The organism is Janthinobacterium goodfellowi, assembly GCF_051380695.1.
Lineage (GTDB): Bacteria > Pseudomonadota > Gammaproteobacteria > Burkholderiales > Burkholderiaceae_D > Janthinobacterium.
The window spans coordinates 170,545-228,215 of record NZ_JBNYXN010000001.1 but is presented as its reverse complement, the minus strand read 5'-3'; the positions used below and the strand labels follow the sequence as shown (position 1 = coordinate 228,215).

Here is a 57,671-nt window from a genome sequence, read left to right as displayed (position 1 = left end):
CATCATGGTGGGCGATGAATTCCAGCTGCTGCTCGGCGCGCCGGCGGGCCGACACGTCGTGCAGCAGCAGCACCGCGCCGCCCTGCGCCAGCGGCGCGCAGCTGTACTGCACGTCGATGCGCTTGCCGTCGAGATGGCGCAGCAGCACGGCGCCGCGCGCCACCTCCAGCACTTCCTGGCGCGCCACGCAGTCGCGCACCTGGCGCGCCGCGTCGATGGGCGTGCCGTCATGGAACAGCGGCAGCAGCTCGGTCACGGGCTGGCCCAGGCCATCGTCGCCCAGCAAGCCCCCCATGGCGCTGGCACGGGGATTCAGGTACTGCACCACGCCGTCGTGGTCGGTGCCGACGATGGCCGCCGGCAATGCATGCAGCAGCGCCAGCGCATCCGCCATGCGCTGCGCCTGCGCCGCCTGCAGCACCGCGCCGGTCGCATGGCGCATGCGCCACATGCGCGCCGCCTGCCACTGGCTGGCCAGCAGCACGCTCAGCGTCACGGCCAGGCACAGGCACAGCGCCAGCAGCAGCGCCGTCATGCGTCACCCGGCAGGCGGAAAGGTCGGGACATGGTTTTCCTTTGCAACACGCGCCATGCGGCCGGGCGCAGATACATGCTGAAAGGAAATAGTATAAGAATTTCGGCGCGATATTTGCCTGATCAAGCGCCGCTTGACTGGCATCAAGCGGCGCAGGGCATGCCTGTTTCAGGCCAGCGACAGCGTGCGGGCCAGGGCGGCGCCGGCAGGTAGCGCCACACCGGGCGTCCCGTGCAGCTTGAAGATGCTGACGGCGTCGGCCAGGCTGGCCGCCTGCTGCTGCAGCGCGTCCGCGGCGGCGGCGGCCTGCTCCACCAGGGCCGCATTCTGCTGCGTCACGCCATCCATCTGGCTGATGGCGATGCTGATCTGCTCGATGCCGTCGCGCTGCTCCACGCTGGCCACGGCGATCTCGCCGATGATGGCGTTCACGCGCTGCACGCTGCTCACCACCTCATCCATCGTGCGCCCCGCCTGGCCGGCCAGCACGCTGCCCTCTTCCACCGTGCGCACGGATTCGCCGATCAGCTGCTTGATTTCCATGGCCGCCGCGGCCGAGCGGTGCGCCAGGCTGCGCACTTCGCTGGCCACGACGGCGAAGCCGCGTCCCTGCTCGCCCGCGCGCGCCGCTTCCACGGCCGCATTCAGGGCCAGGATATTCGTCTGGAAAGCGATGCCGTCGATGACGGCGATGATGTCGACGATGCGCTTCGAGGAGGCATTGATATGGTTCATGGTCTGCACCACCTGCGCCACGGCCGCGCCGCCGCGCTGCGCCACGTCGGACGCGCCGCCGGCCAGCTGGCGCGCCTGGTCGGCATTGTCGTTATTCTGCCGCACGGTGGTGGTCAGCTCGATCATCGAGGCGGCCGTCTCTTCCAGCGAACTGGCCTGTTCCTCCGTGCGCGACGACAGGTCCATATTGCCGCTGGCGATTTCACCGGACGCCGTGGCGATGGCGTCCGTGCCGGCGCGCACCCTGCCGACGATGGCGGCCAGGTTGCCGCTCATCGCTTTCAGGGCCCGCAGCAGGTCGCCGATTTCATCGCGGCTGCCATCGGCCACCACGTCGCGCAGGTCGCCGGCCGCCACTTGCTGGGCGATGCCGACGGCCGCACCCAGCGGCACGGTGATGCTGCGGATCAGCCACCACACGGTGACGCTGCCGACCACCAGGGTCACCAGCACGGTGGCCAGCATGACGATGCTGGCGCTGCGGTGCGCGGCGTCATCCTGCTCCTTCATCTGCGCCATCAGGCTGTGCGACTGCTTGCCGATGGCCGCGACGATGGCGTCGATCTGGCGCGTCGGTTCGCGGTCCATGCCCTTGACCAGCGCATCGACCGTCTGGGCGCTGTCGGCGCGCGCGCCATCATACTTTTGCAGCGCCGCCAGGTAGCTCACGCCGAGCGCGTCGTGCGCCTGCAGCGCATGCTCCACGGGCGCCGTATCGAGTTTCAACGCCTCCATCATGGCCTGCAGGCCTTTCAATTCCTTGCGCGTCTGCGCGCCGCTGGCGACGAACGCTTCGCGGTAGCGCTGGAAGGCGGCCGCATCGCCGCCGCGCAGCAGGATGTTTTTCCATTCCTGCACCTGGATCTTGAATTCCACCTGCGCGCTGCGCGCCGCGTCGACGGCTTCCGTCAGGGCCACGGAGCGCTGCATGGCTTCGTTGCCGCGCGCGCTGGCCGCGTCGAGCGCGCTCCAGCCGCGCGCGCCGACGAACACCAGCGCAAGAAAGAAGAAGGCGCCCAACAGACCCAGGCGGACGGAGATTTTCAGATTCGCGAGTTGCATGTGTTTCTCCCGGCGGCAAGAACAGGATGGCAACAAAGACGCCGCCAAATCTATCCAATTCTCACCGAATACGGAAATCATGCGGCGTGCCCCGTGAAAAACCAAGCGGCGCTTTCGCTAGAGAAACACTTTCAACATAGAAACAACAAATTACACGGGAAGATTGACTGTCTGGCCATATTCCCGCGCCCACAGCATAGTCCGGCAGGCAATCTTGCCGGCTCCGTCAGCGCGCCGCCGCGCCCGCGAACTCCTCGCGCAGCAGCGGATATAAACGCCGGTAGCGTGCCAGGCGCTCATCGAGCACGCCGCACGCCTGCGGCGCCACCGTTTCCTGCACGGCCGGGCGCGTGCACACCTGCGCGGGCGGCAAGCCCGTCGCCGCCATCTGCGCCAGGCGCGCCGCGCCCAGAGTGCCGCCGGCCACGCCATGGTCGTGGCGCAGCACCCGCAAGCCCGAGGCATTTGCGCACAGCTGGGCCCAGAAGCGGCTGCGCGAGCCGCCGCCCACGAACGACGCCTCTTCCAGATGCGTGCCGGCGCTGCGCAGGGCCGCATTGCCGTCGGCCATGGCAAAGGCCACGCCTTCCATCACGCTGTAGGCCAGTTCCGCGCGCCCGTGCTCCGTCGACAAACCGAAAAACACGCCGCGCGCCGTGGCGTCGTTGTGCGGCGTGCGCTCGCCGCTCAGGTAAGGCAGGAAGACGGGGGCCGTGCGCGCCTCGACGTTTTCCGCCAGCGTCACCAATTCGCCGATGTCGTTCGACTGCGTCAGCCGCGCCACCCAGCTGAGGCTGGACGCGGCGCTGAGGATCACGCTCATCTGGTGCCAGCGCTCGGGCAGGCAATGGCAGAACGCGTGCACTCCCTGGCCCGGATTGGGCGCGAAGCCGTCGCTGCCGGCGAACAGCACGCCCGAAGTCCCCAGCGACAGCAGGCCGGCGCCCGGCTCCACCACGCCCAGGCCGACAGCCGCCGCGGCGTTATCGCCCGCGCCGCCGGCCAGCACGACCGCATGCGCGATGCCCCATTCCTGGCACAGCGAGGGCCGCACCTGCGCGGCGGCATGGCTGCCTTCCACCAGGCGCGGCATGTGCTCGCGCGAGAGGCCCGTGGCCGCCAGCATGCGCTCGGACCAGTCGCGTTTGGCCACGTCCAGCCACAGGGTGCCGGAAGCGTCGGACATGTCGGACACATACTCGCCCGTCAGGCGCAGGGCCACGTAATCCTTGGGCAGCAGGACCTTGGCCGTGGCGCGGAACAGCGATGGCTCGTACTTTTGCAGCCACAGCAGCTTGGGCGCCGTGAAACCGGGCATGGCCTGGTTGCCCGTGATGGCGCGCGACTCGGGCACGAGCGCCTCGAGTTCCACGCATTCGGCAAAGGCGCGCGTGTCGTTCCACAGGATGGCCGCGCGCAGCACGTGCTGCTGCTTGTCGAGCAGGGTGGCGCCATGCATCTGGCCCGACAGGGCGATGCCGCGCAAGCCCGAAAACGCCACCGGCTGCGCGGCGCGGATGGCGGCGATCACGTCCAGGGTGGCGTGCCACCAGTCTTCGGGATTCTGTTCCGACCAGCCGGGATGGGGGCTGGAGACGCGCAGGACCACACCAGCGCTGGCAAGGATGGTCTGCGCGTCATCGGTGAGGATGGCCTTGACTTCGGAAGTGCCGATATCGATACCGAGATAAGTCATTTGATTCCAAAAGAGAGTTAAGGATGGCCGTCGCCGGACGGCTCGGGCATGTTCATCAGCAGGCAGGAGCGGAACTTCGACGGCGACATCTGCTTGTGCGCCAAAAACTGGCGGTTGAAATTGGAAAGGTTGTTGAATCCCGTGCGGTAGCAGATATCGGTGACCTTCATGTCCGTGTTCATCAGCAGCTCGCAGGCCAGCGCGATGCGCTCCTGGTTCACGTATTGAATGAAGGACGTGCCCGTATGCTTGCGGAAAAAACGCGTGAATTTCAAGGTGTTCATCTCCGCCACGTCGGCCACGTCCTGCTCGCAAAAATCGAGCGTGATGTTCTGCTTGATGTAGGCCAGCACCAGGTTGATGGTCGACGACATGTAGCGGCCCGCCTGCGCCAGGTAGCTGACGCTGGCCAGGGGCCGCCGCTCGCGGCAGTCGCACAGTTCGCCGAACAGGCGCGTAAACAGTTCGACGCGGCGCAAGCCCTGCGCCGTCGTCAATTCCTTCATCAGCGGCACCAGGCGCAGGCCCAGCGCATCGGGAAACTGCAAGCCCCTGGCGGCCTCGCCCAGCAGGGATTTCAGGGGCGCCATTTCCGGGAACAGCAGCGCGCAACGTTCGATGAAATCGCTGGAAAACTGCAGCACCAGGTCGCGCTCGGGCAGCACTACGCCTTCCGGCAGTTCGCTGACCCAGTTATGCGGCAGGTTCGGCCCCGTCAAGATCAGATTGCCCGCCCCGTAACTGCCGATATGGTCGCCGATAAAAAATTTGCCATTCGATGTGATGATGAAGTGCAGTTCGTACTCGGGATGAAAATGCCATTTCGCCACGGTGTGCGGAAAGCCGTGCGCCCACGCGCGAAACGATTCGTGGATCGGTTTGTGGATCAGTTCCAGGTCAGGCGTCACGGCAGTTCCCTTGCGCGGTCTCGTTGCCAGCTATTCTAACCACTTAGTGAGCACCGACCGCCACGGCTAGCCCGCTGTCGGCGTCGAACAGGTGCATGTGCTCTTCATCGAAGGCCAGCGCCAGGGTCTGGCCCACCTGCGCCGCGCTGTTGGCCGCATTCGCCGGCAGCAGGGCAGACAGGCTCAAGGCGCCGCACTGGAAGCTGATCAGCGCTTCGGCTCCCAGCAGCTCGACGAGGTCGATCACGCACGCCAGGCCATGCGTGCCTGACGGCTGCTGCGTTTGTGCCGGCACTTGCGCCGCCCGCAAATGATTCGGGCGCAGGCCGAAGACCACGCGCGCCCCCGCCTGCAGCGCCGCGAAGCGGGGCGACATCAATGGCCAGCGGTAGCCGGCGCACACGAGCAGCGTTTGCCCGCCGTCTTTTTCGACGACGCCATCGATGAAGTTCATGGCCGGGGTGCCGATGAACCCTGCCGCGAACAGGGTGCGCGGATGGTTGTACAGTTCCGCCGGCGTGCCGATCTGCTCGATATGTCCGCCCTTCATCAGCACCACGCGGTCGGCCAGGGTCATGGCTTCCAACTGGTCGTGCGTGACGTACAGGGTGGTGGTGCGCAGGCGCCGGTGCAATCGCTTGATGTCGGCGCGCAGCTGCGCGCGCAGCTTGGCATCGAGGTTCGACAGCGGTTCGTCGAACAGGAACACCTGCGGCGTCTTGATCATGGCGCGCGCGATGGCCGTGCGCTGCTGCTGGCCGCCCGACATGGCGCGCGGCTTGCGTTCCAGCAGGCTGTCCAGGCTGAGGATGGCCGCCACCTCGCGCACGCGGCGCTCGATCTCGTCGTTCGGCACCTTCAGGCGGCGCAAGCCGAAGGCGATATTGTCGTACACCGTCATGTGCGGATACAGCGCGTAGTTCTGGAACACCATCGCCACGTTGCGCGCGCGGGGCGGCAAATCGTTGACGATGGCACCGCCGATGTGCAGCTCGCCGCCACTGATGTCTTCCAGGCCCGCGATCATGCGCAGCAGGGTCGACTTGCCGCAGCCCGAAGGCCCCAGCAGGACGATGAACTCGCCGTCGGCGATTTCCAGGTCGAACGGCTGCAGCACGGCCGTCTTCTGGTCATAGGTCTTGTGCAGCTGCCTGCAGGCGATGTTTGCCATGATCAGTCTCCTGCCAGTTCGATTTGTATCTTGACGTCGCGCGGGTGGCCCTGGGCCGCTTCCTCGAACGCCCGCACGCCGTCGGCAAAGCCGAAGGTGCGCGAAATGAAGGGCTTCACGTCGATCTTGCCCGAGGCCAGCAAGGCGATGGCGCGCGGGAAGATGTTCGCGTAGCGGAAGACGGATTCGATGCGCACTTCCTTGGCCTGGATAGCGACGATATCGAAAGGCACCTTATCCGGCGGCATGCCGACCAGCACCAGGCAGCCGTTCGGGCACAGCAGGTCGACGATGTGGTCATAGGCGCGCATGCTGCCGCTGGCCTCGAAGACGATGTCGGCGCCCCAGCCATCGGTGGCCTCGCGCACCGTGTCGGCCAGGCTGGCCTGGCGCACGTCGACCGTGCTCACGGCGGCGTTATCGACGAACAGGGCCAGCTTTTCCGGCACCAGGTCGGCCAGGATCACGCGCGAGCAGCCGCCCGCCAGCGCGGCCAGCGCAGTCATGGCGCCGATGGTGCCGGCGCCGATGACCACCGCCACGTCGCCCGGCTTGATGGCCGCCTTCTTCGCCGCCTGCAGTCCGATGGCCAGCGGCTCGACGATGGCGCCTTCGCCGAAGCTGACGTTGTCGGGCAGCTTGAAGGTGAACGTGGCCGGATGCACGACGTACGGCGTGAGGCAGCCGTGGATGGGCGGCGTTGCCCAGAAACGCACGGCCGGATCGAGGTTGTACAGGCCGCGCATGGTGGCGGGCGAATCGAACTGCGGCACGCCCGGCTCCATGCAGACGCGGTCGCCCACTTTCAAATGCGTCACATCTTCTCCCACTTCCGCCACCACGCCGGACGCTTCGTGGCCGAGCACCATCGGCGCTTCGACGGCGAAGGGACCGATCTTGCCGTGCTTGAAGTAATGCACGTCGCTGCCGCAGATGCCGACAGTATGAATCTTGATCTTCACGTCGCGCGGGCCGACGGCGAGCGGCATGTCGATGTCGCGCAAGGTGATTTTTTCCGCCTGTTCCAAAACGAGTGCTTGCATGATGAATTCCTTATTTATGTTTGAGCATGGAGTTGAGCAGCCGTCCCAGGATGCCGACGAACAGCAGCGGCGGCAGCGCCAGCAGCACGGTGGAAGCGTTCACCACGCCCCACGGCACTTCCTGGCCCATCGAGGTAAACGCCGACGCCACCACGGGCAGGGTCATGCTTTTCGACGAGGTGAGCGCCAGCGCGATCATCAGTTCATTCCAGACCAGCACGAAACTGAAGACGATGCCGCCCATCAGGGTCTTCGACGCTACCGGCAGGGCCACGTGCCAGAACACCTGGTAGGGGCCATAGCCGTCCAGCGCGGCCGCTTCCTCGATCTCCTTCGGGATGCGGGCAAAGGCGGGAATCGACAGCCAGATGATGGTCGACAGGGTCACCAGCAGATACGTCACCACCATCGACAGGCGCGAGTCGTACAGGCCCAGATCGATCCAGATCGAGATCAGCGGAATGGCCACGGCCACCGGCGGCAAAAAGCGCAGGGACAGCAGGAAGAACTGGATATCCTTCTTCGCAGGAATCGGATAGCGGGCGATCGCATACGCGGCCGGCACGCCCAGCACGGCGCCCAGCAACACGGCCACGCCGACGATCGCCACGCTGTTGCCCAGCCCCGTCAGCACTTCCGGGCTGGCCAGCACCTGCTGGTAATTGGCCAGGGTCGGGCTGAAGAAAAAGCGCGGCACGGGCGTGACGATGTCCATCAGCTCCTTGAAGGAATTGAGCACGGCCCACAGGATGGGAAACAGCGCCACCAGGATAATCACGGTGGTGATGGCGGTGGTGGTGACGGCGCCAACGCCGCGCCGAATAGTCAGTTTTCCCATTTGGCGACCCGCTTCCAGAGTAGAGTGAAGATGACAGTCGTGGCCAGCATCATCAGCACGGCCATGCTCGATGCGTACGACACCTTGCCCATCAGGCCGATGCCTTGCGCATACGCGTACATGTCCAGCGTTTCGGTGGAGATGCCGGGGCCGCCCTTGGTCATCACGTAGATCAGGTCGAACGAGCGCAGCGACTCGACCATCTTGATGAACACGAGGCTCATGATCGGTACCTTGAGCATCGGCAGCGCGATGTAGGCATACACCTGGAGCGTGCTGGCGTAATCGAGGCGCGCCGCTTCCAGCGGTTCGGCGGGCAGGGTTTCCAGCAGCTTCAGGATGACGGCGCCGAAGAACAGCCCCCACTGCCAGATATCGACCAGCGCCACCGCGTACAGGGCCGTGGCGGGGTCGGACAGCAAGGCCGTGCCGCCCAGGCCCACGCATTCGAGCAGCCAGTTGAGGATGCCCATCAGCGGCGAGTACATGAACTTCCAGATGAAGGCGGCCGACACGCGCGGCAGCAGCACGGGCACGATCAAGAGCAGCGCGATGACGTCACGCGTGCGTCCCTTGACTTTCTCGAACAGGAACACGGCCAGCAGCACGCCGACGAGCAGCGAGCCGGCCACGGTGACCACTTCCCAGATGGCCGACACCTGCACGGCATTGAGGAAGCGGCGGTCGCCGAACAGGCGGAGAAAATTGGCAAAGCCGACGTAGTCGCTGTCGCTGTAGCGCAGCACGCGGTTTTGCAGGGCCAGGTTGATGGCGGCGATGCTGGGCACCAGGCCCAGGATCAGCAGGACCAGCAGCGGCAGCGTCAGAAAGACGGCCGGCAGCCAGGTGTGGCGTTTCTTGCGGATGGTATGCGGCATAGGAGAGACTCTCGCAACGGACTGTCAGGCACAGGGAAGCTGGCCGCCGTCTTGAAGAACGGCGGCCAAACGGCATGCGGTTTACTTTCTCTTCTGCGCCCGCTGCATTACCTCCGTCGCGTACTCGTTGGCTTCATCGAGCGCGCTTTGCACGTCGCCGCGCGTGCCCGTAAACACTTCTTCCAGCACGACGCCCAGGTTGTCGCCGATGTCCGGCCACTCGGGGCTGGGCCAGATGGTGACGCGCGAGACGGGCGTGGTGTCCGTCAGGCCCGCCTGGATCTGCGGCTTGACGTGCTTGCGGAAGTACTCGCTGGCGATGGTGCTGCTGCGGTTGTAGTCGCTGAAAACGTTGTCCTTCAGGCGCGCCTGTTCCTGCTCCTTGCCCGTGGCCCATGCGATGAACTTGCCGGCCGCCTGGCGCGTGCATTCATCCCTGGCGCCTGTGGCGGAGATAGCCAGGCCGTGGCCATACGCGGCCGATGGCAGCGGCGATGGCGGGCGCACATAGCCCACCTTGTCGACCACCGAGGATTTTTTCGGGTCTTCCATCCAGTCGGCGAACGGCGTCGATTCGATCATGAAGGCCACCTTGCCCGACCTGAATGCTTCGAGCGCATTGCTCCAGTCGTAGGTGGCGCCGCCCGGCGGCGAATACTTGAACAGCTCGCGGTACAGGGTGGTGGCTTTCACGGCCTGCGGCGAATTGAAGGCCGGCACGCCATTGTTTTCCCACTTGCCGCCGGCGGCCAGCATGAACGGCGCCCAGCGCCACACATTCATGCCCGAGCCGCGCTGGCCCCGCGCCGCCCAGCCATACACGTTCGGCGGGTTGTTGAGTTTTTTCACGGCGGCGACCAGTTCGTCGAGCGTCTTCGGCACGGCGATGCCGGCCTTTTCCAGCAGGTCGCGGCGGTAGAACAGGAAGTCGCTGCCGCCGATCAGGGGCGCGAAATACGCCACGCCCTTGTAAGAGGCGACGGCGCGGCGGCCCGGCAGGAAGTCGTCGTAATCGGCATCCTTGGGCAGGTATTTGAGCAGGGGGACGACCCAGCCGGCCGTGGCAAATTCAGCCACGTTGGCTTCGTCGATGTAATAGATCTGGTAGGAGCCGGCCTTGGTGGAGGCATCGAGCCTGGCCTTGGAGCGGCGGTCGTTTTCGCCGAAATAGCTGATCTGCACCTTGGTGCCGTTTTTCTTTTCATACTCGGCCAGGGTCTTTTCCATCACGGTCAGGCCCAGGCTTTTTTGCGCCAGCACCTTGAGGACGGGCACCGAGCAGCTTTGCGCCAATGCCGCCGGCATCGACGCGCAGGCGGCGGACATGATGCCGCCCCATGCAATAGCAGTAACGATTTTCATCACGAGTCTCCAGTTTTTATAGTCCGGCGGTCTTCCACCGGTATGCCAACTATAAAAACAAAGACTGCGCGCCACCACTACAAAAGCGGCCAGATTTTAAATACTATTTTTCAGCCTGACGATACGCCTTGTCCATTCAATCCAGACGAAAATCGCGGCGGTAGACATTCGTATCCTTGCCATCCGGCTGGCGGCGCGTAAAGCGCTCGAAGCGCAGCCCCAGCTTGTTGAGCAGATTGATCGACGCCTGGTTCTGCAGCGAGGTGATGCCGTACAGGGTGGGCAGGCGCAGCACATGCTGTGCATGCCGCACGATGGCGGCCGCCGCCTCCCAGGCATAGCCCTGGCCCCAGTAGGCGGGGCGCACGGCATAGCCGATATCGGGACCGGGCAGGCTGTCGCGGCGCACCAGGCCGGCCATGCCCACGGGCGCGCCATCGCTGCGGCGTTCGACGATGTACAGCGAATAACCGTGTTCGCGGAACTGCGCCATCGGTCCCGACTCCAGCGCGGCGCGGGCCGCTTCCAGCGTGTGGATGTTGCGCTGGCCGATGTTGGCGATCCACGACGGGTCGTTGACCAGCTCCATGTAGAAGGCAGCATCGTCCAGGGCGGCCGTGCGCAGGCGCAGACGGGGCGTCTCGATGACGGTGACCGGCGCTGTCATGGCGCCGCTCATGCCGGCCACTGCATCGGGTCGGTCAGCAGCTGGTACATCACGTAGGCGTCGACATAGCCCAGCTGCGCGTGGCGGTAGGCCAGCGGCAGGGTGGCGACCACCGTGAAGCCCAGTTTTTTCCACAGGGTGACGGCGGCCAGGTTGGTGCTGACGACGAAGTTGAACTGCATCGCCAGGTAGCCCGCGCGGCGCGCCTCTTCCATGCAGTGCACGCCCATCAGGCGGCCCACGCCCACGCCTTGCGCGGCGGGATCGACCATGAACGAGGCATTGGCCACGTGCGATCCATGACCCGGCTGGTTCGCCACCAGCTTGTACATGCCCAACAGGCGCTCGCTGCCCATCACGGCGACGAAGCTTTGCACGCCGGGACCGAACCAGTAGGCGTGGCACTCTTCGCGCGAGGTATCGGCGGGGAAGGTATAGGTGTCGCCAGCGGCCACCAGGACCTGGAAGATGGCCCACATGGCGTCGAAATCGGCTTCATTGGCCGGGCGGATATCAATTTCTTTCAAGGCGGTGCTCCCAATGACAAGTGATGGCCGATTGTATCAGCGCCCCAGGCGGAAGTTCACACTGTCGGGCCGCCCCGGCAGGTGCAGGCGCGATTGCGCGCGCGGCGCCTCGCTGACGACTTTCCCCCGGCGCAGCACCAGGCGCCGCGCCGCGCGCAGGCGCAGCGCTTCCACCGTGGAGCCGCAGTCGAGGATCAGCAAGTCCGCGTGGCAGCCGGGCGCGATGCCGTAGCCGTCCAGGCCCAGGATGGCGGCCGGCGTCTCGGTGACGGCCAGGAAGCACTCGTGCATCGCCTGCTGGCCCGTCATCTGCGCCACGTGCAAACCCATGTGCGCCACTTCCAGCATGTCGCCGGAACCGAGGCTGTACCACGGGTCCATCACGCAGTCGTGGCCGAAGGCGACGGGAATGCCGGCGGCCAGCATCTCGGGCACGCGCGTCATGCCGCGCCGCTTCGGATACGTATCGTGGCGCGCCTGCAGGGTGATGTTGATGAGGGGGTTGGCGATGGCCGCCACGCCCGCCTCGCGGATCAGGGGCAGCAGTTTGCTCACATAATAATTGTCCATCGAGTGCATGGAGGTCAGGTGCGAGCCCGTCACCCTGCCCTGCATGCCGAGGCGCTGGGCGTGGAAGGCCAGGGTTTCGATGTGGCGCGACAGCGGGTCGTCCGATTCGTCGCAATGCATGTCGACCATCAGGCCACGCTCACAGGCAAATTCGCACAGCAGGCGCACGGATTCCGCGCCGTCGGCCATGGTGCGCTCGAAATGCGGGATGCCGCCCACCACGTCGACGCCCATGGCGATCGCGCGCTTTAAATTATCGAAGGCGCCGGGACTGCGCAGGATGCCGTCCTGCGGAAAGGCCACCAGTTGCAAGTCCAGGTAAGGCGCGACCTGCCGCTTGACGTCGAGCAGCGCTTCGACGGCCAGCAGGCGCGGGTCGCAGATATCCACGTGCGAGCGGATCGCCAGCAAGCCACGCGCCACGGCCCAGTCGCAATACTGCAGGGCGCGTTCGACCAGCGCGTCCTGCGTCAGCTGCGGTTTCAGCTCGCCCCACAGGGCGATGCCTTCGAGCAGGGTGCCGGAGGCATTCACGCGCGGCAGGCCGTAGCTGAGCGTGGCGTCCATGTGGAAGTGGGCGTCGACGAAGGGCGGCGTGACGAGGTCGCCGGCGGCGTCGATCTCGCGCGCGCCCGTCAAGGGCAAGGCGGGGCCGACGGCGGCGATGCGGCCGCCCTCGATGGCGATATCGATGGCGCGGCGCCCGTCGGGCAGGCTGGCATTGCGGATGACTAGGTCCATGCGGACACTCCTTCGGTTGACGACTATGTCTGGTGCTTCCAGCTAATTGCCATTTTATATACTTCCCACGGATGCTGCAGTGCAAGAGACCAGCCACTGGCAAGAGCGTAGCCATAGATTCTCTGGCAACACCTTGCGCGCGCGCAAACTTCCCGCAAATGCCACCAGGCGCATGAATAGGGCAAGCACACGGCGCACGCCCTTGAGAAAATAACTTTCAACTAACTCGAATCACCGCTAGAATATTCATATTGCGTTGCATCATAAAAAGTCTATGATCAGCTATTCAGCACGCTACCCACTTTACAAAACGCGGCCAACTCTGGTTTTCGGGATTTTGCAGAGCGTTTTGCCAGCATTTTAATCCGTATAAAGGAGTAAATATGTTTCCGCTTCCTGAACACATTTCCAGCGCCGCCAAGTCGCAACTGGAAAACCAGCTGCAAATCTTCAGCCTCCTGACCAGTAAAGTCTTTGAAAGCGCCGAAAAAATCATCGCCCTGAACCTGAACGCCGGCAAGGCCGCCATCTCGCACACGGCGGAAACGGCGCAGCAGCTGCTGGTCACGCAGGACCCGCGCGACTTCTTCAGCTACAGCACCAGCCAGGCGCAGCCGAATATCGAAAGCGTGCTGGCCTACAGCCGCCAGCTGTTCGGCATCGCCTCGAGCACCCAGGCGGAATTGCTGGCCTCGGCCAAGGCCCGCCTCGATGCGGCCGCCCCTGCCGCCGCAACCGCTCCTGCTCCTGCCGCAGCCAAGCCCGCGCTGGCCGTCGTCGCACCTGCACCTGTGCCAGCACCTGCGCCGGCAGCGGCGCCCGCCCCAGTTGCCGCCAAGCCGGCCGAAGTGGCCAAACCTGCCGAAGTAGCCAAGGCCGCGCCAGCGCCAGCCGCTGTTGCCGCCCCGGCAGCCAAGCCGGCGGCAGCACCTGCCAAGGTTGCCGACAAGCCCGCCGTGAAAGCCGTCGAAGCGAAACCGGCAGCCAAGCCTGAAGCGGCCAAGCACGCACCTGCCCCCGCCGCGGCACCAGCGAAAGCCGCCGCGCCAGCACCGGCCAAGCCAGCCGCGAAACCATTTCCTTCGAGTAAACCGGCCGCCAAGCCAGCCAGCACCGCCGGCAAGACCGTGGCCAAGGCCGCCGTGAAGCACGCCGCTGCGCCGGCAGCCAAGGCTGCGCCCAAGGGCACGCCATCGAAACAGCTCGACATGCTGGGCGGCGGCAAAGGCAGCGGCCGCAAGTAAGCCGCGCGCGCGGCACTGACGCAGCAAAACAACGGGCTACGGCCCGTTTTTTGCGTGCTCGTCCACAGCGCGCTTTTCTACCTTGTTGTATCCTACGCGTACTTTCCGTCCGCGTGCCCGCCCTTCCGCCCCGCGACACCCCATTACTCAAAACAAAAGGTAACCATGAGTTTATCGAGGCTCATCGCCGGCTTCGTGCGTCAGCATTGGCCGGCGTATGCCGCCGCCGCCGTCATGCTGACAGGCGTGGCAACACTGACCGTCTGGATTCCGCGCCGCGTGGGCGCCATCATCGACGCGCTGGCCGCGCACCGCATGACGGCCGCCGAACTGTGGCTTGAGCTGCTGACCCTGCTCGCCGTCGGCGTCGTCATCTATTTCCTGCGCGTGGGCTGGCGCATCACCCTGTTCAAGGCCGCCTACCAGCTGGGCGTGATGCTGCGCACGCGCTTCTACACGCGCATGTCGCAGCAAGGCGCGTCGTTCTACCAGAACCAGCGCACGGGCGACCTGATGGCGCTGGCGACGAACGACATCGACGCCATCGAAATGGCCGCCGGCGAAGCCATGCTGGCCGGTTTCGACGGCACCCTGACCCTGCTGATGGTGCTCGGCATCATGCTGCTGGGCGTGGACTGGCGCCTGGCCTGCATCGCCCTCTTGCCCTTCCCCCTGATGGGACTGGCCTTCTGGCGCATTTCCAGCCATATCCATACGGCGTCCACGGATTCGCTGAAACGCTTTTCCGCGCTGAACGACCACGTGCAGGAATCGCTGTCGGGCGTGCGCACCCTGCGCGCGCTGGGCCTGGAAGAGCGCAGCAGCCAGCAGTTTTCCACCCTGGCCGGCCACGCGGCCAACGCCAGCCTGACGGCGCAGCGCTGGGAAGCGGCGTATGAACCGGCCGTCGGCCTGACCCTGACGGCGGCCACGGCGCTGACCCTGGGCCTGGGCGGCTACCTCGTGTGGCAAAACCAGCTGACCATCGGCGCGCTGACGAGCTTTTCCATGTACCTGGGCCAGCTGATCTGGCCCATGTTCGCCGCCGGCTGGGTGCTGTCATTGATCGAACGGGGCCGCGCCGCCTGGCAGCGCCTGCAGCCGATGCTCGACGCGCCGCTGGCCATCGACGACCATGGCAGCATCGCCACGCTGACGCCCGGCCCCCTGCAATTGCAGGACATCGGCTTTGCCTATGCGGGCCAGACGGCACCGGCCCTGTCCGGCATTTCGCTGCTGTTGCAGCCGGGCCAGACCCTGGGCCTGGTCGGTCCCACGGGCAGCGGCAAATCGACCCTGCTGCGCGTGCTGCTGCGCCAGGTCACGCCGCAATCGGGCACGGCCACGTGGAGCGGCCAGCCGCTGGCCGCCTATACCCTGCATGCGCTGCGCGCAGCCATCAGCTGGGTGCCGCAGGAGTCCTTTTTATTCTCCGCCACCATCGCCGACAATATCGCCCTGGCCCGCCCCGGCGCCACGCGCGAGGAAGTGGAACGGGCGGCGCAGCTGGCCGACATCCACGCCGACATCTTGCAGTTCCCGGACGGATATCAAACGCATGTGGGCGAAAAGGGCATCACCCTGTCCGGCGGCCAGCGCCAGCGCGTGGCGATTGCCCGCGCCCTCCTGGCCGACAACGGCTTGCTGCTGCTCGATGATGCGCTGTCCGCCGTCGACACGGGCACGGAAACGCGCATCCTGCAGCATCTGGAGGAATTGCGCCGCAAGCGCCCCGAGCGCAGCGCCATCATCGCCAGCCACCGCCTGAGCGCCGTCGTCAACGCGGACCTGATCCTGGTGCTGCGCGATGGCCACGTCACGGAAACGGGCAACCACGACGCGCTGATGCAGCGCGACGGCTGGTACGCCAGCCAGTGGCGCTATCAACAACTGGAGGCCAGCCTCGATGCCATCTAAGAACGACCAAGCCACCACCGCCACGCAATCCGTGCGCCGCCAGGCCGTGCAGGCGATCGGCCTGCTGCGCCGCGCCGCCGCACCGGACCTGCGCCATTTATACTGGGCCACGTTCTGGCTGATTATCGCCGCCGCCCTCGAAGTGACGGGACCGATCCTGGGCAAGGCCCTGATCGACCAGCACCTGCTGCCGCGCCACCTGGACTGGACGCGCATGTCGCTGCTGCTGGGCGGCTGCCTGCTGACGGGCTGGGTCGCTTCCGGCCTGCGCTATCTGCAGCTGGTGCGCCTGTCCGGCCTGGCCATGCGTTCGGTGCAGCGCCTGCGCGAAACCGTCTACCAGCACGTGCTGCGCCTGCCCATGGCCTTCTTCGACCGCGCCATCACGGGCCAGCTGGTCAGCCGCGTCACCAACGACACGGAAGCGGTGAAATCGCTGTACGTGCAGGTGCTGTTCGTCATCCTCGACAGCTCCATCGTCCTGATCGGCACCATGGCCGCCATGGCCTTCCTCGATTGGCGATTGATGCTGATCGTGCTGGCCCTGCTGCCGGCCGTGCTGCTCATCGTCTTCCTGTACCAGCGCTGGAGCGCGCCGGCCGTCACGCGCGCGCGCGCCCTGCGCAGCGAGATCAATGGCCAGATCGCCGAATCGATCGGCGGCATGAGCGTGCTGCAGGCGAATAACGCGGAAAAGCGCTTCGGCGCGCGCTTCACGGGCATCAACCAGGACCACTACACGGCGCGCATGCAGGAATTGCGCGCCAACGCCTGGCTGCTGCGCCCCGCGCTCGACATGCTCAACATCGTGCTGCTGGCCGTCGTCATCTTCAGCTTCGGCCGGCGCGAGATGGGCGCCGTGGAAGTGGGCGTGCTGTATGCGTTCATCAGCTACATCGCGCGCGTGATCGAACCGCTGATCCAGATCACGATGCAATTTAGCCAGCTGCAGCAGTCGGTGGTGGCCACGGCGCGCGTCTCGGCCCTGCTGGACGAAGCGCAGGCGCTGGAACACGCGCCGGGCAAAACCGCTCCGGCCGCGCGCCATGCCGTCAACGATGGCAACACGCCCGCCGTCGACATCGCCCGCCTGACCTTCGCCTATGTGGAAAACCAGCCCGTGCTGCACGACCTGTCGCTGACCATCCCGCAGGGCGCCTTCTTCGGCATCGTCGGCCACACGGGCAGCGGCAAGTCGACCCTGCTCTCCTTGCTGCTGCGCTTCTACCCCGTCACGCAGGGCAGCATCGCCATCAACGGCGTCGCCCTCGACAGCATCGACAACGAGCAGTTCCGCGCCGACGTGGGCCTGGTGCCGCAAGACCCCTTCCTGCTGGCCGCCTCGGCGCGCGAAAACATCGACATGGGCCGCGGTTACACGCAGCAGCAGATCGAGACGGCCGCGCGCGCCGCGCATGCGCACGACTTCATCGCGGCGCTGGAACACGGCTACGACACGCCGCTGGGCGAAGGCGGCTCGCGCCTGTCGTCGGGGCAGAAGCAGCTGATCGCGATTGCCCGCGCGCTGGCCGGCCAGCCGCGCATCTTGCTGCTCGACGAAGCGACGTCGCGCATCGATAGCCAGACGGAGCAGATCGTGCAGCTGGCCCTCAATGAATTGCGCGGCAAGGTCACCATCATCGCCATCGCCCACCGCCTGTCGACAATCCGCGAGGCCGACCGTATCATCGTGCTCAATCACGGCCGCATCACGGAAGCGGGGCCGCACGACGCCTTGATGCAGATCGAGGGCGGCTTGTACCAGCGCCTGTACCTGCTGCAACAGCTGGCGCAGTAATAATGTTTTGTCAATGCCTGCCGTGTGCACTTTCACAAATTTCCGCGCACCGTATGATATTTCTTGATTGCAACAGAATATAATCTGCTCCAGACAGGTGGTCATTGCGGGAGCGGGACGTTGGCAGGCAGACAGAGACGGGCATCATGGCGAAAGGCGCATTGGCTGCTGGTATTGGCCTGCCTGCTGCCGCCTGCCGTCCAGGCCGAGGTCGGCAACCTCGAGCAGTATCTTGCCGCCGTGCGCGACGATGGCCGCTTCGTGCCCGCGCGCGCCCTGGAACGCCTGCAAGAGGTGGAAACGCAGGCGCGCAGCGCCCCCTTGCCCTTGCGCGCGGAATTCCTTACCCAATTGAGCAACGCCCGCATGCGCCTGGGCCAGAACGACGTCGCCATGCAGCTGGCCGAGGAGCTGATCGCCTACGCCCGCATGAACAAGAGCGACGTGGCGCTGGCGAAGGGCATGCTCAACAAGGCCTACATCACGTTTGCCCGGAACGAGCGCCGCGCCTCGCACCTGCTGGCCTTTGACGCGGAGCGCATCGCCAACCGCACGGACGACTTGCCCGTGCGCGTGCAGGCGACCATCAGCGCGGGCCAGTCGTGGGCCGAGGAAGGCAATTTCCCGTTTGCGCTGGCCAAGCTGCAGGCGGCCGTCGACCTGGCGCGCCAGAGCAAATCCTCCTCCAGCCTGGCCGCCGCCCTGAATGCCCTCACCCTGCTGTACACGCAGATGCGCGAATACGACAAGGGCTTCGAGGTGCTCGACGAATTGCTGGCAGTCTCCGCGACACTGGCATCGCCGGGCCGCATGGCGCAGGCGAAGAACACGGAATACGGGCTGGCGCTCGACGCGCAGCAGCCGCAGCGGGGCCAGCGCGCCCTGCTGGCGGCCCTGGCGCTGGAACGCCAACTGGGCGCGCGCGGCATGGTCGCCGTGACCCTCGTCAATCTGTCGGACAGCTATCTGAAGGAAGGCGACTACGCGCGCGCCCTGCGCTACGCGAATGAAGCCATCACGGCGGCGCGCCTGCTCAACGATGAACAGGTGGAGGCGACGGCGCGGCTCAATATCGGCCAGGCGCTGATCGGCCAGGGACGGCTGCAGGAAGGCAAGCAAAGCGTGGCCACGGGCCTGGCCTACTACGAACGCACGGCCAACCAGCCGGACATGCAAGCCGTGCTGCTGGAATACGGCATGGCGCTGGAAAAGGCGGGCGATTTGCGCGGCGCCGTCACCGCGTATCACCGCGAGCGGGGCATTTCCAACCAGCTGTTCGAAAAGCAGCGGCAGAAAGCCGTGTATGAGCTGCAAGAAAAGTATGAGGCGGAAAAGAAACAGCGCCAGATCGAGCTGCTGAGCCGCGAAAATCAGCTCAAGAGCACGGAAATCGACAACCGCCGCCTGCAGCAGCGCGTGTGGTGGCTACTGGCGCTGGTGCTGGCCATGGCGTCCGCCATCGTTGGCTTGCTGTACCGCAAAGTGCGCCACGCGAACGTGCAGCTGAAGGTGAAAAACCAGGAACTCAAGCGCCAGAGCTCGCGCGACCCGCTGACGGCCCTGTACAACCGCCGCCACTTCCAGGAATTCATGCGCAGCCATGCGGGCAAGCCGCAGCAGTCCTACGGCGGCGCCGATGTCGTGGGCGCGCTATTCCTGCTCGACGTCGACCATTTCAAGCACATCAACGACCGTTACGGCCATGCGGCGGGCGACCTGGTGCTGACGACGATCGCCGAAACCTTGCATGACGTGTTGCGCGAAACGGACATGATCGTGCGCTGGGGCGGCGAGGAATTCCTCGCCTTCCTGCCTGCCGTCGCGCGCGACGGGCTCGACGATATCGCGCGGCGCATCCTCAACGGCATGGCCGCGCAAAGCATCGACTACCAGGGGCAGACCATCGAGGTGCACGTGTCCGTGGGCTTTGCGCCCTATCCGCTGGCGCCGCTGGGACGACCGCTCACGTGGGAACGCAGCGTCAACCTGATCGACATGGCGCTGTACCTGGCCAAGGCGCACGGGCGCAACCGGGCGTATGGCTTGCGCGGTTTTCACCATGTGGAAAGAACAACGCTGGAAGCGGTGGAGCAAGACCTGGAACGCGCATGGCGCGACGGCTTTGTCGATTTGAGCGTGGTGCTGGGGGGAACGGACGGGATCGATGCTGCAAGTACAGCGACGACGGCGCATGGCAGGCCGGCCGGCGATGGGGTCGCCGCAACCGCCATCACCTGACGGCAGTCGCGGGGACCGGACCGGCAGCGGCCGGCCCTGGCGCGGGTATTACTTGTGCGCGGCGTCCTGCATCTTTTCGCCGGCTTTTTCCACTTTCTTGCCGACGGCATCGGCCGCTTCGCTCATTTTCTTGTCGGCGTCAGCGGCGACCTGGTCCATCTTGGCGCTCGTATCGGAGGCAGCCTGGCTCACGGCAGCGTCGGCTTTGTTGGCAGCGGCCTTGATGTCGGCTTCAGCCTTGGCAGCAGCCGCATCGATCTTCTGGCCCGCTTGTTCAGCAGGACCGGCGGCGACATCGCTCTTCTTCTGGCAGGCAGCCAGTGCCACAACCATCATGCCAGCGGCGCACACGGTCATCCAATTTTTGCTTACTTTCATGATATTCCCTTTCATTGTTATCAAAAGACACAGATCAGTTCGCAATATACACCTGCCTAAAATTTTCTAGCGTGCGCTAACGCACATAAAAACACGCTTAAGCGGCGTATTTGTAAGCAATGGTATCTTGATATCTTTTCATTGTCTTGCTCAATGTGCGGCGGGGGCGGGCCGATAGCCGTCCGTCAAGGTGTGCAGGAAAACGATCACGTCGGCGATCTCCGCTTCGTTCAGGGCCGGCGCCTGGCCCGGCTGGCGGTCGAACGGTGCTTCCACGTTGACGTTCGCCTCCAGGCCCGGCGGCAAATCGTTGTATTTGCGCACCTTGCCGTTTTGATCTGCCGGATACCATTTTTGCGGCGCCGTATCGCGCTGCACGTAAAAACGCAGCACCTGCTCCAGGCTGGTAAAGCTGCCGTTGTGGAAGAACACCTTGCGCAGGGCCACGTTGCGCAGGGACGGCGTCTTGAAGCTGCCGCAATACTCCTTGTGCTCCATCAAGTCGGTGCGGTCCGGGCCGCACAATCCCATGTCGAAAAAGGCCGGGTCCGCGTTGGCCGGCAGCTTGCCATTGCGCGGCACGCCGATATTGATCAAGCCGTAATCGGTAAATTGGGGAAAGGCGCCGCCGGCGCTCACCTGGCTGATGTGGCAGGAGGCGCAATTGCCCTTGCGCTCATCGTTGAACAGGGCCAGGCCGCGCGCTTCCTGCGGACTCAAAACGGCCTGCTTGCGCAAGACGGCGTCGTATTTGCTCGTGTACGGATAGAAATCCAACGGGCTTTCCTGAAACACTTCCAGCGACATCAGCGCCCAGCGCAGCGCCTGGCCCGGCTGCTCGAAGATATCGGCGCCATACGTCTGACGGAACTGCGCCGCCAGGGGGCCGGCCCGCAATTTGGCGACGACGGCCGCCGCGTCGCGGTTGCCCATCTCGCGTTTGGAGAGCAACGGCGCCAGCGCCTGCTCATGGCCGGACTGGGCACGGCCATCCCAGTTGCGCCCGCCCGTGGGGCCCGCATCGACGCTGTCGTCGCCATCGTCGTCGTGATAGTGCTCGGTAAAGGCCGGTGCGGTCTGCAGGTAGCGCAGCGAGGGCGCCGCGCGCGTGCCCGCATCCTTCAGCTCCGGGCCGCCCAGCTGCACCGCCAGCGCGTTCGGCGGACCGTACGCGTGTTCGGGACTGTGGCAGCTGGCGCACGACATCTTCCCCGACACGGACAGGCTGGGCTCGAAAAACATGGCGCGGCCCATGGCCGTCATCTGGGCCACGGAAGGCTGGCGCGGCAGGGTGGGCGCGTAGGCGCCCGCCAGATAGGCGGGCTTGGCTGCGGCTTCTTTTTGCGCTGCCGGATGGCAGGCGGCCAGCAGGCCGGCGGCTACACAGGCAAGCAGCAGGGAGGGCATCGGTTTCATCATGGGCTGGCAGCGTAGCAACGGCATGTGACCGCTGCGTGACAAGACCCTGCGAAACGTAATGTATCAAGTCCGTACATTACGTCATGTAACAGGCGCTGACATGTCACGCAGCTGACATATTGCCTGCCTAGCATGCGACGTTTTCCACCCAGAAGGCATGAACAATGAAACCGCACGCTCGCCCTGTCTTACGTCCCCTACCAATCTTGCTGTCGCTGGGCCTGGCCGCCTGCGGCAGCAATTATGCGATCACGCCCAGCACCACGGGCCAGGTGATCGGCAGCTACTATGAAAACGCCCAGGTGTGCCTGGAAAGCGCCAAGGCCAAGCTGACCTGCGACAGCGCTTCGACTCCCGTGCGCACGGCCGCCGACGGCAGCTACACGCTCGACGGCCAGGGCGCCGTGCTGGTGACCGTCGGCACGGACGCCATCCGCCATGAAGCCATCGGCGACGCGGGCAGCAAGGTGACGCAAAAACTGCTGCTGCGCGCGCCCGCCGGGCACGGCGCCTTCGTCAGCGCCCTGTCGACGGAACTGGCGCAAGTCATGGACGGCAATGGCGGCGACTTTGCGGCCGCCAGCAGCAAGCTGGCCGCGCGCCTGGGCGTGTCCGAAGCGGGCCTGGCGTCCGACTTCAACAAGGCCAGCGGCGACGAGCTGGCGAAACTGAAGGCGGAAAACGCCAGCGTGACGGCCCTGATCGCCAGCGCCAGCGCGCAGGCGGCACCGGCCGACGCGCTGGCCGCCCTGAACGGCGCGCTGGCGCTGAACAATATCCAGACCATCGTCGTCATCTACGCGGAAAACCGCGGCTTCGACAACTTGTACGGCCTGTTCCCGGGCGCGAACGGCGTGCCGGGCGTCAATCCCACGTCGACTTCGGCCTATGTGCCGCAGAAAGACTATGACGGCAGCACCCTGCCCGTGCTGCCGCCCACCTGGGGCGGCATGACGGCGGCCGGCCAGAGCACCGTCATCACGCAGGCGCAATCGGCCAACCTGCCGAACAAGCCGTTCCAGATCGACGACGCGAGCAGCCCCCTGTACCTGCCGCAATCGGTGATCACGCGCGACTTGGTACACCGCTTCTACAACAACCAGATGCAGATCAACGGCGGCGCCAACGACAGGTTCGCGGCCTATTCCGATGCGGGCAGCCTGTCGATGGGCTATTACGACGGCAGCAAGATGCAGCTGTGGGACATCGCCAAACAATATGCGCTGGCCGACAACCTGTTCATCGGCGCCTTCGGCGGCTCCTTCCTCACGCACCAGTACCTGATCTGCGCCTGCGCGCCCACGTATCCGAACGCCGACACCTCGGTGGCCAAGGGCTCGATCGCGAAGATCGACGTCGACGCCAACGGCAACTTCGTGCGCCTGACGCCGTCCGCCACGGCACCGACCACGGTCCTGAACGGCGCGCCCGCCTACGCCAACGACGGCGCGCTGACGCCGGCCGACAGCACGGGCATGTTCTACGCCGTCAACACCATGCAGCCGCCGTTCCAGCCCAGCAGCAACGCCCCAGCATCGGCCGACAGCAGCAAGCTGTATGCGGACACGGGCAAGGCCAATACGCTGCCGCCGCAAACGCAGACGAATATCGGCGACTTGCTCTCAGGCAAAAATATCGACTGGGCCTGGTATGCGGGTGCCTGGAAGGATACGACGGCCCTGGCCACGGCCAGCGCGCGCGGCAACAGCTTCCAGAATCCGCCGAACTTCCAGTTCCACCACCAGCCATTCAACTACTTTGCCAACATGGACCCCGTAAAGGCGCCCGCCTACCGCGCCGCCCACCTGCGCGACTTCGACAGCCAGTTCCTGGCCGACGCGAGCGCCGGCAAGCTGCCGCCCGTGGCTTTCTACAAGCCGCAGGGCAATTTGAACCAGCATGCGGGCTACGCCAGCGTGGCCGACGGCGACGCGCACATCGCCAGCGTCATCGCCCAGCTGAAGAAAAGTCCGCAATGGAAAAACATGCTGGTCATCGTCACCTACGATGAAAACGGCGGCTTTTATGATCACGCCGCGCCGCCGAAGGGCGACCGCTGGGGTCCGGGCACGCGCGTGCCGGCCATCCTCGTCTCGCCGTACGTGAAAAAGGGACTAGTTGACCATACGCAATACGATTCTGCCTCCATCCTGCGCGCCATCACACACCGCTTCGGCCTGCCCGTGCTCGACGGCTTGAGCACGCGCGACAAGGCGCTGGTGGCCAATGGCGGCAAGCCGATGGGCGACTTCAGCGCGGCGCTGGCGCTGGTGCCGCAAGAGTAAGGCTGAGTAGCTGCGCCCGCCCGGCCTGGCCGCGGCGGGCATTTTAGTTGTTGGCGCTACTGGCCCGGGGCTGCATCGAGCAGCGAGCGTTCGAGCAATTGCGACAAGGCCGTGCGCAGCGCCTGCGTGCGCGCCGCCAGTTCCGGCCGCTTGTAGCGCTCGGCGGCGATCAGGCTGTTTTCCAGGCAGACCCGGTCCCCCTTGGCCAGGCAGGCGTCGGCCAGGTCGAGCTGGGCGCTGGCTTGCGCCACTTTCACTTTGGCGTCGAGTTCCAGCGTGTCGGGATCGTCGCCCCAGCGCTTCACATAGGCGGCCAGGCGCGTGGTGGCCAGCTCCGGCTTGCCCGCATCGAGCGCCTGCTGGACGCTGCCTTGCAGCGCCGTCCACGCCTGCGCCCGCTGCTGTTGCCTGTCGCACGCGGCTGCGGACTTGGTGATGCTTGCCTGCAAGCGTTTGATCTGCGCGGCGGGCGCCTTGGCGCTTTTCAGCACGGCCAGCGCGCTGCGCGCCCCGTCCAGGTCGCACTGCGCCGCCAATGCGGTGGCGGCCTCGACCTGTTCCGCCACGCTGGCCGGCTTGTCGGCCGGCTTGTTATAAAACCAGATACCGGTCAGCACCACGGCCGCCGCGATCCACGTGCGCAAGCGCACGGGCGGGCGCGGCGGCGGCACCGAGCCCCTGCCGGCAGGCTTGGCGGGCGGCGCCTTGGCCGGCGCGGCCGCCGGTGGCGGGGCCGGCTGGGGAGCGGAAACTGGCTGCGGCGCGGGTTGCGGCGTGGAAATCGGCGGGGCGACGGGCGTCGGCGGCGGCACGGGAGGCGCCACCGGGACCGGCGTGGCCACCTTCGTCAAAACAGGCGCTTGCGCCACCTGGCGCGCGCCGCAAAACGGGCAATGCACCACGCGCAGCGGCAAGGTCCGGCCGCAGGCGGCGTTGATGCATACTTCATTCACTTTTTCAGACACGTTCCTACCTTTTCCTGGATTTACTCTGCTGCGTTCTGCCGCAATATTACCCCACGCAGGCGCCGCCACGGCGCGCCCGCGCAGTCATCCGCAGGCTTGACACCGATCAATCCCCGTTCCACCCGCGCGGCCTAAGCTACAAGCACAGGCCACGGACAAGGAGATTGCCATGCCAGCCCACCTGATCATCGAAGACGGCCAGCCCTGGTGGTGGGACAGCGCCGATATCTGGGTCGTGCCCGGCAATGATCCGAATGGCCCGCCCGGTGCGCCCATTGCCGGCACCAGCAATTACCTGTGGGGGCGCGTGCACAACACGGGCAACAGCGCCTCGAACGGCGTGCGCGTGGACTTTTACTGGGCCGATCCTTCCGGCCAGATCGCCGTCGGCGCCGCCACGCAGATCGGTTCCGCGTTTGCCGACTTGCCGCCCGGCGCCACGCAGGAAGTGCTGTGCCTGGTGCCGTGGATCCCCGTCATCGTCAATGGCGGCCACGAATGTCTGCTGGCTGTGGCGCACGGCGCTGGCGACATCAACCCGCTGCCCGATCCCCTGCCGAACGGCTTCCTCTTCCAGCCCACGCAGCACGACCAGATCGCCCAGCGCAATGTCACCGTGGTGCTGGCGGCAAGGCGCGCGCAACTGCTGGCCATCAGGGTGGCGGCCCTGCCGCGCCAGGCCAGAACAGTGGCGCTGCACCTCGAATATGGCGGCGAGCTGCCGGAGCGCCTGCTGGCCACCCTGGGCCTGGGCAAGCTGCGTCCGGCCAAGGCGGGACTGGTGAAGGCGGGCCTGGCGCTGACGCCCCATTGCAACGGGACGGCGCCGGACGAGCAGAAACTGGAACTGAACGTGCCGCGCGGCCAGGCCGTGCCCGTGTACCTGAACCTGCACCCCGCGACGCTGCCCAAAGGCGAGTACGCGCTGCTGCGCGTGCTGGAAACGCAGGACGGCAAGGTGATGGGCGGCATCACTTACCTGGTCGTTGAGCAGGACGGTCATCACCATGCCGGTCAGGACAGCCAAGAGGAGCAAGCACCATGAGCGACACGCCCATGCAGGTGTTGACGCGGCCATTCGCGATCGAGCCCGTCACCAATATCATGCTGCCGGACGGCATCTTCGACAATGCCATTTACGGCTTGCGCATCGCGGCCCACGTCACGAACATGTCCGGCAGCCCGCTGACGAACGTCACGGTGTACCTGGAAAGCGTGGGCGACCCGGGCATCGCGCCGGTGGCGCGCACTTTCTTCTTCGCCAGCGTACCCGCCGGCGCGGCCATGCTGGTCATGTGGGATGCCGACTTCCAGCACGCCACGCCCGGCAAGAGACTCGTCAGCTTTGTCGCCAAGGCCGACGGCTACACGCCGCGCCGCTCGATCCAGCAGATCTTCGTGTCGCAGACGCGCTTTGACAGCAGCACCAATACCTATAACTGCACGGTCGAGGAAGGCACGCTGGAACTGTCCAAGCCGCAGGGCCACCTGCCGGGCAAGCGCTGGGGCAGCACGGGCGGCGACAATAAAGACTGCCGCTGCCCGCCCGGCTTCGGGCCGATCGTGCCGACCGGCATGACCCTCGTCTGGACACCGAATCCCGCCTACGCGGGCACGCATGGCGAACTGCCGTTTTCCGATCCCTGGTGGAAGATACTGGCCATTATCATCGCCATCATCGCCGCGCTGGTGGCCATCATTGCCGCCGCGCTCGGCGCCGGCAAGGCCAGCTTCAGCGTGGGCGGCACCGTCGAGGAAACGGATCCCAGCGTGCACTGCTGCACGCCCAAGGGCGCGGCCTCGGGCAAGCCGGAATTCACGGTGGCCGGGGTGGCCTCGGCCATCGCCTCGGGCGCCATCGTCGCCGCCTGCTCCGACGTGGCCGATCCATTCTGGCGTGGCCAGGAAGCAACACCACCGGCCGCCGGCGAGTTGACCCTGGCCGAACGCGTGGTGGCAAAGTGGGTCTTGCCCGAAGCGCCGAACGCGGGCCTGCCCTACACGGCCGACATCAGCTGGCAGTACGACCGTTTCACCACGGGCGCCAGCTACCAGCACGCCGTCAGCGAAACGCAAGTCAACGTGCACGTGGCCGGCCCCGTGGAAACGGACAGCCCGCCCGTGGTGCAGGCGTTCGAACCGCTGTGGCTGCGCGCCAGTTTCAGGCGCGACAATGGCAATGTCTTCCGCGGCACGGAGCTGTATGCCTTCGTGCTGTTCCAGGCGCCACAGGGTCTGTTCTTCGTGGAATCATTGACGGACGACGGCCTCGGTTTCGATCCGGGGGCCAACGACGGCGTGTACGCGGCCAGCCTGGACCTGAAGCGGGCATACCGCACCCTGCTGCAATTCGACCAGGAAGTCTATGGCACCTGGCGCGTGTTTGTCTTCGCGCAAGACGTCAACCTGACCAAGCCGGGCACGCCGCCGGAAATCGCGGCCCAGCACATCGGCGGCATGTTCGTCGCCAGCGCCATCGAGATCACCTTCGACGACACCCTGCCCTGCCCGCTCAAGGCGCAGGCGAATATCATCGTGGTGTGAGGGGGAAAATCGAAAACGGCCGGAAAAAACGCGCAGGGCCAAGCGCCGCCCCGAAGACAGTACGCCAGGACCGAGGGAAAGGCTACAAACTGTGGCCTTTCGTACAGCCATTCGTAAGCGCGCCAAGAGCGGCTGAGAAAATGCTCAGGGCTAGGCGCCGCCTCGAAGACAGTACGTCAGTACGGCGAGAGGCAGGCAACAACGCCTTGGGCGTTTTATCAGCCGCTCTTACACCTTGACAGCGTCGGCCTTGGCAATAACCGTGCGCGGAATGATATCCGTTGCCGGGCACGTATCCATCGCATCCGAATACGCAAGCCAGCGCTGCAGGCTTTCCATGCGGCGGAGGGTGATGCCCTTGCCATTGATATAGCCGATCTGCTCGAAATTGGCGGGGCTGGTGGTCAGCTTCGACACGGTGGGCGCATTGTCGACCAGGCGGTCGTAGGCCTTGCGCGCCTTGTGCTCCCACTTGGCCAGCGCGGGATCGTCAAAGCGGTTGCTTTCAAAATACACGGTGATGGTGCGGTCGTGGTTGGCAAAACCGACGATGGCCGCACCTTTGCGTATGGTCAACAGGACATCTTCCTTGACGCCCGTGACGGGAACGAACACGGCAGCACGGCCATCCGTATCCGGCCGCTCCATGGGAATATCTTGTCCGATTATGCTCATCACATCACACTCTTAGTCTTCGCCTGTTGGCTTGTTGTCCCTGCTTCACTGGAAGCGTACCACCGTGCGTCCAGGCTCGCTGCCATACCCTGCCATATCGTTTCATACCATTTTTCAAATAATACATTGCCCTAAAGCACTACACAAGATAATCAGGGACGCGGCAACCGCCTCTCCTCCGCCGGATGGGGAATAGTGTGCCCAGCAGCAATCGCCTTATAATGCTGCGATTACTTCACGCCCCCCACCTTTGCACCATGACGCTTCCCGAGAATGACACCAGCCGGCTCGACGCCATCAGCGCCGCCGCCACCGAAGTGGCCGCGCAAAACGTGGCCGACCTGCTGGCCATGGCCATCTGCCACCGCCCCGACGAACCGGCCCTGATCGTCTGCGACAAGCGCAGCTGGCTCAACGTGGTGCTGACGGAAGCGTATCGCCAGGCCTTGCCGGACGCCACCTTCATCGATTTCGACGAGGTCACGCCCGACGCCGTGCTGGCCGCGTTTGCCGACCTGCCGGCCGGCAGCCTCGTCGTGCTGATCCAGTCGACCAGCTTCCGCCTCGAAGCGTTCCGCATCCGCATCGAGCTGTTCAAGCGGGGCCTGAAGGTGATCGAGCACGTGCATCTGTCGCGCATGCCTGGCGTGCAGGGGCTGCACTACATCGCCTCGCTGGCCTACGATCCCGCCTACTACCGCGGCGTCGGCCATGCACTGAAGGCGCGCATAGACCGTGCGCGCCACGGCATGGTCGACAGCGGCGGCGAACAGCTGGTGTTTGCTTCCCCGTTCGAATCGGCCAAGCTCAATATCGGCGACTACAGCGGCATGAACAATATCGGCGGCCAGTTCCCGCTGGGCGAAGTGTTTACCGAAGCGCAGGACCTGGAAGCGGTGAACGGGCGCGTGCGCATCTTCGTCTTCGGCGATACGCACTTCATGGTCAACCGCCCCGACACGCCGATCACCCTGATCATCGACAAGGGCAGAGTCACGGGCACGGAGCACGCCACGCCGGAATTTACCGCCATGCTCGAGATCATCCGCGCGCACGAAGGCGAAGTGTGGGTGCGCGAACTGGGCTTCGGCATGAACCGCGCCTTTTCGCGCGAGCAGCTGGTCAACGACATCGGCACCTATGAACGCATGTGCGGCATCCATCTGTCGCTGGGCGCCAAGCACGGCGTGTATGCAAAACCGCAATTCAAGCGCAAGGATGCGCGCTACCACGTCGACATCTTCGCTGTCACCGAAGCCGTTTATCTCGACGACGAAAGAGTCTACGCCGATGGCGCGTGGACGGTGGAACCCGTCGCGTTCAATTGATCTTTAATTGAAAAATCCGGCCGCTGCCAGCTCGCGGTCCCACGGCGGCACGGGCTGATATTCGGCCACCAGGAAATCGATCAGCGCGCGCACCTTGGGCGACGGCTGGCGGCTGGCCGGATACAGGGCGCTCAAGTGATTCAGCGGCAGCTCCCAGCCGGACAGCACGGGCAGCAGGCTGCCATCGAGCAGATTGCGCCAGGCGAGAAACGTGGTGCTGTAGACGATGCCCAATCCCCGCTGCGCCGCCTGGTGCAGCACCAGCCCATTATTCGCCGTAAACCCCGCCTGCACGCGCACGCTCACCTCCTCGCGCTGCTCCCCTGCTCCACGCAGGAAATGCCAGTTCGTGCCATCGGTCAGGTGGCTGAAATGCAGGCACTGATGCTTCAATAAATCTTGCGGCGTCTGCGGCACGCCCCATTGCGCCAGATAGGCGGGACTGGCGCACAGCACCGCGCGGCACGGCGCCAGCGGCCGCATGGCCAGCGCGCTGCTGTCCGGGATGCCGCCCACGCGGATGGTCAGGTCAAAACCGTGGCGTATCGGGTCGAGCAGCGCATCGTCGACAAACAGCTCGGCCCGCACCTGCGGGTGCAGCAAACTGAAACGGGCGACGGCATCGGCCAGCCACGCGCTGCCGAAACTCGATGGCGCCTGAATGCGCAGCGGCCCGGCCAGCCCGGCGCCCGTCTGCGCCACGTGCGCCACCATGCGCGCCGCTTCCTGCGCCTGGACGACGGTGGCCATGCACGGCGCCAGATAGGCGCGGCCCGCGTCCGTCAAGCTCACTTCGCGCGTGGAGCGGTGCAGCAGGCGCGCGTTGAGGCGTTCTTCCAGCTGCATGATGGTCTTGCTGACCATGGCGCGCGTCAAACCCAGGCGCTGGCCGGCCACCGTAAAGCTGCGCTGGCGCGCCACCTCGACAAAGATTTCCATCGCTTTTAGTTGATCCATGTCAAAGATTGTCTGCGTTTTCGCGACAATCTGTCAACCGCCGGGCGATTGTTTGCGCACTGCCCCCATCCTACAATGGCGCTTTCCATTGACCTACGGAGCCGCCGCCATGCTGACAACTGAACAACAAGAACAATACCAACGCGACGGCTACATCATCCTGCCCGATTTCAAGGGAGCGGACGAAATCGCCGCCCTGCGCGCGCGCGCCGAACAGATTGTCAACGAATTCGATCCCAGCCAGAGTCAATCCATCTTCACCACGCGCGACCAGGCGAAGAACACCAACGATTATTTCCTGGCGTCGGACAACACCATCCGCTGCTTCTTCGAGGAAGAGGCTTTCGGCCCGGACGGCCAGCTGAAGCAGGCGAAATCGCTGTCGATCAACAAGATCGGCCACGCCATGCACGACCTGGATCCCGTCTTCCGCGCTTTTTCGGCCGACCCGAAACTGGCCGAAGTGGCGCGCGACCTGGGCCTGGCGGATGCGCAGGTGTGGCAATCGATGTACATCTTCAAGCAGCCCGGCATCGGCGGCGAAGTGCGCTGGCACCAGGACGCCACGTATTTCGAGACCACGCCGGTCAGCGTGACCACGTTCTGGTTCGCGCTGGAAGACGCGACCCTGGACAACGGCTGCCTGTGGGCCGAACCGGGCGGCCACCGCGGGCCCCTGCGCGAGCGCTTCATCCGCAACGGCGACCAGGTAAGAGTGGAAAAGCTCGATGCCATGCCGTGGCCCGACGACAGCACGGCCGTGCCGTTGGAAGTGAAGGCCGGCGCCCTCGTGTGCTTCCACGGCTTGCTTCCCCACTACAGCGCGCCGAACCGCTCGCCCGTCTCGCGCCACGCCTACACCTTGCACGCGACCGATGGCCAGACCGAGTACGCCGCGCACAACTGGATACAGCGCGACGCGGCGTTCCCCGTGCGGGGCTTCATCTGATGCGCATCGAGGTCTTCGCCGCCCACTGGGGCAATAACGACCTGCCGCCCGACGTCTTCATCGACAGGGTCGCGGCGGCCGGCTTCGACGGCATCGAGATGTCGCTGCCGCTGGACGCGGCCCTGCGCGAGGAGTGGACGGACCGCATCGCCAAGGCGGGCCTGCAGCTGATCGCCGCGCAATGGGAAACCGTGTTCCACAGCGACTTCGAACTGCACCACGCCGCCCTGGCGGAACTGCTGGAAAACGCCTGCCTGGCGCGCCCCGTGCTGGTCAACACCCACACGGGCAAGGATTACTATACCCAGGCGCAGAACGCGGCATTGATCGACCTGGCCGCCGCCATCTCGGCCAGGCACGGCGTGCCCATCGTGCACGAACTCCACCGCAGCCGATTTTCCGGCCACCCGATGCTGCTGCTGCCGTATCTGCAGCAGTATCCGGATTTGCCCCTGACGGCCGACCTGTCGCACTGGTGCTGCGCCTGCGAATCGCTGCTGGAAGACCAGCCGCACACACTGGCGCAAATACTGCCGCTGGTGCACCACGTGCATGCGCGCGTGGGCCATGCGCAGGGCCCGCAAGTGGCCGACTTCCGCGCACCGGAAGCCAAGCCGGCGCTCGACGCCCACCTGGCCTGGTGGGATGCCATCGTCGCCCTGCGCCGCGCGGCCGGCGCCGAACGCATGACGTTCACGCCGGAATTCGGCCCCGCGCCATACACGCAAACGCTGCCATACACGCAGCAGCCCGTGAGCGACGCATGGGAACAGAACGTGGCCATGCTGCAGCTTTTACGCCAGCGCTATCCGGCGGATTGAGGAAGCGGCGGAAACTGCGCAAAATTGGCCTGCACGAAATCGATGAAGGCGCGCAGCGGGGCTGGCAGGTGGCGCCGGCCCGCATAGTATAAAAACGGGCCGGGAAAGGGCATCGCCCAGTCTTCCAGCACGGGCTGCAGCTGGCCCGCATCGACATACGGCTGCAGCCACTCTTCAAACAGATACACCAGCCCATGGCCGGCGATGGCCATGCTGACCGCGAAGTCGGCCGCCGTCGGCGTGACGATCACGGGGCCGTCCGGCTCCACGCTCACTTTTTGTCCGTCGCGCTCGAACTCCCACGGCGGAATCGCGCCACTGAGGAATTTTCCCAGCAGGCAGGCGTGCTGCAGCAGGTCGCGCGGATGCACGGGCACGCCCCGCTGCGCCAGGTAGGACGGCGCACCCGCCACCGCGAAGCGCTGCGTGCGCGGGCCGATCGGGATGGCGATCATGTCCTGCTCCAGCCGCTCGCCATAGCGGATGCCGGCGTCGCAGCCACTGGCGACGACATCGACAAAATTATTATCGACCACCAGCTCGACCCTGATCTGCGGATAGGCGCGCAGGAACTGGTCGACCATGGGCTGCAAAAAGAAGCGCGCCGCGTTGACCGGCACGTTCAGGCGCAAGGTGCCGCGCGGGCTGTCGCGCAAGTCGTTCAGCACGTCGAGCGCGCCGCTCACTTCCTCGAGCGCCGGACGCAAACGCGTCAGCAGCAGCGCGCCGGCTGCCGTCGGCGTCACGCTGCGCGTGGTGCGTTCCAGCAGGCGGATGCCCAGTTGCTGCTCCAGCCGCCGCAGCGCCTCGCTCAGCGCCGACGCCGACTGTCCGCTGGCGCGCGCGGCCTGGCGAAAACCCCGATGCTGGGCCACCAGGGCAAAGGCGGACAGGTCGGCCATGGAAGGGTTGTCTGCATGCATGAGGGGAGCTTTCACTGTGCGTAATTGAGTACAGGGCGTACCGGATTGACCCGATTATCATACAGCGCATTGGCCATTACGATGGCTGCTCCCGTCCCCACCACCACACAGGAGCTTCCATGCACACGTATTGCCCCGCCCGCGACCAGTTCACGCCCGCCCATTGCGACATCGCATTCAACCGCATCGGCTACGGCGCCATGCAACTGGCCGGCCCGCACGTCTGGGGTCCGCCGAAGGACCGCGCCGCCGCCGTCGCCGTGCTGCGCGACGCCATTGAACTGGGCATCAACCATATCGACACGTCGGACTTTTACGGCCCCCACATCACCAACCAGATCATCCGCGAAGCGCTGCATCCGTATCGCGACGGCTTGACCATCGTCACCAAGATCGGCTTCGTGCGCGGCGCCGACCAATCCTGGCTGCCGGCCGCATCGCCGCAGCAGCTGCGCGACGCCGTGCACGACAACCTGCGCAACCTGAGCCTCGACGTGCTCGATGTGGTCAACCTGCGCGCGCCGGGCGTGGCCGGCCCGGACGGCTCGTCGCTTGCCGAGCCGCTGGCCACACTGGTGCAGCTGCAGCGGGAAGGCCTGGTGCGCCATATCGGCCTGTCCAATGTCGATGCAGGCCAGGTAGCCGAGGCGCAGCGCCTCAGCCCCATCGTCTGCGTGCAAAACCACTATAACCTGGCGCACCGCGCGGACGATGCGCTGATCGATACCCTGGCCGCGCAAGGCATCGCCTATGTGCCCTTCTTCCCCCTGGGCGGTTTTTCGCCGCTGCAGTCCGATACCTTGAACCAGGTGGCGGCCGCCATGCAGGCCACGCCGATGCAGGTGGCGCTGGCCTGGCTGCTGCAGCGCGCGCCGAATATGCTGGTCATTCCCGGCACCTCGTCCATGGCGCATCTGCGCGAGAATGTCGCCGCCGGCGCGCTCAGGCTCGACGCGCAGGCATTGGCGGCATTGAGGTCGCTTGCAACTAAGTAGCGCACTATATATACTGTCCCCATGGATACCACCACCGCCCCCAACCCCTTGCACCAGGTGCCGCGCCTGGACGGCCAGCTGTGCTTTGCGCTGTACTCGACCTCGCTTGCCATGAACAAGCTGTACCGCAAGCTCCTGCGCAAGCTGGGCCTGACCTATTCGCAATACCTGGTGATGATGGTGTTGTGGGAGCGCGACGGCCTGACGGTGTCGGAAGTGGGCGAGCGCCTGTTCCTGGACTCGGCCACCCTGACGCCCTTGCTCAAGCGCATGGAGCAATCGGGCCTGCTGACGCGCACGCGCGCCGCCAGCGACGAGCGCCAGGTCATCATTTCCCTCACGCAGCAAGGCGACCAGCTGCGCCATGAAGCGGCCCTGCTGCCCGAAGCCATCCTGACGGCCAGCCACTGCAGCGTGGAGCAGGTTGTGGACATGAAACAACAACTGAACCAGTTGCGCGACAGCCTGATGAAAAGTGAGTAAAGGCGCCGCTTTTCCGAGCAAAATCAGGTAAAGCATCGCCCGGACGGGGCCAGGCAAAAGCTGGTGCGAAATCCGCCTTTCTTTATTACAAATCGATACAAGACTGACGCCACCCTGCGTATAGAATAGTTGCCACTATTTCCTTACAACAACATCAGGGTGACCATGCGCATACCTTTCGGCTCCGTAGCCACGTTGGCTCTGTGCTTTACCGTGTCGGCCTTCGCTGCCGAACCATTCGACGACAAGTTCCGCCAGCTCGAAGAAGTGCTGCCCACCCCGAATACCTACCGCACCGCCTCCGGCGCGCCGGGCCACGCCTACTGGCAGCAGCGCGCCGACTACACGATCCGCGCCACCCTGGACGAAGCCAAACGCGAGATCGCCGGCAGCGGTACCATCACCTACCATAACCAGTCGCCCGACACCCTCGGCTACCTGTGGGTGCAGCTGGACCAGAATATCTACAAGCCCGACTCCGACGCGCGCCGCATGACCACGGCGCCCTCGCGCCAGGCCTGGGCCAAGACGGCGGGCGAAGACACGATGAAGTTCGAAGGCTTGCGCGGCATCCTGGCGCGCGGCGACTTCCAGGGCGGCTTCAATATCCGCCGTTTGACGGGCGCCGATGGCCAGCCGCTGAAATACGTCATCAACCGCACCATGATGCGCATCGACCTGCCGCAGCCCTTGAAACCGGGCCAGGACTTCGCCTTCCAGATCGACTGGGATTACCGCATCAACGAACAGAAGGTGCTGGGCGGGCGCGCCGGCTATGAGGTTTTCGATGACAAGAACGCCCTGTTCGAAGTGGCGCAGTGGTTCCCCCGCATGGCGGCCTATTACGACGCGGCCGGCTGGCAGCACAAGCAGTTCCTGGGCTCGGGCGAATTCACGCTGGAGTTCGGCGACTACGACGTGCAACTGACGGTTCCGGCCGACCATATCGTCGCCGCCACGGGCGCTCTGCAAAATCCGCAGGAGGTGCTGTCAAGCGCGCAGCGCGAGCGCCTGGACCAGGCCCGCGGCAGCGACAAGCCCGTCGTCATCGTCACGCAGAAGGAAGCGGAAGCGGCCGAAAAATCCGTCAGCCGCGCGCAAAAGACGTGGCACTTCAAGGCGGCCAACGTGCGCGACTTCGCCTGGGCCTCGAGCCGCAAGTTCATCTGGGATGCACAGGGCTACAAGAAGGGCGGCAGCGACGTGATGGCCATGTCCTACTATCCGAAAGAAGGCAATCCGCTGTGGGAAAAATACAGCACGCAAGCCATCGTGCACACGATCGAACAGTACAACAAGTACAGCATCGACTATCCATACCCGACGGCCATCTCCGTCAACGGCCCCGTGGGCGGCATGGAGTATCCGATGATCTCGTTCAACGGCCCGCGTCCCGTGAAGGACAAGAAGACGGGCGAGCTGACGTATTCGAAGCGCACCAAGTATGGCTTGATCGGCGTGATCATCCACGAGGTGGGCCACAATTACTACCCGATGATCATCAACTCGGACGAGCGCCAATGGACGTGGATGGACGAAGGCCTCAACACCTTCGTGCAATACCTGGCGCAGCAGGCGTGGGAAGAAAACTATCCGGCCTCGCGCGGCGAACCGCGCGAGATCGTCGACTACATGCGTAGCCGCGACCAGGTCCCCATCATGACCAATTCCGAATCCCTGCTGCAGTTCGGGAACAACGCCTATGCCAAGCCGGCGGCGGGCCTGAACATCCTGCGCGAGACCATCCTCGGGCGCGAGCTGTTCGACTACGCCTTCAAGGAGTATGCGCAGCGCTGGAAATTCAAGCGCCCCACGCCCGCTGACTTCTTCCGCACCATGGAAGACGCCTCCGGCACGGACCTCGACTGGTTCTGGCGCGGCTGGTTCTATACGACCGACCCGGTCGACATCAGCATCGACGGCATCAGCGAATACGGCGTGAGCTCGAAAGATCCGGCAACGGAAAAAGCCTGGAAAAAGGCGCAAAAGGACGCCCAGCCGGAATCGGTGACGAGCCGCGCCAACAAGGGCATGCCGCGCCGCGTCGACGCGCACCCTGAGCTGAAGGATTTCTACAACCAGCACGACGATTTCACGGTCACCAACAAGGACCGCAACGCCTATGCCGAAGCGCTGGCCGCGCTGGAACCGTGGGAAAAGGACTTGCTGAAACAGGGCAAGCACCTGTACCTGGTCGACCTGTCGAACCTGGGCGGCATGGTCATGCCGTTGATACTCGAGATCGAACTGAAAAGCGGCAAGAAGTACGTCGAGCGCGTGCCGGCCGAAGTATGGCGCTATTCGCCGAAGAAGATCACCAAGGTCGTCATCACGGACGAGCCGATGGTGGGCCTGGTGCAGGACCCGTACTGGGAAACGGCCGATATCGACACCAGCAACAATAGCTGGCCGCGCAAGATCACGCCATCGCGCCTGGAGCTGTTCAAGAGCGAAAAATCGCCGAAGGATAACCTGATGCGCGATTTTCATACGCCGTTGAAAGGCAAGAACGGCGGCGCGGACAAGGGCGACGAGGCGTGATGCGCTGGCGCCTCCTCGCGGCCAGCGTGCTGGCCAGCGCCAGCATGGCGGCCGGCGCGCATAACTTCCACATGGGTATCGCCGACATCAGCTACAACGCGGCCAGCGGCAGCACGGAAGTGGTGCACACCTACACGGGCCACGACGTCGAGGCGCTGCTGACGAATCTGTACCAGCGCCAGTTCGACCTGGGCCAGGAAGACAGCGAAGCGGCGCTGCGCCGCTACGTGGACAAGCAGTTTTATATCGTCGGCGCCGACGGCAAGCGCCTGCGCCTGAACTGGGTCGGCATGAAGGTCAACGCGGACAACGTGGTGATCTTCCAGGAAATCGAGCGCACGCGCCTGGCGCCCGCCACGCGCATCCATAACCAGTTGCTGACCGACTTCCTGCCCAGCCAGCGCAATACCCTCAACGTGCAGGACAGCGGCAACATCCAGACGCTGATCTTCGACCGCCAGAACACGGAATTGCCGATCCGCTAAGCCCCGGCACACCTATCCCCCATGACGCCACGCTCCCTTCCCTTCCTCCTCGCCGCCCTGTTTTCACCTGCGGCCCACGCCGACGACATCTTCCAGCGCGTGCTGGTCGACGGTTCGCGCCTGAACCAGCTGGGCGTGGCCGATTCGGCCAATGCGGGCAGCGTCACGCAACAGCAGCTCGACGCGCGCACCAGCTACCGGCCCGGCGAATTGCTCGAAGCCGTGCCGGGGCTGATCGTCAGCCAGCATAGCGGCGAGGGCAAGGCCAACCAGTTCTACCTGCGCGGCTTCAACCTCGATCACGGCACGGACTTGCGCACCACCGTCGACGAGATGCCCGTCAACCAGCGCAGCCATGGCCACGGACAAGGCTGGACGGACCTGAACTTTTTGATCCCCGAACTGGCCATGCGCCTCGATTACAAGAAGGGACCGTATTCGGCGGCGCAAGGCGATTTTTCCTCGGCGGGCGCGGCGTCCGTCGTCTACGCGAACCGCCTGACGCAAGGCATCGCCAGCGCGGGCATCGGGCAAAACGGCTTTCGCCGCGCCCTGCTGGCCGACTCCATCGATGCGGGCGACGGCAGCCTGCTGTACGCGCTCGAAGCGCAGCAGAACAATGGCCCGTTCACGCAGCCGGACCGCTACCGCAAGCGCAATGGCGTGCTGCGCTACAGCGAAGGCTATGCCAACAACGGCTTCAACGTTACGGCCATGGCGTACGACGCCAGCTGGAACGCCACCGACCAGATTCCGCTGCGCGCCGTGCGCGACAGCACCCTGGGCCGCTTCGACGCCGTCGATGCCAGCGACGGCGGCAAGGCGCAGCGCTACAGCCTGTCGGGCGCCTGGCGCCAGACGACGGACGACGTGTCGTCCAGGGTCAGCGCGTACGTGATCGCCAACCGCCTGGCCCTGTTCTCGAATTTTACGTATGCGATGGACGACCCGGTCAACGGCGACCAGTTCGCCCAGCCCGACCGGCGCGTGACGGCCGGCCTCGATGCCAGCCACACCTGGCACCGGCACACGGACAGGGGCAGCAGCGACACCACCATCGGCCTGCAGCTACAGAACGACAATATCCACAATGGCTTGTACAACACGCGCCAGCGCCAGGTCCTGTCGACCACGCGGCAAGACCATATCGTCGAAACGAGCATCGGCGTGTATGGCGAAAACAGCATGCGCTGGTCGCGATCGCTGCGCACCGTGGCCGGCCTGCGCGCCGACGCCTACCGCTTCGACGTGCGCAGCGACCGCGCCGCCAATTCGGGCACGGCCAGCGACCATTTGTTCAGCCCCAGCCTGAGCGTGATCGCGGGGCCGTGGCGCGACACGGAAGCGTATGTCAACATCGGCAACGGTTTTCACAGCAACGACGCGCGCGGTACGACCATCACGGTCGATCCGAAGACGGACGAAGCAGCCGGCAAGGTCACGCCCCTGGTGCGCTCGCGCGGCCTGGAACTGGGCTTGCGCAGCGCCGCCATCGCCGGCCTGCAAACCTCGCTGTCGCTGTACCGCCTGGACTTCGATTCCGAGCTGCTGTTCATCGGCGACGCGGGCGCCACGGAGGCGGGCCGCCCCAGCCGCCGCTACGGCATCGAAATTTCCAGCTACTACAAGCCGGCCAGATGGCTGTCGCTGGACCTGGATCTCGCGTATGCGCGGGCGCGCTCGCGCGGCAGCGACCCGGCGGGCGACTTCATCCCCGGCGCCATCGAAGGCGTGGCCCAGCTGGCCATGACGGTGACGCCGCCGGGGCCCTGGTCGGGCTCCTTGCGCCTGCGCTACTTCGGTCCGCGCCCCCTGGTGGAAGACAACAGCGTACGCTCCGCCGCCAGCGTGGGCTTGAACGGGCGCATCGCCTACCGGATCGACAAGACCTGGCGCATGGAACTGGAAGGCTACAACCTGGCCAACCGGCGCGACTCGGCCATCGACTACTACTATGCCTCGCGCCTGCCCGGCGAGGCGCAGCCCGTGGACGATATCCACTTCCATCCGGTGGAATCGCGCTCGCTGCGCCTGACCCTGGTAAAGAATTTTTAAGTAAACAAGAATAATTCCTGTCGTACTGCACAGGAAACGCCACGAAGTCGTAGAATGCCAGGCTGGATAAACTGATACAGGCCGCGTTCCGGCCGGCACCGCCATGAGCACTTCCGCACCGATCTTTACCGAACCGTCCCGCCTCAAGGAAGCCTTGCGCGACGACGGCTATGCCGTCCTGCGCCCGCAGGACGTGGCCGCGCTGGCCGGCTGCCCGCTGGCCGCGCTGCGCGCGCTGGAACCCAGCTGGAACACCCTGGCGCTGGACAATTACCTGAAGGATGGCGGCCGCTATCGCCGCCGGCGCCACTCGTGCTTCGTGCAGGATGGCGAGCGCCTGACGCAGACGGCGCACCGTCCGCACTGGCAGCCGGTGGAATACAACGCCCTGCACGGCGGCATGCACCGCCTGTTCGAACCCGTCGAAGCGGCTATCGTCGCGCAAGCGGCCTGGCAGCAGCTGATCCGCGCGCTGGGCGACGCCTGCTCGCAGGTCAAGGGGCGCCAGCCGTGGTTCATCGAGGCGCACCAGTTCCGCATCGATACGACCGATGGCATCGGCCGCCCGACGCCGGAAGGCGCGCACCGCGACGGCGTCGATTTCGTCGCCGTGCTGCTGATCGGGCGCGAGCAGATCAAGGGCGGCGAGACGCGCATCTTCGAAGCGGAGGGTCCCAACGGCAAGCGCTTTACCCTGACCGAGCCGTGGTCGCTGCTGCTGCTCGACGATGCCGCCGTGATCCATGAATCGACGCCGATCCAGCCCATCGGCGAACACGGCCACCGCGACACGCTCGTGCTGACCTATCGCGCCGGCCAGTTCCAGGGCGAGAACTGAGAGGCGGCCACAGCATTCCCTGTGGCCAAAATAGTTACTTGGAAGTTACTTTTGCAGACCTAAATCCGATATAGTCATACGATGTCGATATTGCGCGCGCACCGCGCCCAGCATCACCACACTGAAATTCTAGGAGAGGTCTGTGGACTCCAACAACCAAATCAAGCCTGACGAAATCGAGATCCTGATCGTCGAGGACAGCCCGACCCAGGCGGAGCGCTTGCGCCGCCTGATCCAGTCGCTGCACTATAACGCGCGCGTGGCGGCCAATGGCCAGCTGGCCCTGGCCGCCATCCGCGAGCGTAAGCCGCACCTGGTGCTGTCCGATATCGTCATGCCTGAAATGAATGGCTACGACCTGTGCCGCGCCATCAAGGCCGATCCGACCCTGCGCGACATCCCCGTGATCCTCGTCACCTCGCTCAACGACCCGAAGGACATCATCCGCGGCATCGAGTGCGGCGCCGACAATTTCATCCGCAAGCCCTACGCGGAAGACTACCTGCTCAACCGCATCAGCCACATGCTGATGAACCAGAAGCTGCGCAAGAACCAGAATGTGGAAATCGGCATCGCCCTGTACCTGGGCGACCAGAAGCATTTCATCAACGCGGAGCGCCAGCAAATCCTCGATTTGCTGATCTCCACCTATGAACAGGCGGTGCAGGTCAACGGCGAACTGCAGGCGCGCGAACGCCAGGTGATCGAGCTGAATATGCGCCTGGCACACCATGCGGCCGAACTGGAAACCATCAACCGCGAAATCGCCCTGAAAAACCTGGAACTGGCCGAAGCGAGCCGCATGAAGTCCGCCTTCATCGCCAATATGTCGCATGAACTGCGCACGCCGCTCAACGCCATCATCGGGTTTACAGGCGCGCTGCTGATGAAACTGCCCGGTCCCCTGACGTCGGACCAGGACAAGCAGCTCAATACCATCCGCGCCAGCGCGCGCCATCTGCTCTCGCTGATCAACGACATCCTCGACGTGGCGAAGATCGAGGCGGGCAAGCTGACCCTGTCGATCGAGCCCGTGCACTGCCAGGACCTGATGGCCGAAGTGGCCGACACCCTGCGCCCGCTGGCCCAGCAAAAGGGCCTGGCCCTGGAAATGGCGCTGGGAGAAGCGGACCAGCCGCCCGCCATCATCGAGACGGACCGCCGCGCGCTGACGCAAATCCTCATCAACCTGCTCAACAACGCCATCAAGTTCACGGAACAGGGCACGGTGCGCATCAGCCTGGCCCAGCGCGAAGAAGACGGCGTGCTGGTGACGGAAATGAGCATCGCCGACAGCGGCGCCGGCATCAAGGAAGAAGACCAGGCCAAGCTGTTCCAGGCCTTCTCGCAACTCGATTCCACCTCCACGCGCCACGTGGAAGGCGCGGGACTGGGCCTGTACCTGTGCCAGAACCTGGCCAACGCCATCGGCGGCGCCCTGTTCTTCAACAGCGACTACGGCTCGGGCAGCACGTTCACGCTGGCGCTGCGCAGCAAGGCCTGAACTCCTGTGCGCCGCAGCATGGAATGCTGACTTTTTGCCATCCACGAGAGACCGATACAGTAGTTCTACGGTATTGCACTGCACCATTTTCAGCGCTATAGTAGAACTGTCTCCTCCAATTCGTTCTCCGAACATTGGATTCAGCCCGCGCCAGTTCGCGGGCTTTTTTTTGCCCGCGTTTTACCGCATCTTCATCTTTCCTTAACTAAATCGATCGATTTAGTTATATCAATCGTTTGAGATATATGATTAAATCTCCGACATGATTGAAAAAAACATTTCCCACACACCAAATGCCGACGACGGGCGCAAACCCCGTTCCGACGGCGAACAGTCGCGCGAGCGCTTGCTGCTCAGCGCCATCCGCCTGTTTGCCGAACAAGGTTACGCCAAGACGTCCACGCGCGAACTGGCGCAGGCGGCCGGCACCAACGCGGCCGCCATCCGCTACTATTTTGGCGACAAGGCGGGCCTGTACCGCGCCGCCTTCTCCCATCAACTATCGAATCCACAAGACAATATCGCCCTGTACGAACAACCGCATTTCACCCTGCGCCAAAGCCTGGAAGGCTTTTATGCGCAATTGCTCGCGCCCATGCAGCAGGGCGAGATCGCGCGCGACTGCATGCGCCTGTGGTGCCGCGAGATGCTCGAACCGACGGGCCTGTGGGCGCGCGAGGTCGACCAGAACATCCGTGCCGAACACGAGGCGCTCACGCGCGTGCTGGCACGCCACCTGGGCGCGTCCGACGACAGCGACGACATGCACCGGCTGGCGTTCTCCATCGCCTCGCTGGCCCTGCAGCACATGGTGGGCGCCGACGTGCTGCACACCTTGCGCCCGCAACTGATGGAAACGCCGCACGCCATCGATACCTGGCTGGCGCGCATGACCGACTACGCGCTGGCCATGGCCGACGTGGAGCGCCGACGCCTGGCCACTCCCCCCTCTACCACTCAACGACAAGCAGAAGGACCAGCATGACGATTATTCGATGCACCGTTCAACGCGCCCTGGCCGCCGGCATCGTGCTGGCGCTGGGCGGTTGCGCCCTGCAGGGGCCGCCCGCGGCGGTGGCCGCCAAGGATCTCGCGCAGTGGCAGGCGCCGCTGCCGCACAACGGCAAGCTGACCGACCTGGCCAGCTGGTGGCAGGGCCAGGGCGACAGCCTGCTGGTGGAATTGATCAGCGACGCGCAACAGGTCAGCCCCACCATCGCCGCCGCCGGCACGCGCATCGTGCAGGCGCGCGCGGACAGCATCGCCAGCGGCGCCGCGCTGGCGCCCAAGCTCGACGCGACGGGCAGCGTGGTGCGCACCAGCCAGCAATCGGCCCAGCCCAGCGGCACCACCTCGCAGGCGGCGCTGCAGGCGTCGTGGGAAATCGACGTCTTTGGCGCCAACCGCGCCACGCGCGATGCGGCGCAGGAGCGCTACGACAGCGCCCGCGCGCTCTGGCACCACGCGCGCGTCTCGGTCGCCGCCGAAGTGGCGAACCAGTATTACGCCTTGCGCACCTGCCAGCAGTTGCAGGGCGTGGCCGAACAGGATGCCGTCTCGCGCCGCGACTCGGCACGCCTGACGGAACTGAGCGCCGGCGCCGGCTTCCAGCCGCCCGCCAACGCGGCGCTGGCCCGCGCCAGCGCCGCCGAAGGCGCCAGCCGCGCCATCGAGCAGCGCGCCGCTTGCGACGTGAACATCAAGGCGCTGGTGGCCCTGTCGGCCATGCCGGAAGCGTCGCTGCGCCAGAAGCTGGCGGCCAGCCCTGCCATCCTGCCCTCGCCCGTGGCGATTGCGCAATTGCCGGCACAAACCCTGGCCCAGCGTCCCGACATCTACAGCGCCGAACGCGAAGTGGCGGCCGCCAGCTTCGAAGTGCGCGGCGCGCAGGCGCAGCGCTATCCCCGCCTGAGCCTGGCAGGCTCCATCGGCAAGGGCAATATCCGCGCCGGCGGCACCAGCATCACGGCCAGCACCTGGAGCATTGGCCCGCTGGCCATCAGCCTGCCCATCTTCGACGGCGGCACTCGCCGCGCCCAGGTCGATGCGGCCACGGCGCGCTACGACGAAGCCGTGGTGAAATACCGCGCCGGCGTGCGCCAGGCCGTGCGCGAAGTGGAAGAAGCATTGGTCAACCTGGCCAGCACGGACGAGCGCAGCGAGCATGCCAAAACCGCGCTGGAAGGCTACCGCGTCTCGTTCGTCGCCACCGAAGACCGCTACAAGAACGGCCTGGCCAGCCTGATCGAACTGGAAGACGCCCGCCGCACGCGCCTGGCCGCCGAAAACACGGTGGTCAACCTCGAGCGCGAACGCAGTGCCGCCTGGGTAGCGCTGTACCGCGCCGCCGGCGGCGGCTGGAACAGCAGCAGCGCCATCGCCAACAACGCACCTTGACGGATACGACAACATGAAAAAATTGATTTTGACACCCACGGCATTCGCCCTTGCCGCCCTTTGCGTGATGCTGGGCGCGGGCGTGGCCCTGTACCCATCGGCTTCCACGGCGGCCGACGAGGCAAAGGACAAGAAGGCTGCGCAAAAACCCGCGCTGACCGTCACCACGGCCAAGCCGCAGACGGCCAGCCTGCCCATCAAGCTGAGCGCCAACGGCAACGTGGCCGCCTGGCAGGAAGCCGTCATCGGCAGCGAATCGAACGGCTTGCGCCTCACCGACGTGCGCGTGAATGTCGGCGACGTCGTGCGCGCCGGCCAGGTGCTGGCCGTATTCTCGAACGACACGGTGAACGCCGACGTGGCGCAGGCCAGGGCCTCCGTGCTGGAAGCGGAAGCGAATGCGGCCGAGGCGGCAGCCAACGCGCAGCGCGCCCGCTCGCTGCAAAGTACGGGCGCCATCAGCGCGCAGCAGATCAGCCAGTACCTGACGGCCGAACAGACGGCCAACGCGCGCATCGCCTCCGCCAAGGCGCAGCTGGCGTCGCAGCAGCTGCGCCTGAAATACACGCAGGTGGTGGCGCCCGACAGCGGCATCATCTCCTCGCGCTCGGCCACCGTCGGTTCCGTCGTGGGCGCCGGCACGGAACTGTTCCGCATGATCCGCCAGGGCCGCCTCGAATGGCGCGCCGAAGTGACGGCCACCGAGCTGCTGAACCTGAAGCCGGGCACCCTGGCGCAGGTGAAGGCGGCCAATGGCAGCGTGTTGACGGGCAAGGTGCGCATGATCGCCCCCACGGTCGACCCGCAGACGCGCTCCGCCCTCGTGTACGTGGACCTGCCGGCCAGCACAGGCAACAACGCGCCGTTCAAGGCCGGCATGTACGCCAGCGGCGAATTTGAACTGGGCACCTCGGGCGCGCTGACGGTGCCGCAGCAGGCGATTGCCGTGCGCGATGGCTTCAGCTATGTCTTCCGCCTCAATCCCGACCAGCGGGTCAGCCAGATCAAGGTGCAGGCCGGACGGCGCCTGAGCGACCGCATCGAGATTTTGAGCGGCATCACGGCCGACACGACGATTGTCGTCAGCGGCGCCGGCTTCCTCAATGACGGCGACCTGGTACGGAATGTTCAAAACCCGGTGGCAACCCCTGTCGCAACGGCTGCCAAACCGGCCGCAGCGAAAAAGTAAGGCAAGCCATGAATTTTTCCTCCCTCTCGATCAAGAACCCGATCCCGGCCATCATGCTGTTCGCGCTGCTGACCCTGGCCGGGCTGCTGGCCTACAAGGCCAATCCGGTGCAGGATTTCCCCGACATCGAACTGCCCATCGTCACCGTCAGCGCGGTGCTGCCCGGCGCCGCGCCGGCCCAGCTGGAAACGGAAGTGGCGCGCAAGATCGAAGACTCCGTCGCCACCCTGCAAGGCGTGAAAAACATCTACACCAAGGTGCTCGATGGCGTCGTCACGGTGACCGTCGAATTCATCCTGGAAAAGCAGATCGCCGAAGCCGTCAACGATGTGCGCGACGCCGTCGCGCGGGTCAAGGCGGACATGCCGGCCGAGCTGCGCGACCCCACCGTCACCAAGGCGTCCACGGCCGGGCGCGTGGTGCTGACCTTTATCGCCACGGCGAAACCCGGTGTCGATAATCCGCTCGACGCGCCCGACCTGTCCTGGTTCGTCGACAACACGGTGGCCAAGCGCCTCTTGACCGTGCCCGGCGTGGGCGCCGTCACCCGCGTGGGCGGCGTCTACCGCGAGATCCAGGTGGAGCTCGACGAGGCGCGCATGGCCGCATTGAAGGTCTCGGCCCTCGACGTCTCGCGCCAGCTGCGCCTGGTGCAGCGCGAAGCGCCGGGCGGCCGGGGCGACGTCAGCGGCGCCGAGCAATCGGTGCGCACCATCGCCACCGTGAAAACGGCCGATGAACTGTCGCGCGTGGAAGTGCCGCTGCCGGACGGCCGCCATGTGCGCCTGGACCAGGTGGCCTCCGTGCGCGACACCATTGCCGAACCGCGCGCGCTGGCCGAACAGGATGGCAAGACCGTCGTCGCCTTCGAGGTGTTCCGCACCAAGGGCGCCAGCGAAGTGGCCGTCGCCAAAGGCGCGCGCGACGCCATCGCCGACCTGCAAAAGGAAAACCCGAATGTGGTGCTGCAGCAGTCGATCGACAACGCCTTCCCCGTCGAGGAAAACTTCGACGGTTCGATGGAGCTGCTGTACGAAGGCGCGCTGCTGGCCGTGCTGGTGGTGTGGTGGTTCCTGCGCGACTGGCGCGCCACCCTGGTGGCAGCCGCCGCCCTGCCCCTGTCCGTGATGCCGGCCTTCCTCGGCATCTACTGGTTCGGCTACACGCTCAATACCGTCACCCTGCTGTCGCTGGCCCTGGTGGTCGGCGTGCTGGTCGACGACGCCATCGTGGAAATCGAAAACATCGAACGCCATCTGCGCATGGGCAAGTCGCCGATGGAAGCGGCCATGGAAGCGGCCGACGAAATCGGAATGGCGGTCATCGCCACCACCTTCGCGCTGGTGGCCGTGTTCCTGCCGACGGCCTTCATGAGCGGCATTCCCGGCCTGTTCTTCAAGCAGTTCGGCTGGACGGCCGTGCTGGCCGTGCTGGCCTCGCTGGTGGTGGCGCGCCTGCTCACGCCGATGATGGCCGCCTACATATTGAAACCGCTGCCGCACAAGGAGGAACAGGACGGCTGGCTGATGACGCGCTACCTGCGCGTGATGCGCTGGTGCCTGAACCACCGCGGCATCACGGCCATCGCCGCGGCCCTGTTCTTTGTCGGCGCCATCGCGCTCGTGCCGCTGCTGCCGACAGGTTTCGTGCCGGCCGCCGACCGCGCGCAGACGCAGATCAACCTGGAACTGCCGCCCGGCTCCACTTTGGGCGAAACGCAGGCCGTGGCAGCCATGGCACGCGACGCGGCCATGCGCACGCCGGGCATCCAGGGCGTCTTCAGTTCGATCGGCGGCGGCTCCAGCGGCGACGCCTTCGCCCCCGGCGCGGCGGCCGAGGCGCGCCGTGCCGTGCTGACCCTGACCACCGTGCACCGCACGGAGCGCAAGGAATCGATGGCGGACCTGGAAACACAGCTGCGCCACAAGCTCGACACGATTCCCGGCGCCCGCTTCACGGTGGGGCCGCCCGACACGGGCGTCAAGATGCAGCTGGTGCTGCGCTCGGAAGACCCGGTGGCGCTGATGGCCGCGGCGCAAAAGGTCGAGCGCGAACTGCGCGGCCTGAAAGGCATCGGCAACGTCAGTTCCAGCGCCTCGCTGGTGCGCCCGGAAATCATCGTGCGCCCCGATTTCGCCAAGGCGGCCGACCTGGGCGTGACGGCGGCAGCCATCGGCGAAACCGTGCGCGTGGCCACGGCCGGCGACTACGACACGGACCTGACGAAAATGAACCTGCCGGAACGGCAAGTGCCGATCCGCGTCAAGCTGCCCAACAGCGTGCGCGCCGACCTGGCCGCCATCGAGCGCCTGACCGTACCCGGCAAGAACGGCCCCGTGCGCCTGGCGAACGTGGCCACGGTGACGATGGAAAGCGGCCCGGCGCAAATCGACCGTTTGAACCGCAGCCGCAACGTCACCCTCGACGTGGAACTCGGTTCGCGCACCCTCGGCGAATTGAACGAGGAAGCGCGCGCGCTGCCGTCGATGAAGAATTTGCCGCCGTCCGTGAAAATCGCCGAACTGGGCGACGCACAGGAAATGGCCTCGCTGTTCGCCAGCTTCGGCCTGGCCATGCTGATCGGCGTGCTGTGCATCTACTGCGTGCTGGTGCTGCTGTTCAAGGACTTCATGCAGCCGGTGACCATCCTGGCGGCGCTGCCGCTGTCGATCGGCGGCGCCTTCGTGGCGCTCCTGATCACGGGCAGCGCCCTGTCGATGCCGTCGATGATCGGCCTGATCATGCTGATGGGGATCGTCACGAAGAACTCCATCCTGCTGGTCGACTATGCGATCCTGGCGCGCCAGGCCGGCATGAACCGCTTCGATGCGCTGGTCGATGCCTGCCACAAGCGCAGCCGCCCCATCCTGATGACGACGATTGCCATGGGCGCCGGCATGATGCCGCTGGCGCTGGGCTGGGGCGCCGACCCCAGCTTCCGTTCGCCGATGGCCATCACCGTCATCGGCGGCCTGATCACCTCGACCTTGTTGAGCCTGCTGGTCGTGCCGGCCGTGTTCACCTATATCGACGACCTGGAGCACCTGCTCAAGCGCGGCATGGCGAAACTGCGCCGCCAGAAGGCGCCGCTGCGGCGCGATGACAGGGTGGCGCTGGAAAAATAAGCGCCAGGCTGATTGCAAAAACGCCCCCTGCGGGCAAGGAAGCGGGGGAACGGCCGCCAGGCCGCGCTCCCTCGCTTTCATCTATCTGGCATACTGCGCCCATTCTCCATGAACGCAATCTGCCCTGCCTATGAATTACCGCACCCCGCTCGTCCTGCTGATGGCCTCCGCACTGCTCGGCGCCTGCTCGGACAAGACCGCCCCCGCCAGCGCCGACCTGGCAGCCGACGTGGCAGCCGCCGTCCCCGCCGCCGACGCAACGGCATCGGCCGAACCCGTGCCGCCGCCGTCCGCCACCGCGCCCAGGACGGAAGCGATGAACACGCCGCAGGCGCGCGAGCGCGAAGCAGGCATGATGCGCGCCGTCTTCGGCAAGGACTACCGCGGCGACAGCGACGACGCACTGGCCGACCTGCCCGATCCGGACAATCACGTCGACAAGCTCAGTTACGTCGTCAGCGCCGTCAGCCACAAGCTGCTGCCCGATGGCAGCGCCATCCTGGTGGCGAATGCGGAAACGGCCAACACGGAAGGCACGGCCGAATCGGCGCATGCCTCGCCGGGGCTGCTGAATGTCTTTTTCCTGGCGCCCAAGGGCACGCCGGAGGACGGCCAGTGGCAAGTCGTGAAACGTCTGGAAAACATCGCCGCCCTGGGCTCGTCGGGACAGCTCGGCGAAGTCCACTGGGTCATGCTGGGCACGAACAAGCCGGGACTGGCGATCCGCTACGGTTATACGGGCCAGGGCTACACCATCACGCAACTGGCCCTGTTTGAAATCGGCGACGGCAAGGTCACCTCGCTCGATGGCGCCATCGACCTGTACTCGGACAATATGGGCGCCTGCGGGCCTGAAACGGACGAGTGCTGGATGGTCAAGGGGAACTGGCGCTTCGCGCCAGCGCGCAATGGCGGCGCCTACGATGACTTGCTGATCGATTTCAAGGGCGCCTCCGAAAAGATCAAGCCGGGCGTCGCGGTCAAGCAGGACGAAGACCCGCCGCGCATCGCCACGCCGCTGAACGGCCACGCGCGCTATGGCTTCGATGGCAAAGGGTATAAACTGGTTGAAGGGAAGAATCCAGTGCCTGGCGTGTAAGCCGGCACCGGCAAGCCATCAGCGGCGCGCCGCCTCCAGGCGCGCCAGCAGCGGCGCATACATCGCCCGCGTATGGCTGCTCCAGCGGGCCATGGCGCTGTCGATATCGAGCAGCAGGCGCTCCGACAGCACCTTGTCGCCCTGCTGCAGCGCCCAGATCGCGCACTCGGCGCGGCACTCGAAGCTGTTGTAGCGCGTCAGCGCATCGTCGAATTCCGCCCTCGCTTCTTGCTGTCGCCCGCTTTGCGCCAGCGCGCGCGCCGTCAGCAGGGACACCATCTCGGGACGAAAATGGATATCCGTGCGGCGGATGAATTCCAGGTGCGTCAGCGCTTCGGCGCCGCGTGCACATTCCAGATAGGCGCGCGCCGCGCCCAGGCGAATTTCCAGGTCCGATGAAAACGCGCCCCGCAGGCAGGCTTCGTACGTCGCTGCCGCTTCCTGCGCATCGCCCGCCTCCAGCTGCGCGCTGGCCAGGCGCATCTGGTTTTGCGCCGTCGGCGTGTACTCGAAGGCGGCCTTCGCCTCGCGCAATTCGCGGTTCGGATCGAGCACCTGCACGGCCACCGAAGCGACCTTGCGCGCGCCTTGCGGCAGGCGCGAGTTGGGCAGGTAGATGGCGAAGAAATACACCACGCTGCCCAGCAAGGGGAACATGAATAAAATGAGCAGCCAGTACAGCTGCTGCCCGTTGCGCACCACGTGGATCGCAAAAAATACCGCGATCAGGATGTGGATGCCTATGCCAAAAATCGTCATGCTGCGACCTCGTTCGTTCGTGACGGGAGCAGCTGGCACCATGCCGCCGCTTTCCCTGCTCAGAATATTACACTGGCCGCGCCGTGCACACGCGTCTATTGCGCCTTGGCCGACCAGCCGCCGCCCATGGCCCGATACAAGTCGACGGAAGCGACGAGGATGCGCGTCTTCAGCTGCAGCAGTCCCACGTCGGCGCTGTACAGGGTGCGCTGGGCGTCGAGTTCCTCCAGGTAGGAGGCATAGCCATTGCGGTAGCGGTTGTGCGCGATGCGCAGGGTGTCCGCCGCCGCGGCGCGGCGCGCGTCGTTTTCCACGGCCTGCTGCTGGAGGCGGTAGATGGCGCCCAGGCTGTTCTCCGTTTCGGCGAAGGCGTTGCGCACCACGTTTTCATACGCGTACACGAGCTGGTCGCGCTGCGCGCCGGCCGCATCCGTCTGCGCCTGCACGCGCCCGCCATCGAACAGGGGGCCGGCCGCCAAAGCCGTCAGGCGCCACAGGGCGGTGGGCGCATGCAGGAAATCGGTGAGGGTCGTCGCCTGTCCGCCGCCGGCCGCCGTCAGCTTGAACGAGGGCAGCAGCTGGTCGCGCGTGGCGGCCAGGCTGGCGTTGGCGGCCGCCAGATTGTGTTCCGCGCGCGCGATATCGGGCCGCCGGCGCAGCAATTCGGACGGCAGGCCGGCCGGCACGCCTGGCGCCGCCAGCTCGGCCAGCGGCAAGCCGCGCGCGATGGGGCCGGGATTGCCGCCGACGAGGACGGCCAGCGCATTTTCCTGTTCGAAGATCTGCCGCTGCAGCTGCGGCACCTGCTCGGCCGCCGCATGGTATTCCGATTGCGCCTGCAGCCATTCCAGGCGCGAGCTGTAGCCCACCTCGAACTGCTTGCGCGCCAGCTCGCGCGACTGTTCGCGCAGCTGCAGGGTCGATTGCGTCAGCGCCAGCTGCGCGTCGAGTCCCCGCAGGTTCAGGTAACTCGTCGCCACGCTGGCGGCGATCGACAGGGCCGCCGCATCGAGGCTGGCCTGCTCGGCGCGGTAGCTCTCGCCGGCCGCGTCGCTCAGACTGGCCAGCCGGCCCCACACATCGATTTCATAGCTGGCCTGCAGTTCGGCCTGGAAGACATTCGTCACATACGGTTTGCCGCTGGAGGCCAAAGTGCGCGTGCGCGTGGGCGAACCGTCGAAAGCCAGATTGGGCGCGCGGTTCGCGTCGGCCTGCGCCAGGCGCGCGCGGTATTCCTGCACCCGGGCGCGCGCCACGCGCAAGTCGCCATTGCGCGCCAGCGCCTCGCCCACCAGGTCGCTCAAGACCGGGTCGCCGAAGGCTTGCCACCACAGTTGCTCGACCTGGGCACCCGTCGCCGCAGGTGCGCCGAGGGCTTGCGCGCGCCAGCCGGACGGCAGCTGCAGCGATGACGGGGGCTGTGAAGGCGCCTTGGCGGCGCAGCCGGCCAGCGCCAGCGCGGCGGCCATCAATAATGCGCGGCGTGTCATGGCTTGGCTTTCTTTTGCGCAGGCGGAGGCGCCGGATTGTCCGCCGAGTCGTTCAGCACGGCCGACGTGTCGACGCTGACCACCACCGACATGCCCGGCACGAGCCGGCGCGCATTCGCCTGGCCAGGATCGATGCGGATGCGCACGGGAATGCGCTGGGCAATTTTGAGGTAGTTGCCCGTCGCGTTATCGGCCGGCAGCACGGAAAACTCGGACCCGGTGGCCGGCGAAATGCGCTCCACCTGGCCCGTCAGCACGGCGCCGTCGAGCGCGTCGACGTGGAAGGTGGCGCTTTGCCCTTCCTGCACGCCGTTCATCTGCGTTTCCTTGAAATTGGCGATCACCCACATCTGGCGCGGCACCAGCGCCATCAGCTGCGCGCCCGAGTTCACGTACGCGCCCTGGCGCACCGTCACCTGGCCCAGCTGGCCGTCGGAGGGCGCCACGATGCGCGTGTTATCGAGGTCGATCTTCGCCGCCTTGACGGCCGCCTGCGCGTTGGCAACGGCAGCTTCCAGCGCCTGCTTGTTGACCACCACGGAATGCACGCTTTGCTGGGCGATGTCGAGATTGGCGCGGGCTTGCGCCAGCGCGGCCGCCATCTGCGCCTGCGTGGCGCGCGACTGGTCGTGTTCGCGCTGCGACAGCGAGCCGTCGGCCACCAGCTGCTCCACGCGATTAAGGTCGGCGCTGGCCTTGCGCGCCTGCGCTTCCGCGTTGGCCAGCGCCGCCTCGCTGACGGAAATGCCCGCCTGCGCGCTGGCCTTCTGCTGCGCCCAGTTCGACAGCGCCGCCTGCTGCGCGGCCAACTGGGCCTGCGCCTGCTCGTAGCGCTGCTGGTAGATGCGGTCATCGATGCGCACCAGCAGCTGGCCCTCCTTGACGTCCATGAAGTCCTGCACCGTCACTTCCACCACATAGCCCGACAGCTGCGTGCCGATGATGGTCACCTGCCCCCGCACGGTGGCGTTTTCCGTCGTCACGATGGGGCTGGTGAACGGCGGCAGACGCCACGCATACAGCACGATCAGCACGCCCACCAGGGCCACGGCGGCAAAGGCCAGCGCGGACAGCCACTGGTGGCGCCGGTCCGGCTGCGGCGGCGTACTGCTGGCCGCGGGCGCTGGCGCAACTGGCGTCGGTGCAGGGGTCGGTACTGGCGGCGGGGTGTTATTTTCTGTCATTGCTCGGTTCCGAATTGGTAATGGGGACGATGGCCATGGCCGTCTGCGCATCGCGCACGGGGCCGACCAGGCGGCGCGCGCCGGTGGTGATGCGGGTCCAGGACTGACTGACCAGCATCCAGATCAGGGTGGCGATGGCGACGCCGGCGATCATCAAGAAGACATCGTTGTAGGCGAGGACATTGGCTTCGCGCGTGGCGACGGCGCCCAGGCGGGCCACGCCCTGGGCGCTGCGCAGGGCCGGGTCCATCAGCACGCCGCCGTAGCTTGCGGCACCGGACTGCACGCGCGCGGCCACCTGCGGGTCGAGCATGGTGAGGTGCTCGACCAGATAGCTGGAATGGTATTTTTCGCGCGCCGTCTGGATGGTGCCGACGATGGCCGACCCGAGCAAGCCGCCCAGGTTCTGCGTCATGGTAAACATCACGGAAAAACTCACCAGGTTGCGCGGTTCGGCGATCACGGCGCCCATGCCGGCCACCATGGTGGGACCGAGGAAATACGTGCCGCCAAAGGCCAGCAGGAACTGGCTGACATACATGTTGACGGGGCGCGTCTGGCTGGTGGCGTGCGCGTCGATCAGGGCGCCGGCTGCGATCAGCAGCAGCGCGAACATCAGCGAACGGTTCAGGGTCGCCGGATTGATCGTCAGCGCGCTGACCACCAGGCCCGCCACGCTGCCCAGCAGGACCACGACGAACAGGTTCTGCATCTGGTCCGTGTTCAGGCCCAGCGCCTGCAGGAAGCCTACGGCGCCCGTCGATTCGGACAGCACGACGCGAAACAGCAGCACCGATAAAAACAGCTTGGCGATCTTGCCCGTGGTGAGCCAGCGCGTGTTGAGCAGCGGGCGCGCGCGGTTATGCTCGATGGCCAGCGAGGCGGCGATCAGCACGATGGAAGCCGCCAGGCACACGCCCACCCACTCCGATTCCATCCACCACGCCGTGCGCCCCTGCGCCAGCACGGCGCACAGCAGGGCCACGCCGGGAGCGAACAAAATAAAGGTGAGGAAATCGAGCGGCTCGAACGTCTGCACGCGGTCGCCGGGCGGCAGCTTCAGGGCCAGCACGCAGCCCAGCGCCAGCAGGGCCAGCCCCAGCTCGAACAGGTACAGGCCGTGCCATTCGCCGATCTGCAGCAGTTCGGACGTGAAGATGCGCGCCAGCGGCAGTGCCAGCTGGGCAAAGCCCAGGCCCAGCACCACGCCTTTCAGCCGGTGCCGCGCGGGAAACGCCTGCAGGGTGTAGTACAGCCCCAGCACGCCCAGCGCGCCGCCCACCATGCCATGCGCGGCGCGCACGGCGATCGCGGACGGCAAGGTATTGGCATACAAGTGGGCGAACGTCACCAGCGCGTACAGCACGAGAAAGAATTCCGTAAACAGGCGCAGGCCGAACTGCTGGCGAAACTTCACCAGCAGCAGATTCATGGACACGATGGTCATCACGTAGGCGGCCGGCAGCCACTGCATCTGGTAGGCATAGGCGGCCAGCGAACCTTGCAGGTTCAGCAAATTGGCCGTCACCAGGCCGTTACCGAGTCCCCCCGTCAGCGCGACGATCAGGCCGACGATGAAATACGCGACACGCTTGGGCGTCGAATGTTCTGGCGTCGATGGCGACCCGGGCAGGTTCGGGCGTTCGCCCGGCCCCCAGGTGCGAGGTGTGTACTTGTCCATGCGGTAATCGCGATCCGGTTTGCTGAAGCCGTTCTTTGCTGCAGTGATAGAAATAGTTGCAAATGAACAGTTCTAGTCAGCAGCATATCATCGCAGGACGTTTTTATTGTTTACATTGTTGCGCACTGTTGCGCCAGCGGGGCAAGCCAGGCCTGCCCCGCTGGCGCTCAAGCAGGCATCACACGCGCGGCGGGTCCGTCTCGCGCGCGAACGAGCGGTGGGCGGCCAGCAGCTTCTTGAAGGCAGCCACGGCTTTCACGACATCGGCGGACGGCGCTACGATGATGGCGGGATCGGGCTTTCCATCCGGCAATGTCGTCGGCACGCCGGCCTTGTCCAGCAAGCCCTTGCCGGCGCCGATGGCCAGTATCGGCTTGCAGTGGCGGTACTGCAGGCGCAGGAAGTCGAGCGCATTGGCGTCATTGCCCAGCTGCTGCACGGCGCCCTGGCCATCCGGGACCACGACGGCGTCGAACAGCACGGACGGTCCCGTTTCGAGCGAGATTTCCACTGCCAGCGGCGCGCCGCCGCTCGTGTCGACTTTCCCCAGGTGGCTGCCCACCAGGCGCGGCACGGCGCCGTCGGCCAGCAAGGATGCATAGATGTTGCGCACCTGCGCCCCATCGCTGCCCGGCCCGACGAGGATGGCCACGCGCAGGGTATGGATGCCCGTCTTGCCGGGACGGAAAAAGAGCGACAGCTCCGGCGACGGTGGATACGTAGGCATGGGCAACATGGAGGCGAGCGGCATGGCCGGCGGCAGGGCCAGGCCCAGCGCGTCGGCCAGGCGCTGCGCCAGCGTCTCATCGACATTGCGCAGCATGGCGACGATGCGCTTGCGGATGGCCACCGTCTGCACCTTGCTCAGTTCAAAGCGGAACGCATGCACGATATGGTCTTGCTCGACCGGCGTCTGGCTGACCCAGAACAGCCGCGCCTGCGCATAATGCTCGGCGAATTTCTCGGGCTTGCCGCGCACCTTGTCGCCCTCGACGGGAGCGGGAAAGCTGTTGAACCCCTTCGCCCCGGCCTGGAACGGGCAGCCGCCCGCCAGCGAATTGGGTTCGTAGGCGACCCGGCCCCGGTTGATGGCCTGGCGGTGGATGCCGTCGCGCTGGTTGTTGTGCAGCGGCGCCAACGGCGAATTGATGGGGATTTCATGGAAGTTGGCGCCGCCCAGGCGCGTGATCTGCGTGTCCACGTAGGAGTGAATGCGCCCCTGTAGCAGCGGGTCGTTGGAAAAATCGATGCCGGGCACGATGTGCGCCGTGCAGAACGCCACCTGCTCCGTCTCGGCAAAGAAATTATCGGGGTTGCGGTTCAAGACCATTTTCCCGACGGGGACCAGCGGCACCAGTTCTTCGGGAATCAGCTTGGTGGGGTCGAGCACGTCGAAGGGGAACGCTTCGGCCTGTTCTTCCGTGAAGACCTGGAAAGCCAGCTCGTATTCCGGATACTCGCCGCACTCGATGGCTTCCCACAGGTCGCGCCGGTGGAAGTCGGAATCGGCGCCGCTGATCTTGACGGCTTCATCCCACACGAGCGAATGCGTGCCGGCCATCGGCGACCAGTGGAATTTGCAGAACACGGACTGGCCCTTGGCATTGACGAGGCGGAAGGTGTGCACGCCGAAGCCCTGCATCATGCGAAAACTGCGCGGGATGGCGCGGTCGGACATGACCCACATCAGCATGTGCGTGATTTCCGGCGACAGCGAGGCGAAGTCCCAGAAGGTGTCGTGCGCGCTGGCTGCCTGCGGCATGCCATTGTGCGGCTCGGGCTTGACAGCGTGCACCAGGTCAGGGAACTTCATCGCATCCTGGATGAAGAAGACGGGGATGTTGTTGCCGACCAAGTCCCAGTTGCCCTCGTCCGTATAGAACTTCACGGCGAAGCCGCGCACATCGCGCGCCGTGTCGGTCGAGCCGCGCTCGCCGGCCACGGTGGAAAAGCGCACGAAGACGGGCGTGCGCTTGCCGGCCTTGGCGAACGGCGCGGCGCGCGTCAGCTTGCTTTGTTCCTTGTAGCATTCGAAGTAGCCGTGGGCGGCGGAGCCGCGCGCATGCACGACGCGCTCGGGGATGCGCTCATGGTCAAAATGCGTGAGCTTTTCACGCAGGATGAAATCTTCCATCAGGGTGGGGCCGCGCAAGCCCGCCTTCAGCGAGTTCTGGTTGTCTCCCACGGGCACACCCTGGTTGGTCGTCAGCACGCAGCCGCTGTCGTCGCTGCGGGCGCCATCGAGCGAGGCGTTACGCGCATTCTCGCCCAGCGCGGGCTGGCCATCGCCCGTCTTCGGCGACGCCAGCGTTTCGCCCGTGGTGCTGGCCGTGGCCAGCGGTTCGCCGGCTGCCACATGCACGCCTTCGATCAGCGTGCGCGCCGCCTCGCCATACTGGCCATCTTCCTTGGGATTGTCGGCCATGGCGGCGGACAGCTGCTGGCTGGCGGCCGTCTTTTGCAGCAGCGCGCGGGTCACCTCATTGTCCGCGCCCAGGCTGTGCGGCGCATTGCTGTCGGATGGGCCGGACATGCTGCTCAAAACGGAACCCGCACCGTCCGTGGACGGCGTTTTCTTGGTGGTAGCCATTACATCTCCTGTGAGTAGTCTGCCCCGGGAAGTAACGCTACAACTCCCTCATTCAGCGCACGAACAGGGCAATCAAAATAAT

General features: G+C 65.6%; 45 protein-coding genes (1 of these 45 running past the window's edge). 22 read left to right on the top strand and 23 right to left on the bottom strand.

All coding sequences use genetic code 11. The features are described from left to right. The 12 genes from ACQ4WQ_RS01015 to ACQ4WQ_RS00960 all read right to left on the bottom strand — a co-directional run. On the bottom strand, positions 1 to 535 hold the 5' end (the start) of the coding sequence (locus ACQ4WQ_RS01015) for a putative bifunctional diguanylate cyclase/phosphodiesterase (protein ID WP_436494093.1). 1,274 nt of this gene lie to the left of the window's left edge; the window shows 535 of its 1,809 coding nt (coding positions 1–535); the start codon lies at positions 533 to 535; its stop codon lies off the left edge, out of view. Between the two features lie 168 nt (positions 536 to 703). Beyond that, positions 704 to 2,332 (bottom strand): methyl-accepting chemotaxis protein, encoded by a 1,629-nt coding sequence (locus tag ACQ4WQ_RS01010; RefSeq protein ID WP_436494091.1) that lies wholly within the window; start codon positions 2,330 to 2,332, stop codon positions 704 to 706. 226 nt (positions 2,333 to 2,558) lie between these two features. After that, a complete protein-coding gene (gene xylB / locus ACQ4WQ_RS01005) occupies positions 2,559 to 4,028 on the bottom strand; it encodes a xylulokinase (protein WP_436494089.1) in 1,470 nt (489 codons plus the stop codon). Positions 4,029 to 4,045: 17 nt separating this feature from the next. Beyond that, a complete protein-coding gene (locus ACQ4WQ_RS01000) occupies positions 4,046 to 4,936 on the bottom strand; it encodes an AraC family transcriptional regulator (RefSeq protein WP_326458970.1) in 891 nt (296 codons plus the stop codon). Positions 4,937 to 4,979: 43 nt separating this feature from the next. Next, the gene (locus tag ACQ4WQ_RS00995; protein WP_436494087.1) at positions 4,980 to 6,107 is read right to left on the bottom strand and encodes an ABC transporter ATP-binding protein; all 1,128 of its coding nucleotides are present in this window, start codon (positions 6,105 to 6,107) and stop codon (positions 4,980 to 4,982) included. A gap of 2 nt (positions 6,108 to 6,109) precedes the next feature. Next, complete coding sequence (locus tag ACQ4WQ_RS00990; protein ID WP_436494085.1) at positions 6,110 to 7,150, bottom strand: NAD(P)-dependent alcohol dehydrogenase; 1,041 nt, start codon at positions 7,148 to 7,150, stop codon at positions 6,110 to 6,112. Positions 7,151 to 7,160: 10 nt separating this feature from the next. Then, positions 7,161 to 7,988: a carbohydrate ABC transporter permease gene (locus tag ACQ4WQ_RS00985; protein ID WP_436494083.1), complete on the bottom strand. Its 828-nt coding sequence runs from the start codon at positions 7,986 to 7,988 to the stop codon at positions 7,161 to 7,163. Then, positions 7,976 to 8,866, bottom strand: a complete 891-nt coding sequence (locus tag ACQ4WQ_RS00980; protein ID WP_326458973.1) for a carbohydrate ABC transporter permease — start codon at positions 8,864 to 8,866, stop codon at positions 7,976 to 7,978. The genes ACQ4WQ_RS00985 and ACQ4WQ_RS00980 overlap by 13 nt, the downstream gene beginning before the upstream one ends. Before the next feature lie 81 nt (positions 8,867 to 8,947). After that, on the bottom strand, positions 8,948 to 10,192 hold the full coding sequence (locus ACQ4WQ_RS00975) for an ABC transporter substrate-binding protein (protein WP_436495930.1): 1,245 nt from the start codon (positions 10,190 to 10,192) through the stop codon (positions 8,948 to 8,950). A gap of 172 nt (positions 10,193 to 10,364) precedes the next feature. Further along, complete coding sequence (locus ACQ4WQ_RS00970) at positions 10,365 to 10,895, bottom strand: GNAT family N-acetyltransferase (RefSeq protein WP_436494081.1); 531 nt, start codon at positions 10,893 to 10,895, stop codon at positions 10,365 to 10,367. 8 nt (positions 10,896 to 10,903) lie between these two features. Beyond that, positions 10,904 to 11,422, bottom strand: coding sequence for a GNAT family N-acetyltransferase (locus ACQ4WQ_RS00965; protein WP_070289184.1), 519 nt, complete (start codon positions 11,420 to 11,422; stop codon positions 10,904 to 10,906). 36 nt (positions 11,423 to 11,458) lie between these two features. Next, positions 11,459 to 12,733, bottom strand: a complete 1,275-nt coding sequence (locus tag ACQ4WQ_RS00960; RefSeq protein ID WP_436494078.1) for an amidohydrolase family protein — start codon at positions 12,731 to 12,733, stop codon at positions 11,459 to 11,461. 383 nt (positions 12,734 to 13,116) lie between these two features. On the opposite strand from ACQ4WQ_RS00960, the gene ACQ4WQ_RS00955 reads away from it, so the two are divergent. From ACQ4WQ_RS00955 to ACQ4WQ_RS00940, 4 genes are all read left to right on the top strand, one after another. Continuing rightward, positions 13,117 to 13,977: a phasin family protein gene (locus tag ACQ4WQ_RS00955; RefSeq protein ID WP_436494076.1), complete on the top strand. Its 861-nt coding sequence runs from the start codon at positions 13,117 to 13,119 to the stop codon at positions 13,975 to 13,977. 165 nt (positions 13,978 to 14,142) lie between these two features. After that, positions 14,143 to 15,894 (top strand): ABC transporter ATP-binding protein, encoded by a 1,752-nt coding sequence (locus ACQ4WQ_RS00950; RefSeq protein ID WP_436494074.1) that lies wholly within the window; start codon positions 14,143 to 14,145, stop codon positions 15,892 to 15,894. After that, positions 15,884 to 17,692 carry an ABC transporter ATP-binding protein gene (locus tag ACQ4WQ_RS00945; protein ID WP_436494072.1) on the top strand — a complete coding sequence of 603 codons (1,809 nt, stop codon included), beginning with the start codon at positions 15,884 to 15,886 and terminating at the stop codon, positions 17,690 to 17,692. Before ACQ4WQ_RS00950 ends, ACQ4WQ_RS00945 begins: the two co-directional genes overlap by 11 nt. A 174-nt stretch (positions 17,693 to 17,866) precedes the next feature. Further along, positions 17,867 to 19,930: a sensor domain-containing diguanylate cyclase gene (locus ACQ4WQ_RS00940; RefSeq protein ID WP_436494070.1), complete on the top strand. Its 2,064-nt coding sequence runs from the start codon at positions 17,867 to 17,869 to the stop codon at positions 19,928 to 19,930. A gap of 48 nt (positions 19,931 to 19,978) precedes the next feature. Here the strand turns inward: ACQ4WQ_RS00940 and ACQ4WQ_RS00935 are convergent, their stop codons facing one another. Beyond that, positions 19,979 to 20,308, bottom strand: coding sequence for a hypothetical protein (locus ACQ4WQ_RS00935; protein ID WP_326458980.1), 330 nt, complete (start codon positions 20,306 to 20,308; stop codon positions 19,979 to 19,981). A gap of 150 nt (positions 20,309 to 20,458) precedes the next feature. Next, positions 20,459 to 21,724 carry a cytochrome-c peroxidase gene (locus ACQ4WQ_RS00930; RefSeq protein WP_436495928.1) on the bottom strand — a complete coding sequence of 422 codons (1,266 nt, stop codon included), beginning with the start codon at positions 21,722 to 21,724 and terminating at the stop codon, positions 20,459 to 20,461. Positions 21,725 to 21,891: 167 nt separating this feature from the next. Here ACQ4WQ_RS00930 and acpA point away from each other — a divergent pair, with 167 nt between their 5' ends. After that, a complete protein-coding gene (gene acpA / locus ACQ4WQ_RS00925) occupies positions 21,892 to 24,012 on the top strand; it encodes an acid phosphatase (RefSeq protein WP_436494067.1) in 2,121 nt (706 codons plus the stop codon). A gap of 56 nt (positions 24,013 to 24,068) precedes the next feature. Here acpA and ACQ4WQ_RS00920 read toward each other — a convergent pair whose 3' ends face one another. Next, positions 24,069 to 24,977, bottom strand: coding sequence for a hypothetical protein (locus ACQ4WQ_RS00920; RefSeq protein WP_436494065.1), 909 nt, complete (start codon positions 24,975 to 24,977; stop codon positions 24,069 to 24,071). Between the two features lie 169 nt (positions 24,978 to 25,146). Here ACQ4WQ_RS00920 and ACQ4WQ_RS00915 point away from each other — a divergent pair, with 169 nt between their 5' ends. Further along, positions 25,147 to 26,022 (top strand): hypothetical protein, encoded by an 876-nt coding sequence (locus ACQ4WQ_RS00915; RefSeq protein WP_326458983.1) that lies wholly within the window; start codon positions 25,147 to 25,149, stop codon positions 26,020 to 26,022. Then, entirely contained in the window at positions 26,019 to 27,521 is a 1,503-nt protein-coding gene (locus tag ACQ4WQ_RS00910) for a choice-of-anchor X domain-containing protein (RefSeq protein WP_436494063.1), read from the top strand. The genes ACQ4WQ_RS00915 and ACQ4WQ_RS00910 overlap by 4 nt, the downstream gene beginning before the upstream one ends. Positions 27,522 to 27,749: 228 nt before the next feature. Here the strand turns inward: ACQ4WQ_RS00910 and ACQ4WQ_RS00905 are convergent, their stop codons facing one another. Continuing rightward, the gene (locus ACQ4WQ_RS00905; protein ID WP_414654797.1) at positions 27,750 to 28,169 is read right to left on the bottom strand and encodes a hypothetical protein; all 420 of its coding nucleotides are present in this window, start codon (positions 28,167 to 28,169) and stop codon (positions 27,750 to 27,752) included. A 284-nt stretch (positions 28,170 to 28,453) separates the two neighbouring features. Here ACQ4WQ_RS00905 and ACQ4WQ_RS00900 point away from each other — a divergent pair, with 284 nt between their 5' ends. After that, the gene (locus ACQ4WQ_RS00900; protein WP_436494061.1) at positions 28,454 to 29,524 is read left to right on the top strand and encodes a M29 family metallopeptidase; all 1,071 of its coding nucleotides are present in this window, start codon (positions 28,454 to 28,456) and stop codon (positions 29,522 to 29,524) included. 3 nt (positions 29,525 to 29,527) lie between these two features. On the opposite strand, the gene ACQ4WQ_RS00895 is transcribed toward ACQ4WQ_RS00900, so the two are convergent. Then, on the bottom strand, positions 29,528 to 30,481 hold the full coding sequence (locus ACQ4WQ_RS00895; protein WP_436494059.1) for a LysR family transcriptional regulator: 954 nt from the start codon (positions 30,479 to 30,481) through the stop codon (positions 29,528 to 29,530). A 109-nt stretch (positions 30,482 to 30,590) separates the two neighbouring features. Here ACQ4WQ_RS00895 and ACQ4WQ_RS00890 point away from each other — a divergent pair, with 109 nt between their 5' ends. Then, positions 30,591 to 31,430: a phytanoyl-CoA dioxygenase family protein gene (locus ACQ4WQ_RS00890; protein WP_326458987.1), complete on the top strand. Its 840-nt coding sequence runs from the start codon at positions 30,591 to 30,593 to the stop codon at positions 31,428 to 31,430. Then, positions 31,430 to 32,251, top strand: coding sequence for a sugar phosphate isomerase/epimerase family protein (locus ACQ4WQ_RS00885; protein WP_436494056.1), 822 nt, complete (start codon positions 31,430 to 31,432; stop codon positions 32,249 to 32,251). Before ACQ4WQ_RS00890 ends, ACQ4WQ_RS00885 begins: the two co-directional genes overlap by 1 nt. On the opposite strand, the gene ACQ4WQ_RS00880 is transcribed toward ACQ4WQ_RS00885, so the two are convergent. Next, positions 32,236 to 33,174: a LysR family transcriptional regulator gene (locus tag ACQ4WQ_RS00880; protein WP_436494054.1), complete on the bottom strand. Its 939-nt coding sequence runs from the start codon at positions 33,172 to 33,174 to the stop codon at positions 32,236 to 32,238. The genes ACQ4WQ_RS00885 and ACQ4WQ_RS00880 overlap by 16 nt on opposite strands. 119 nt (positions 33,175 to 33,293) lie before the next feature. Here ACQ4WQ_RS00880 and ACQ4WQ_RS00875 point away from each other — a divergent pair, with 119 nt between their 5' ends. From ACQ4WQ_RS00875 to ACQ4WQ_RS00820, 12 genes are all read left to right on the top strand, one after another. Further along, positions 33,294 to 34,169 (top strand): aldo/keto reductase family oxidoreductase, encoded by an 876-nt coding sequence (locus ACQ4WQ_RS00875; RefSeq protein WP_436494052.1) that lies wholly within the window; start codon positions 33,294 to 33,296, stop codon positions 34,167 to 34,169. Between the two features lie 21 nt (positions 34,170 to 34,190). Next, a complete protein-coding gene (locus ACQ4WQ_RS00870) occupies positions 34,191 to 34,652 on the top strand; it encodes a MarR family winged helix-turn-helix transcriptional regulator (RefSeq protein WP_035821698.1) in 462 nt (153 codons plus the stop codon). A gap of 165 nt (positions 34,653 to 34,817) precedes the next feature. Continuing rightward, a complete protein-coding gene (locus ACQ4WQ_RS00865) occupies positions 34,818 to 37,193 on the top strand; it encodes a M1 family metallopeptidase (protein WP_436494050.1) in 2,376 nt (791 codons plus the stop codon). Beyond that, on the top strand, positions 37,193 to 37,678 hold the full coding sequence (locus tag ACQ4WQ_RS00860) for a DUF6702 family protein (RefSeq protein WP_436494048.1): 486 nt from the start codon (positions 37,193 to 37,195) through the stop codon (positions 37,676 to 37,678). The genes ACQ4WQ_RS00865 and ACQ4WQ_RS00860 overlap by 1 nt, the downstream gene beginning before the upstream one ends. Before the next feature lie 21 nt (positions 37,679 to 37,699). Further along, positions 37,700 to 39,733, top strand: a complete 2,034-nt coding sequence (locus tag ACQ4WQ_RS00855) for a TonB-dependent receptor (RefSeq protein ID WP_436494046.1) — start codon at positions 37,700 to 37,702, stop codon at positions 39,731 to 39,733. Positions 39,734 to 39,836: 103 nt separating this feature from the next. After that, entirely contained in the window at positions 39,837 to 40,571 is a 735-nt protein-coding gene (locus ACQ4WQ_RS00850) for a 2OG-Fe dioxygenase family protein (protein ID WP_436494044.1), read from the top strand. A 142-nt stretch (positions 40,572 to 40,713) separates the two neighbouring features. Next, positions 40,714 to 42,075: a hybrid sensor histidine kinase/response regulator gene (locus ACQ4WQ_RS00845; protein WP_436494042.1), complete on the top strand. Its 1,362-nt coding sequence runs from the start codon at positions 40,714 to 40,716 to the stop codon at positions 42,073 to 42,075. Between the two features lie 262 nt (positions 42,076 to 42,337). Further along, on the top strand, positions 42,338 to 43,060 hold the full coding sequence (locus ACQ4WQ_RS00840; RefSeq protein ID WP_436494040.1) for a CerR family C-terminal domain-containing protein: 723 nt from the start codon (positions 42,338 to 42,340) through the stop codon (positions 43,058 to 43,060). After that, positions 43,057 to 44,472 carry an efflux transporter outer membrane subunit gene (locus ACQ4WQ_RS00835; protein ID WP_436494038.1) on the top strand — a complete coding sequence of 472 codons (1,416 nt, stop codon included), beginning with the start codon at positions 43,057 to 43,059 and terminating at the stop codon, positions 44,470 to 44,472. Before ACQ4WQ_RS00840 ends, ACQ4WQ_RS00835 begins: the two co-directional genes overlap by 4 nt. Before the next feature lie 13 nt (positions 44,473 to 44,485). After that, on the top strand, positions 44,486 to 45,661 hold the full coding sequence (locus ACQ4WQ_RS00830; protein WP_436494036.1) for an efflux RND transporter periplasmic adaptor subunit: 1,176 nt from the start codon (positions 44,486 to 44,488) through the stop codon (positions 45,659 to 45,661). Between the two features lie 8 nt (positions 45,662 to 45,669). Next, positions 45,670 to 48,786: an efflux RND transporter permease subunit gene (locus ACQ4WQ_RS00825; RefSeq protein WP_436494034.1), complete on the top strand. Its 3,117-nt coding sequence runs from the start codon at positions 45,670 to 45,672 to the stop codon at positions 48,784 to 48,786. Positions 48,787 to 48,916: 130 nt separating this feature from the next. After that, positions 48,917 to 49,885 (top strand): hypothetical protein, encoded by a 969-nt coding sequence (locus tag ACQ4WQ_RS00820; protein ID WP_436494032.1) that lies wholly within the window; start codon positions 48,917 to 48,919, stop codon positions 49,883 to 49,885. A gap of 18 nt (positions 49,886 to 49,903) precedes the next feature. Here the strand turns inward: ACQ4WQ_RS00820 and ACQ4WQ_RS00815 are convergent, their stop codons facing one another. The 5 genes from ACQ4WQ_RS00815 to ACQ4WQ_RS00795 form a co-directional block, all read right to left on the bottom strand. Further along, positions 49,904 to 50,644, bottom strand: coding sequence for a hypothetical protein (locus ACQ4WQ_RS00815; RefSeq protein WP_326459001.1), 741 nt, complete (start codon positions 50,642 to 50,644; stop codon positions 49,904 to 49,906). Positions 50,645 to 50,739: 95 nt separating this feature from the next. Next, positions 50,740 to 52,134: an efflux transporter outer membrane subunit gene (locus ACQ4WQ_RS00810; protein ID WP_436494030.1), complete on the bottom strand. Its 1,395-nt coding sequence runs from the start codon at positions 52,132 to 52,134 to the stop codon at positions 50,740 to 50,742. After that, positions 52,131 to 53,318, bottom strand: a complete 1,188-nt coding sequence (locus ACQ4WQ_RS00805) for an HlyD family secretion protein (RefSeq protein WP_436494028.1) — start codon at positions 53,316 to 53,318, stop codon at positions 52,131 to 52,133. The genes ACQ4WQ_RS00810 and ACQ4WQ_RS00805 overlap by 4 nt, the downstream gene beginning before the upstream one ends. Beyond that, on the bottom strand, positions 53,305 to 54,999 hold the full coding sequence (locus tag ACQ4WQ_RS00800) for an MFS transporter (RefSeq protein WP_436494026.1): 1,695 nt from the start codon (positions 54,997 to 54,999) through the stop codon (positions 53,305 to 53,307). Before ACQ4WQ_RS00800 ends, ACQ4WQ_RS00805 begins: the two co-directional genes overlap by 14 nt. A 178-nt stretch (positions 55,000 to 55,177) precedes the next feature. Beyond that, positions 55,178 to 57,589, bottom strand: a complete 2,412-nt coding sequence (locus ACQ4WQ_RS00795; protein WP_436494024.1) for a catalase — start codon at positions 57,587 to 57,589, stop codon at positions 55,178 to 55,180. Positions 57,590 to 57,671: the final 82 nt, after the last annotated feature.

Coding starts and splice junctions, on each gene's coding strand:
- ACQ4WQ_RS00970 (WP_436494081.1), bottom strand. CDS start 10,895: ATGACAGCGCCGGTCACCGTCATCGAGACGCCCCGTCTGCGCCTGCGC.
- ACQ4WQ_RS00890 (WP_326458987.1), top strand. CDS start 30,591: ATGCTGACAACTGAACAACAAGAACAATACCAACGCGACGGCTACATC.
- ACQ4WQ_RS00885 (WP_436494056.1), top strand. CDS start 31,430: ATGCGCATCGAGGTCTTCGCCGCCCACTGGGGCAATAACGACCTGCCG.
- ACQ4WQ_RS00860 (WP_436494048.1), top strand. CDS start 37,193: ATGCGCTGGCGCCTCCTCGCGGCCAGCGTGCTGGCCAGCGCCAGCATG.
- ACQ4WQ_RS00945 (WP_436494072.1), top strand. CDS start 15,884: ATGCCATCTAAGAACGACCAAGCCACCACCGCCACGCAATCCGTGCGC.
- ACQ4WQ_RS00960 (WP_436494078.1), bottom strand. CDS start 12,733: ATGGACCTAGTCATCCGCAATGCCAGCCTGCCCGACGGGCGCCGCGCC.
- ACQ4WQ_RS00955 (WP_436494076.1), top strand. CDS start 13,117: ATGTTTCCGCTTCCTGAACACATTTCCAGCGCCGCCAAGTCGCAACTG.
- ACQ4WQ_RS00975 (WP_436495930.1), bottom strand. CDS start 10,192: ATGTCCGCCGCCTGCGCGTCGATGCCGGCGGCATTGGCGCAAAGCTGC.
- ACQ4WQ_RS00910 (WP_436494063.1), top strand. CDS start 26,019: ATGAGCGACACGCCCATGCAGGTGTTGACGCGGCCATTCGCGATCGAG.
- ACQ4WQ_RS00900 (WP_436494061.1), top strand. CDS start 28,454: ATGACGCTTCCCGAGAATGACACCAGCCGGCTCGACGCCATCAGCGCC.
- ACQ4WQ_RS00880 (WP_436494054.1), bottom strand. CDS start 33,174: ATGCATGCAGACAACCCTTCCATGGCCGACCTGTCCGCCTTTGCCCTG.
- ACQ4WQ_RS00930 (WP_436495928.1), bottom strand. CDS start 21,724: ATGAAACCGATGCCCTCCCTGCTGCTTGCCTGTGTAGCCGCCGGCCTG.
- ACQ4WQ_RS00990 (WP_436494085.1), bottom strand. CDS start 7,150: ATGCAAGCACTCGTTTTGGAACAGGCGGAAAAAATCACCTTGCGCGAC.
- ACQ4WQ_RS00935 (WP_326458980.1), bottom strand. CDS start 20,308: ATGAAAGTAAGCAAAAATTGGATGACCGTGTGCGCCGCTGGCATGATG.
- ACQ4WQ_RS00895 (WP_436494059.1), bottom strand. CDS start 30,481: ATGGATCAACTAAAAGCGATGGAAATCTTTGTCGAGGTGGCGCGCCAG.
- ACQ4WQ_RS00810 (WP_436494030.1), bottom strand. CDS start 52,134: ATGACACGCCGCGCATTATTGATGGCCGCCGCGCTGGCGCTGGCCGGC.
- ACQ4WQ_RS00985 (WP_436494083.1), bottom strand. CDS start 7,988: ATGGGAAAACTGACTATTCGGCGCGGCGTTGGCGCCGTCACCACCACC.
- ACQ4WQ_RS00980 (WP_326458973.1), bottom strand. CDS start 8,866: ATGCCGCATACCATCCGCAAGAAACGCCACACCTGGCTGCCGGCCGTC.
- ACQ4WQ_RS00905 (WP_414654797.1), bottom strand. CDS start 28,169: ATGGAGCGGCCGGATACGGATGGCCGTGCTGCCGTGTTCGTTCCCGTC.
- ACQ4WQ_RS00820 (WP_436494032.1), top strand. CDS start 48,917: ATGAATTACCGCACCCCGCTCGTCCTGCTGATGGCCTCCGCACTGCTC.
- ACQ4WQ_RS00835 (WP_436494038.1), top strand. CDS start 43,057: ATGACGATTATTCGATGCACCGTTCAACGCGCCCTGGCCGCCGGCATC.
- ACQ4WQ_RS00800 (WP_436494026.1), bottom strand. CDS start 54,999: ATGGACAAGTACACACCTCGCACCTGGGGGCCGGGCGAACGCCCGAAC.
- ACQ4WQ_RS00805 (WP_436494028.1), bottom strand. CDS start 53,318: ATGACAGAAAATAACACCCCGCCGCCAGTACCGACCCCTGCACCGACG.
- ACQ4WQ_RS00995 (WP_436494087.1), bottom strand. CDS start 6,107: ATGGCAAACATCGCCTGCAGGCAGCTGCACAAGACCTATGACCAGAAG.
- ACQ4WQ_RS00855 (WP_436494046.1), top strand. CDS start 37,700: ATGACGCCACGCTCCCTTCCCTTCCTCCTCGCCGCCCTGTTTTCACCT.
- ACQ4WQ_RS00865 (WP_436494050.1), top strand. CDS start 34,818: ATGCGCATACCTTTCGGCTCCGTAGCCACGTTGGCTCTGTGCTTTACC.
- ACQ4WQ_RS00875 (WP_436494052.1), top strand. CDS start 33,294: ATGCACACGTATTGCCCCGCCCGCGACCAGTTCACGCCCGCCCATTGC.
- ACQ4WQ_RS00950 (WP_436494074.1), top strand. CDS start 14,143: ATGAGTTTATCGAGGCTCATCGCCGGCTTCGTGCGTCAGCATTGGCCG.
- ACQ4WQ_RS00815 (WP_326459001.1), bottom strand. CDS start 50,644: ATGACGATTTTTGGCATAGGCATCCACATCCTGATCGCGGTATTTTTT.
- ACQ4WQ_RS00850 (WP_436494044.1), top strand. CDS start 39,837: ATGAGCACTTCCGCACCGATCTTTACCGAACCGTCCCGCCTCAAGGAA.
- xylB (WP_436494089.1), bottom strand. CDS start 4,028: ATGACTTATCTCGGTATCGATATCGGCACTTCCGAAGTCAAGGCCATC.
- ACQ4WQ_RS00870 (WP_035821698.1), top strand. CDS start 34,191: ATGGATACCACCACCGCCCCCAACCCCTTGCACCAGGTGCCGCGCCTG.
- ACQ4WQ_RS00825 (WP_436494034.1), top strand. CDS start 45,670: ATGAATTTTTCCTCCCTCTCGATCAAGAACCCGATCCCGGCCATCATG.
- ACQ4WQ_RS01010 (WP_436494091.1), bottom strand. CDS start 2,332: ATGCAACTCGCGAATCTGAAAATCTCCGTCCGCCTGGGTCTGTTGGGC.
- ACQ4WQ_RS00915 (WP_326458983.1), top strand. CDS start 25,147: ATGCCAGCCCACCTGATCATCGAAGACGGCCAGCCCTGGTGGTGGGAC.
- ACQ4WQ_RS00840 (WP_436494040.1), top strand. CDS start 42,338: ATGATTGAAAAAAACATTTCCCACACACCAAATGCCGACGACGGGCGC.
- acpA (WP_436494067.1), top strand. CDS start 21,892: ATGAAACCGCACGCTCGCCCTGTCTTACGTCCCCTACCAATCTTGCTG.
- ACQ4WQ_RS00830 (WP_436494036.1), top strand. CDS start 44,486: ATGAAAAAATTGATTTTGACACCCACGGCATTCGCCCTTGCCGCCCTT.
- ACQ4WQ_RS00795 (WP_436494024.1), bottom strand. CDS start 57,589: ATGGCTACCACCAAGAAAACGCCGTCCACGGACGGTGCGGGTTCCGTT.